The sequence below is a fragment of the Primorskyibacter sedentarius genome, from assembly GCF_004342065.1.
In the GTDB taxonomy this organism is placed as follows: domain Bacteria; phylum Pseudomonadota; class Alphaproteobacteria; order Rhodobacterales; family Rhodobacteraceae; genus Primorskyibacter; species Primorskyibacter sedentarius.
Window position 1 is genome coordinate 115,344 of sequence record NZ_SLZU01000007.1, and the last position, 56,573, is coordinate 171,916.

Here is a 56,573-nt window from a genome sequence, read left to right on the forward strand (position 1 = left end):
AGTTCCCGATGATGTGAAATCGCAATGGGAAGAGATTGGCCGCCGTGGTGCGGCAGAGCGCGCGGAATGGCAAAGCCGGATCGACGGCCTTTCGGAGTCGCGCCAGAAAGAGATCCAGCGCACCTTCGCCGGTGAGGCGCCCAAGCGCCTGTCTGCCACGATCAAGGCGCTGAAGAAGCAGAACTCTGAAGCCGCACCCAAAGTGGCCACGCGGAAATCTTCCGAAATGGTGCTGGAAGTGGTCAACCCGATCATGCCCGAAACCATTGGCGGATCTGCGGACCTGACCGGGTCCAACAACACCAATGCCGGTGATCTGGGCGTTTTCGATGTCGACAGCCGCAAGGGCCGCTACATCTATTACGGCATTCGCGAACATGGCATGGCCTCGGCGATGAACGGGATGGCGCTGCATGGCGGTATCCGCCCCTATGGCGGCACGTTCATGTGCTTCACCGATTATGCCCGCCCCGCGATGCGCCTGGCAGCCCTGATGAAGGTGCCCAGCGTTTTCGTGATGACCCATGACAGCATCGGTCTGGGCGAGGACGGTCCGACCCACCAGCCGGTCGAGCATCTGGCGATCAGCCGCTCCACCCCCAACACGTGGGTCTTCCGCCCCGCCGACACGATCGAGACGGCAGAGGCGTGGGAACTGGCGCTGACCTCGACCTCCACCCCGTCGGTACTGGCGCTGTCGCGTCAGGGCCTGCCCACGGTGCGGACCGAGCACAAGAATGCCAACCTGACCGCCAAGGGCGGCTATGTGCTGGCCGATGCGGAAGGCAAACGTCAGGTCATTCTGATTGCCACCGGGTCCGAGGTTTCCATTGCACTCGCCGCGCGCGAAGCGCTTCAGGCCGAGGGGATCGGTGTGCGTGTCGTCTCCATGCCCTGCATGGAGCTGTTCGCGGCGCAGGACGAAGCCTATCGCAAGCGCGTCCTTCCGGGCGGCCCTGTCCGCATCGCGATCGAGGCGGGCGTGCGTCAGGGCTGGGATCGCTGGCTGCTGGGCGAGCGCGGCCGCGAGGCGAAGGCAGGCTTCATCGGCATGTCCAGCTTCGGCGCCTCCGCCCCAGCCGGCGAGCTGTTCGAGCATTTTGGCATCACGCCAGAGGCGACGGTTGAACTGGCCAAATCGCTTCTTTGAAGGCTTGTCAAAGACCAGATTACCGAAGGGGCCCGCGTGGCCCCTTTCTCTTTTGTACAACGGGTATCGGGCAGGCCGGGTGCTTGGGGCCCACACTCGCGGAAGGATCAGACATCAAATTGCACAGACGCCAAAGCCAGGGCTGTGAAACCGGCCATTTGCCGGTCTTTGCTTGCAGCGCGTATGTGCGAAAACCGGGCTCTCCCGCTCAGGCTTTGCGTCGGATAACCTTGTTGCTGTAGACTAAGGCGTTATTCTGGCGCTTGCAAAGTGACATCAGCAGCCCTTCGATGAACGGGTGTCCCGGCGCGGCCATCCAGGACCCATCATAGCGGATCGATGCGGAAAGCACGCTGCTCTTACCTGCAACATTGCCTTCGACGATATGGCTGCCCGAATGCGCTTTGGGTTGAAGCATTTCGGGCAGGAAAGCCACGCCCAGCCAGTCACAGATCCTTCGCAGCGTGTCTTCGGGCCGCAGGGCAAGCTCCTCGTATCCGACGCGGAACACATCCAGCCCTTTCTCATTCAGCACCCGGGTGATCTCTTTGTTGCGCGACATCCATCTACGATAGCTGCGGATGGTCCCCGCCTTGCGACGTTTGCGGTAAGAGGCGGACCAGCTGCGCACGTCGCGGGTGAGACGGATGACACGCAGGTCAAATTCATCCAGCTGATCCAGATAGCGCCACGAACTTGGAGAGCTGTCGAGGACGAAGCGGGTTTCGGGAAACCGCGCCATCGCGATGTCATGCAGCGCCGGGAAGGTCTTTCCTATACTGTAGTCCCTGAACAGCGCAGAGCCTTGTGACCAGAAGGCGCAGTTGGCCGCACTTTGTCTGCATGTGCATTCAACGCTGGCCAGATCTCCGCCAGAAAATGCCCGGGTTGCCGTGACCTTCTCGCCCGCCCCCAGCATGTAAAGCGCCTCTCCAAGGCCGGTGATCTGAGGAGAAACCCCAAGGGCCATGTCCAGGATCGTCGTTCCACTGTGGTCCAATCCGGTCACGAGGATCAGAAGTCGTTTCATACGGGCGCTCTTGAATTACAACACCTGCACGCGAACGTCGCGACAGTGGCAGGATAGTTACCGAACACGGGAGATATTCACAACGCGCGATTTATGGCAGCCGGTTGGCGAAGCCTCGCACATGCCAATTGTCAAAGCCCGGAACACTCTCGCGGCCTTACCGCCGCGGCATCGAAACAGCGATTCAAATTGCTGACAAAAAGGCGCCCGCCGCGTAATCCGTCGGGCACCTCCCCAAGGCAGCCCCTGCTCAGCTTGCGGTCTTGCCGTAGTCTCGCTGCGCCTCTTCCTCGGTCAAGCGACCCAGCCGAACATCCTCAGCCACCTTCTCTGGCGCGCGATCGGAGGGCGGGCCATAACCACCGCCCCCGGGGGTGCGGACGCGAACGTGGTCGCCGGCCGTCAGGGCGATGTCCTGTGCTTTGGACAGATGCTCGGGCACGAAACTTGTCCCGCCCTGCGTCACCTCCACCCGGTTGACGCCGCCGTCCTGCCCCCCCAACGCGCCCTGCGGTCCGGTGCGCCCGTGATCCATCACAAAGCTTGCCCGCGCGGTGCCCTTGAGTATTTCGACCTCGTAATCCAATCCGAACCCGCCGCGATGCGTGCCTGCCCCTGCCGAGCCTTCATGCAAGGCATAGCGGTGGTAGAGCACCGGGAATTGCTGCTCCATGATCTCGACCGGGGGCGCCTTTGAGATGCCGATGGTCGAACACCCGTTGGAGATACCGTCGCCCCCCGCATAGCCGCCATAGCCACCGCCCGATATCTGGTACATCACGTAGCTGCGCCCCTCTTCCGGCACTTCGCCGCCAAGCGCGAAATTGCCCGATGATCCGGCGGGCGAGGCTGTGACCAGATCCGGCAACGGCTCGACCAGCGCAGCAAAGACAGCCTCTGCGATGCGCTGGCTGACCTCTGCGGCGCAGCCCGACACCGGGCGCGGGTAATGGGCGTCCAGAAACGTGCCCTCGGGGCGCAGAATATTCAGCGGTTCGAACGCGCCTGCGCTGATTGGCACGTCGGGAAAGATGTGCCGCATGGCAAGGTAGACCGAGCTATGCGTCGTCGCCAGGACAGAGTTCATTGGCCCCGCGCAAGGCGCGGAAGAGCCCGTAAAATCAAAAGTCAGCTCCCCCTGATCTGCCGTGATGGCCAGCCGGATTTCCAGCGGTTCGTTCACGACGCCATCACTGTCGATAAAGGCGCTTGCGTGATACGTCCCCGGCGGGATCTGCGCGATATGGGCGCGCATCTGCTGCGCGGCACGGGCGCGAAGCTCTGCAATCGCTTCGCGGACGGTGTCGTCGCCGTAGCGGTCAAGCAGACGGGTCAGGCGGGACTGCCCGACATAAAGTGCCGCCGCCTGCGCCTTGACGTCCCCGATGCGCTGATCGGCGACGCGGATGTTGGAACAGATGATGGCGTAGATCTCGGGGTCCAGCTCACCTTCTTTGAACAACCGGACCGGGGGCAGCCGCAGCCCTTCCTGCTCGACCGCCGTGGCAGATGCGGAAAAGCCACCCGGCACCGCGCCGCCCGTATCGGGCCAATGGCCGGTATTGCTGAGCCAGCAGAAGATTTCACCCTCCCGCCAGACCGGCATGGCAAAGCGCACGTCCATCAGATGGGTGCCGCCAAGATAGGGATCGTTGACGATGTAAATGTCGCCGGGTTTTGGCGCTGCGACCTGCCCTGCCGCAATCATCTTGATGATCGTCGAAGTGGAGAATTGCATGACCCCCACGAAAACCGGCAGGCCCTGCGACCCTTGTGCAATCAGGCTGCCATCCTCGGCAGAGTAGATCCCGTCAGAGCGGTCATTCGCCTCTGCGATCACGGGCGAAAAGGCCGCGCGGGAGAAGCTGAGATCCATCTCGTCGCAGACCTGTTGCAAGCCGGATTGGATGACGGTGAGGGTGATTGGATCAAGCGTCATGACACTACCTTAAAGACCTGCGCGCAAATGGCCGGAGGGTTTTGACCGGGAAGAAGCAAGGACGGTCTTCGTGCCGACCTGCAACTTCGCAACCAGATGGCCCTGCGAGGTTGGACACAAGGTTCACAACAAGGGGTCATTGCGCGCCCCCTACCGTTACGATCAGATTGCCATCGGCGTCCTGCTCGGCATGATCACCGGGTTCAAGCACCAGCGTGCAGTCCATCTGTTCGACGATGGCGGGACCGGTCAGCGCGGCCCTGGCGGGCAGATGGTCGCGCCAGTAAACTGGCGTGTCAATCCATTCGTCAAACCAGACGGAGCGGGTGCCAGTCCGGGCCTCGGCCAGTGTCAGCTTGCGCCCGGAGGCGTCGATCAGCAGTGACAGGTCGACCTCGGGGCGGCGCCCGATCACGGAGGTGTTGACGTTGACAAGGGCAGCGCGGATCTCTGGCAGGGCGACCTGAAACCGCTTGAAATATGCCTCTTCGAACAGTGTCTGCAACGCATGGCGCGTGGGCTCAGGCCCGGGCAGCGGCACGCGCAGCAGGTGTGTCTGGCCGATAAACCGCATGTCAACGGAATGGGTCACGCGCAGTTCTGCGATTTCGACTTTCTCGCGGCCAATCGCGGCGCGGCCATCCTCGATCTGCTGGGCAAATGCATTGTGCACGGCGGCCATATCGCAGCTATCAAGCGGTGTGTTGAGGGTCTGGACGTAATCGTGGCGCAGATCGGCGACGATGCAGCCAAGCGCATTGGTGATGCCGGGCCGCGCAGGCACAAGCACGCGCGGCACGCCCAGTTCGCGGGCAATGGCGCAGGCATGCAGTGGTCCGGCCCCACCAAAGGCAAAGAGCGCAAAATCGCGCGGGTCCTCGCCCAGAGAAATGGACACCATGCGCACAGCATCGGCCATCTTGGCATTGGCCACGCGCAGCACGGCAGCAGCGGCGGCTTCGGCATCCAACCCCAAGGGGCTGCCCAGCTGCGATGCGAATACCTGCCGGATCGTATCAATCGACACGTCACCAGAGATGGTGTTGAGCTTGCCGGGATCCATCCGGCCCAACACCATATTGGCATCCGATATCGTGGGATCGGTGCCGCCCTTGCCGTAACATATCGGCCCCGGCGTGCTGCCAGCGCTGTCCGGACCGACTTGCAAAAGACCCGCCGCATTGACCCGCGCGATGGATCCCCCCCCTGCCCCCACGGTGCGCACGTCTACCATGGGCACGTGGATAGGCATCGCGTATTCGATCTCGATCTCGTGGCTGACCGCCGGATCGGCCCCCCGGATCATCGCCACATCGGTCGACGTGCCCCCCATGTCATAGGTCAGCAGGTCCGGAATGCCCGCGCGCCGACCGGTAAAAGCGGCGGCCATCACACCAGATGCGGGGCCGGACATCACCGTCTTGGCAGCCTCTTCAGCGACGATACGGGCCGAGACCATGCCGCCATTGCCGGTCATCACCAAAAGATCGCGGGCATAGCCACGGTCTGACAGCCGGTCGGCCAGCCGTTCGACATAGCGCCGCAAAAGTGGCTGCACCGAAGCATTGACCGCCGCGGTCACGCCGCGTTCGTATTCGCGGCTTTCGGACAGAAGCGCATGGCCCAGCGTCAGGTTGACCTCGGGCCATTCGGCGCGCGCAATCTCGCCCGCCCGGATCTCGTGCGCGGGGTTGGCATAGGCGTGCAGAAAGTGGATGACGAGCGACTCGCACCCCGTCTCGCGCAATTGGCGCAGGGCAGCGCGCAAGGCGTCTTCGTCCAGCGGGCAGTATTCGGTCCCATCGGCAAGCATCCGTTCAGGCACTTCAAGGCGCAGATCACGCGGGATCAGCGGGCGGAACTGCCCCGACATCCCATAGGCCTGCGGGCGGGTCCGGCGCCCAAGCTCCAGCACATCGCGAAAACCCATCGTCGTGACAAGGCCCGTCTTGCAAAGCCGCCGTTCCAGCACCGCGTTGGTGGTGGTCGTCGTGCCATGCACGATCAGATCAAGCGCCGCCGCGTCAACCTCTGCCGCATCCAGCGCCGCCAGCACCCCATCTGCCTGATTGTCCAGCGTGGTTGGCACCTTGGCAAGGCGCACCTGCCCGGCGGTGCTGTCATAATGCAGCAGGTCGGTGAACGTGCCCCCCACATCGATACCTGCAAAGCTGCCGCCGGGCGGGTTGGTCCTGGTCATGAAATCGCCCTTCTGGCTGGCTTGGGGATGCACCGGTGCGGTGCCGCCGACGCTTTCACAGCCCCCCGCCGTTGCGCAGAGAGAGGATCGCCGCGCGCAGCCTGTCCGGCGTGGCGGGAAGGTCGCGGATACGCGCACCGCAGGCATGGGTGATGGCGTTGAGGATCGCGGGTGCCGTGGGGATCAGGCAATGTTCGCCCAGCCCCTTGGCCCCGTAAGGCCCGTGTGGATCACCGCCCTCGATCAGGATCGAGGAGATTGGCGGCACATCCCCGATGGTCGGGATCAGGTAGTCATGCAGGTTTTCAGTGCGGCCGGGCAGGAACTCCTCCATCAGCGCAAGGCCAATGCCTTGGGCGACGCCGCCCTCGATCTGGCCCTGCGCCAGCGCCGGGTTGATCGCGCGCCCCACGTCATGCGCGGCCGTGATACGCACAAGGCGGACGGTGCCAAGCTCGCAATCAACCTCCAGCTCTGCCATCTGCGCGGCGCTTCCGAACACGGCATAGGGCGCGCCCTGCCCGTTTTGGTCCAGCGGCGTCGTCGGCGGGTCATAGCTTTCCACGGCTTCCAGCGCGTAGCCTTGGGCATTGGCCTCGGGCAGCGGGACACTGTGGGAGGCGCCGTTTTCCGACAGTTCGATCACGCCATCGCGCAGGTGAATTTTCGCGCCGCCGCCCACATTGCCAAGCCGCAGGATCTGGCGGCGCAGCGCCTCGCCGCACAGCTTTGCCGCCGCGCCGCTGATAAAGGTCTGTCGGCTGGCAGAGGTCTTGCCAGCGTCCGGCGTGATATCGGTATCGGCCCCGATCAGAACAATGTCCCCCACCGCCACGCCAAGCGCCTCGGCAAAGATCTGCGCGATCACCGTGTTGGAGCCCTGCCCGATATCCACCGCCCCCTGATGCAGGCAGATCCTGGCGTCCGCCGTGATGCCCGCGCGGATCGTCGACGGGTTCGACATGGAGGTGTTGCCGCACCCATACCATCCGCCCGCAATGCCAACCCCGCAGCGCCGATGCGGCCGGGAAGAGACATTGCACGCCGCAACCTCGCGCAGCGCACGCTGCCAATGGGGACGAAGTGCCTCGAAACAGGCGCGGATGCCGACACCCTGCTCGAACACCTGCCCTGTCACCGTCGGCTGCCCTGCGGCAAGGCTGTTCATGTAGCGAAACTCCAGCCGGTCCATCTCCAGCTTGCCGGCCATCTCATCGTAAAGCTGCTCTTGCGCGACGGCAGATTGCGGCACGCCAAAGCCGCGAAACGCACCGGAGGGCGCGGTATGGGTGTGGATGCCCGCGCTTTTGGCCTCGTAATTCGGGGTCAGGTAGGGGCCAGAGGCGTGGATCGGCACACGGCTGGCAACGGTCGGCCCCCAGCTGGCATAGGCACCGGTGTTGAACGACCCGTCAAAACGCGCGCCAACGATCCGGCCTTCTGCATCCGTGCCGATCTCCATCCTGATCTGCGAAGGGTGGCGCTTTGTCGAGGTGGCGATGCTTTCGGCCCGGCTATAGGTCACGCGCACCGGGCGTCCCAACCGCCACGCGGCCAGCGCCACGAAGGGCTGCGCGGTCAGGTCCAGCTTGGAGCCGAAACCGCCCCCTGTGGCCGTCGGACGGATGCGCACCGCGTCAGGCGACACTCCCAGAATTCGTGCCAGCCCGTCGCGGTTCATATATGGTGCCTGTGTGCAGCACTGCACCTCTATCCGGTCCCCCACCCGACAGGCCGATGCGGCCTCGGGCTCGATATAGGCGTGTTCGATGAACCCGGTCGAAAACTCACCCGCCGCGACATGCGCAGCCCCTTCAAGCGCGGCCTTCGCATTGCCTCGCGCGACATAGCCACGACACATGACATTTCCGGCGCGGTCCGCGTGCAGCAAAGGCGCCGCGACGGCCAGATCGGGTGCAAGGTTGGACGGCAGCTCTGACCAGGAGACGGGGAAATCGGGCATGGCATCCAGCAGATCCGGTCTGCCCACGACGGCGGCCACTGCCTCGCCCTTGAAACGGGTCTCGTCGGAGGCGAAAACCGGTTGGTCCTCAAAGCCGGGGATCACGCCGAACCGGTTCTCGCCGGGCACGTCTGCGGCGGTCAGTATCAGCGCCAGCCCGGCCGCGTCACGGAATTCATCCAGATCACCAAACCGGAAAGCGGCGCGATGAAAGGGCGACCGGATCACCCGCAGCGTCAGCGCATCAGCAGGCGACACATCGTCGCCAAACTGTTCGGCCCCCGAGACTTTGGCCCACCCGTCGATGCGCTCGATCACGGCGCCTACCCCGCCCTCCGTCTCTGCGGGGCGGTCCGCCGTGTCGAGCACGGCGGCGATGATGCTGCGATAGCCGGTACAGCGGCAAAGCACGCCGCCAAGCGCATCCTCCACGACCTGTTCGGTCAGCGCGCCACCAGAGCGCAGCAAAGCAACCGCAGACACCATCATCCCGGGCGTGCATATCCCGCATTGAGCCGCGTGGTGCCGCTGGAATGCCCTGGCCAGATGCCTGCCATGAGGATCGCGCGCAACCAGCCCCGCCTGCGTTTCGATGCGCCGACCCTCTGCCTGACCGGCGGCGGTAAGGCAGGCACAGACCGGGGCGCCGTCCAGCAAAACCGTGCAGGCGCCGCAATCGCCCGCATCACAGCCGACCTTGACGTCTTTCGCGCCGACCTTCTCGCGCAGCACCTGAGACAGGCGCGCTGTCGCGGGGCTGTCCGCGCTGACCTCTGTTCCATTGAGGGTAAAACTTATCCGGCAGCCCGGAGCGTCAAGCGACATTCCGCGCCTCCATCGCCTGCAGTAGCGTCCGGGTTATAAGGGTGCGTGCGGCGTCAGACCGGTAATGCGACGTGGCGCGCACATCCCCGATAGGGACAAGTTCCGGCAGGGGCGCTGCGGATACGGCTTTGGCAATGTCGCGGGCCGAAATCCCTGCCAGCGCTGTTTCCAGATCCCGAAGACGACAGGCCACGGGCGAGCATGACCCGACCGCAACGCGCGCCTTGGCGATCCGGTCCCCTTCGGCCAAGACCACGGCCCCGACCATCGCGATGGAGATCACAAGATATTTTCGCGCCCCCAGCTTCAAAAACGCGCCCTGCCCCGGGCTGTCCGGCACATATATCGCCGTCACAAGCTCTGACCGGTCCAGTCGCGTCATGCGCGGACCGCGAATGAAATCCTCCACCGCCATGCACCGCGTCCCTCCCGGCCCCTGCACCTCTATCTGCGCCTCCAGCGCCAAGAACGCAGGCACACCATCGGCCGCAGGTGATGCGTTGCAGATATTGCCCGCAACAGTGCCCGCATTCTGGATCTGGACAGAGCCCACTTCGCGCGCCGCCAGCTTCAGCCCGTCAAATAGCGGCGGCAGATCGGCGTGCAGAATCTCGGTCCAGGTTGTGGCCGCGCCGATGCGCCAGCTGTCGCCCTCCCGCCCAATGCCGCGCAGGCCAGTTATGCCCGAAAGGTCCACCATCTCGGCCGGTGGTGGCCGGTCCCGCAAGGCCGGGTAGATATCGGTTCCCCCCGCCAGGATCACGGCATCCCCTGCGGACAACAGCGCCAGCGCCGCGTCGAGCGTTTGGGGACGGTGAAGCATTTGGGAGGCCTCCGTGAACATGTGAAGCATCGTTTGTATGCGAACGACGTGCACCCACCGTAAGAACTTGTCGGAAAACTTGTCAATCACGGAAAAGGTTGGAAGCCGCATACACCTGAAGGGGATATATCGCCTGCCGGAAAATTCGGCCGCGGCGGTGGTTCCGGCACACGCGACCCAGCGTGGTAACCGCGCCGCCCGGGAGTGCCCGTCAAATGGTCTGCCATCATGGTGTGGCACCTCTCCCGTGCCGCGAATGTGCCAAATCAGTTGACAGGCAAACTGCACTTGTGCGTTCGTGTACAAACGAGTTTCCGGCCCGCGCAGCCGCGCAGGCCCAGCCAGCGGAGCACGCGATGTGACAGAGCCCACCGCCCGCCCTGACCGGCCCGAGAAGATCCGTTGCGATGCCTGTCCGGTGATGTGCTACATCGCCGATGGCCGTTCGGGTGCATGCGATCGCTACGCCAATGACGCGGGCGTGCTGGTGCGGCTCGACCCGCTGACCATTCTGGAAAACCGCGATTCTGACGCGGCGGTCGTCCCGTTCCTTGATCGCGAATGGGATGGCGAGCTGGTCAGCGGAGAGGATACATTCATCACCGCCGTGGGGTCGGGGACAACCTATCCCGACTACAAGCCCGCGCCGTTCATTGTCGCCTCAAAGACCGCAGATGCCGACATGATCACCGTGGTGACCGAAGGCATTTTTTCCTATTGCGGCGCAAAGGTGAAGATCGACACGGATCGGCATCTGGGCGCGGAATGCGCGCCGGTACGGGTGGATGGCGAGGCCATTGGCCATGTCACGACCTCGGAATACGGCTCGCAAATGCTCAGCCTTGGCGGGGTCAACCATCTGACCGGTGGGTCGAAGAAAGAAGGGCGTGTCACCTGCGCCGCACTTCTGGCGCTGTGCAATGGTGAACGCGTCGCCATGACCATCGATGGCGGCGCAGAGATCGAAGTGACCGCCGGAGAGGCGCCCATCGTCGACGGCCAGAAAGAGGAACGCATGCGCGTGGGCTGCGGCTCTGCCACCGTGGGCATGTTCGCCGCGCAATGGCAGGGGCTGGTGGATGAGGTCGTCGTGGTTGATGATCACATCACCGGCGTCATGTCCGAACATCAGGCGGGCAAGGTGATCGGCTGGGCCCCGTCCGGCATCCGCATCAAGGGGCGCCGGTCGACCCCCGGTCGCTACTTTCAGGTGGCAGAGCCCGGCACCGGCTGGGGCGGCACCGATCTGACCGACCCGCTGACCATCCTTGGCGATTGGAAGCCTGAACAGGCGCAGCCCGGCCTGTCGCTGCTGATGGTGTCCACCACCGGCGAGAATGCCGCCTATTACGAGCTGAACGACGCGCTGGTGCCAGAGCAGAAGGAGATGCCGGAACGGCTGTTGCCCTCTGTCCGCCGCATCGAAGAGAATTGCGAACCCTCGCTTGCCTCGGTCCTTTTCATGGCCGGTGCGGGCGGGTCGCTGCGGTCGGGTGTGACGGAAAACCCGGTCAGCCTGACACGTTCTGTCCAGTCGCGGCTGACGCGGGTGACGGTTGGCGGCGCGCCGGTCTTCATGTGGCCGGGGGGCGGCATCACCTTCATGGCCGACGTCACGCAGATGCCAAAGAACGCCTTTGGCTACGTGCCGACGCCCGCACTGGTCGCCCCGATCGAATTCACCATGACCGCCGCGGATTACGCCAGTCTTGGCGGTCATATGGATTATGTCATGCCCCTTGAGGACGCGTTGCGGGGGGCCACCGGGCGGCAGAACGACCACCGCCTGTCCGGACGCCGGGCCGAGACGCGCAAATCCGGCTCTCCCTGGCCCGTCAGCCGGGAGGCCAAGACATGAACTGGACCGAGACCGCCCAGGCGCATCACCTGCCAGACGGCAGGTTGCGGCTGACCAATGGGCCGATTGACGTGATCATTCAACTGGAAGGTCCGGTCGCGGCGCAACGTGCCGCGCGCAGACGGGCGTGGTCCGCCTTCCCGCCACTGCTTGAGGATCTCGTGGCCGAGCTTCCGCGCCTGCGGGCAGGCTCCGGCCCTGCCCCCACGGGTGATGTCGCTCGCAGGATGCATGAGGCAGTTTCCTGCTTCGCGGGTGTGTTTGTCACCCCGATGGCCGCCGTTGCCGGCGCGGTCGCAGACCATCTCCTTTCGGCCATGTTGACACCCGGTCACGGCCTCAGCCGCGCGGCAGTCAACAATGGTGGCGATATCGCGCTCTGGACCGGCGAAGCCCCTTTTCGCATCGCCATTTGCGAAGACCCGAAGACCGGCGCGATGGGCGCTCGGGCAAGGATCGCGCCCCATGATGGCATCGGTGGAGTCGCCACATCTGGCTGGCGCGGGCGGTCCCACTCTCTGGGCATCGCAGACGCTGTGACCGTTCTGGCACGCGACGCGGCAACCGCGGATGCCGCGGCGACGCTGATTGCCAATGTCGTCGACCTGCCCGGCCACCCTGCCATTGCGCGCGCGCCCGCAAACAGCCTGTCCCCGGACACCGATCTGGGCGCGCGGCTTGTGACGACCTCCGTCGCCGCATTGTCCGCAGCGGACCGGCGCACCGCCCTGGTAAACGGGCTTGGGCGGGCGCGGGACTACCTTTCGCGCGGTGTGATCAGTGCTGCCTGCATCTCGTGTCAGGGCGAACGGGTCTCTACCGGTGGCGCCGTGACAATCCCTGCGGACCGGACCATACAGAATACCAGCAATCGCCAGAAGGACCTGACCCATGCCTGAGCCCCGGATCCGCAAATCCGCAACCCTTGTGGAGACGATCTATCACGAGGGCGGCCCGGCCCCGGACACGCCCCTGCGCCGTGCGGCCTGCATGACGGTGATCGCCAACCCCTTTGCCGGGCGCTATGTCGAAGAGATCGAAGGGTTCATGAAAGACCTCGAACCGCTTGGCAAAGAGATGGCGCAGCACTGTATCGACGCGCTTGGCGGCGACGCCTCCGTGGTCGAAGGCTATGGCAAAGGCGCGATTGTCGGCACGAATGGTGAGTTGGAGCATGGCGCGCTGTGGCACGTCCCCGGCGGCTATGCGATGCGCGACAAGATCGCCGAGAGCATGGCGATTGTGCCCTCCACCAAGAAGGTCGGCGCCCCCGGCGCAAGGCTGGACGTGCCAGTGACACATACCAACGCCTCTTACGTGCGGTCGCATTTCGACGCGATGGAGGTGGGCCTCAGCGATGCCCCCAAGGCGGACGAGATCCTTCTTGTTCTGGTGATGACGACCGGCCCGCGCATCCATGCGCGTGTCGGCGGGTTGAAGGCCAAGGACGTTGCGGGCAAGGACGGCTTGCGGTGAAACTGCGCCTGATCATCACGCTGGTTGAGGAGACACGCCACGAGATGGGACAAGAGATTGCCCCACCCGCGCGCCGCGCCCTCGCCGCTGCGGTGATCGAGAACCCGTTCGCCGGGCGCTATGCCAAGGACCTGTCCGAGCTGGCAGAGACCGGCGCAGAACTGGGCCGGATCCTGGGCGAAGAGGCGCTTGGCGCGCTTGGATGCGCCGCGAGCGAGGTTCAGGGCTATGGCAAGGCGGCGCTTGTCGGCGAGGCCGGAGAGTTGGAGCACGCCGCCGCATTGCTACACCCGAAACTTGGCGCGCCGCTGCGCGACGTGCTGGGCGGCGGCAAGGCGCTGGTGCCCTCCTCCAAGGCGATGGGCGGTCCGGGCGGTGTGATCGACGTGCCCCTGGGGCACAAGGACGCCGCCTATGTCCGCAGCCATTTCGACGGGATGCGCCTGCAATTGCCCGACGGCCCGCGCGCAAATGAAATCCTGGTGGCGGTGGCGCTGCAAATGGGCGGCAGGCCCAACCCGCGGGTTGGGGGGCTTGCCCATGAAGAGGTGATCGGCGCAGATGGGCTGCGCTAGGCCAAGGACGGAGGCAGACAGATGACGAACTTCGTAAGGAACGCCTGGTATGTCGCGGGCTGGTCGACGGAAATCGACGACGCGCTGCGCCGGTTCACTATCCTCGGCGATCACGTTGTGATGTACCGCAAATCTGACGGCGGCGTCGTGGCGCTGGAAGACCGCTGCCCGCATCGCCTGCTGCCGCTGTCCAAGGGCAAGCGTGTCGGGGATGACGTGCAATGCGGCTATCACGGGCTGACCTTTGACTGCTCGGGCGCCTGTATCCGCGTGCCCGGCCAGACCAACCAACCCAAGAGCGCCTATGTCCTAGCCTTCCCCACCTACGAAAAGCACGGCATCGTCTGGATCTGGATGGGTGACCCGGACAAGGCCGACACTGCCAAAGTGTTCGACCTGCCACAATTCACCGATCCCGGCTGGGCCACGCATCACGGCGACGCGCTGCATCTGAAGTCAAACTACCTCAACGTCGCGGAAAACCTTGTTGATCCCGCGCATGTCAGCTTTGTCCACCCCACCACGCTGGGCAACGCCGCGTCGGAAAATGTTCCCGTGCATGTCCAGACCGAGGGCGAGGCGATCGTTGCGTGGCGGTGGATCCGCGATGCGGAACCTATCGGCTTTTTCAAAGGGTTCGGCGGGTTCACAGGCAATGTGGACCGGTGGCATTACTACTATCTTTATACCCCCTGCACGGCGGTGATCGATTTCGGTTCTGCCCCCGCAGAGGACGCCATTGCCGAGGATGAACGTGATCGCGGCGTGCGCATCTTTGCCCTGCATTTCATCACCCCCGTGACAGAGACCTATTCAATCGACCGCTGGATGCATGTCCGCAACACCGCGCTTGACGATCCGGATGCAGAGGCCACGATGGGCGCGATGTTCCGCAAGGCCTTCGATGAGGACAAGGCGATCCTTGAGGCCGTGCAGGAAGAAGAGCTGCGCCCGGCCAAACGGCGCCCGATCCGGATTGCCATCGACAAGGGGCCGCTTGTCTATCGCAAGCGGATAAGCGAACTTCTGGAACTGGAACGAACCGAAGATCTGGCGGGCAATCTGTCGCCCGCCTTCGTCTATCACGATTGACCGGCGCAAGACCGGACCATAGCGCGGCCTCAGGCCCGCCGACCAACAGGAGACCAACCATATGACCCTATCGCGACGCACGATGCTCGCCACTGCCACGGCGCTTGCACTGGCCCCGGTGGCCGCACTGGCGCAGGACAGCATCAAGATCGGCGAGATCAACCACTACAAGCGCCTTGCCGCATTCGCCGAACCCTACAAGCTGGGGATCGAACTGGCGGTGGAAGAGGTCAACGCCGATGGCGGCGTGCTTGGCAAGCCGCTGGAATTCATTTTCCGCGACGATCAGGGCGATCCGGCCGAAGCGATCAAGATCGCCGAAGAGCTGATGACCCGCGAAGGCACCGTGATGCTGACTGGCACGATCCTCAGCCATGTCGGGTTGGCGCTGTCGTCCTTTGCCGCCGAGAAGGGCTACCTCTACCTCGCCGCTGAACCGCTGGCCGACAGCCTTGTCTGGGCGTCGGGCAACCCGCAGACCTTCCGTCTGCGCGCCTCGACATGGGTGCAGGCTGCTATGCTGGCCGAAGAGGCCGCGAAAACGGATGCGATCCGCTATGCCACTATCGCGCCCAACTATGCTTACGGTCAGGACGCAGTGGCCGCCTTCAAGGAGAACCTCACCCGGCTGAAACCCGAGGTGGAGTTCGTCGCAGAGCAGTGGCCCGCGCTCTTCAAGATCGATGCGGGAGCGGAGGTGCAGGCGCTGGAGCGTGCCAAGCCGGACGCCATCTACAACGTGACCTTCGGCACGGATCTTGCCAAGCTCGTACGCGATGGCGGCGACCGGGGCCTGTTCGAAGGCCGAAATGTCTATGGGCTGTTGACCGGAGAGCCGGAATACCTCGACCCGCTCGGTGATGAGGCGCCCGAGGGCTGGTTCGTGACGGGCTACCCCTGGTACGCGCTGGAAGAAGGCACGCCCGGCAAGGAATTCGTGGATGCCTATATGGAGACAACCGGCGAGACACCCAAGATCGGATCGCTGGTCGGCTATATGACGGTGCAATCAATCGCTGCGGCCATCGAAAAGGCAGGAGCCACCGATACCGCCTCCCTGATTGCCGCCTTCGAAGGGCTTGAAATCGAAGATACCCCGATCGGTAAGCTCAGCTACCGCGAGATCGACAACCAGTCGACCATGGGCGCCTATGTCGGCACCCTGGCTGTTCAGGATGGCAAGGGCGTGATGGTGGATTGGTCCTACAAGGATCCCGCCCCCTATATGCCGACGGATGAAGAAATCCAGGCGATGCGGCCTGCCGAGTGAGCAGATGGCAGCCGGACGCAAGGCCCCGGATCAAGTCCGGGGCAGGTAGCGCCCGGCCGCAATTTCGCGCTCCGCGTCCCGGGCTTGACCCGGGACCTCGCCCTCGGCGCAAGCTTCGCGCCGAGGTATTCGCCTCCCCGTCAGACTGAGGACCGATATGGCCTTCTTTTTCGCCCAGTTTCTGACCGGGCTTGCCAATGCCGCCGCACTTTTCCTTGTCGCCTCCGGCCTGTCGCTGATCTTTGGCGTCACGCGGATCGTGAACTTCGCGCATGGGTCGCTTTACATGCTGGGGGCTTTCATCGGTGTCACGCTGATGAATCTCCTGCCCGGGCATTTTGGCTTCTGGGGTGCGATCCTGCTGACCGGCCTGGCCGTGGGAGCGATCGGCGCTTTCATCGAGATGGTCGTTCTGCGCCCGATCTACCGCGCACCCGAACTGTTCCAGCTTGTCGCCACATTTGGCGTGATCCTGGTAATCCAGGACCTCGCGCTGATGATCTGGGGGGCCGAGGATCGCCTTGGCCCGCGCGCACCCGGCCTGCGCGGCGTCTGGCGCATCTTTGGCGAGCCGGTGCCGAAATATGACATCATCCTGATCGCCATCACACCCTTCATCCTCTTTGCGCTGTGGTATCTCATCAACCGCACCCGGCTTGGGGTGCTTGTCCGCGCCGCGACCCAGGACCGGGAGATGGTCGGCGCGCTGGGCGTCAATCAGGCATGGCTCTTCACCGGCGTCTTCGCGCTCGGCTCTGCGCTGGCGGGCTGGGGGGGCGCGCTGCAACTGCCCAAGGGCGGGGCCGATCTGCTGATGGATTTCAACATCATCGGCGCGGTTTTCGTGGTCGTCGTGATCGGCGGCATGGGATCGCTGCCCGGTGCCTTCATCGCATCGGTCCTGATTTCCGTGCTCAGCGTCTTTGGCGTGACCTACCTGCCGCAATCCACCCTTGTCCTTATGTTCGTCGTCATGGCCATCGTGCTGATCGTGCGGCCCTACGGCCTGCTGGGACGCGAGGAAGTGGCGGGCGAACATGGGCAGGTCGGCGCCCCCGAGCAGCCCATCCGCCCCTATGGCCCCACCGGGCGAGCGCTGGTCGCGGCCTTGTTGGCGGTGCTGGCCGCCCTGCCCTTTGTTGCCGAGCAATTCGTGCTGACGCTGACCATCGACATGATCGTCTTTGCGCTCTTCGCCGCCTCGCTGCACTTCATCCTCGGGACCGGCGGTCTGGTCAGTTTCGGGCATGCCGCGTTCTTTGGTGGCGGGGCCTATGCCGCGGCCCTGCTGGTCTTTCATACTGATACCCCGATGGAGCTGGCCTTTCTGTTTGCCCCCCTTGCCGCGGGTCTTCTGGCGCTTGGCATCGGCTGGTTCTGCATCCGCCTGACGGGTGTCTATTTCGCGATGCTGACACTGGCCTTCTCACAGCTTGTCTGGTCGCTGGCCTTTCAATGGCGGGGTGTGACGCGCGGCGATGACGGGCTGGTCAATATCTGGCCCGCCGATTGGCTCAACAGCCCAGAGGCGTATTACTACTTCACTCTCGCCCTTGGGGTCGGAGGCATCCTGTTCCTGCGGCATGTGATCCACGCGCCCTTCGGCTATGCCCTGCGCGCAGGCCGCGACAGCCCAAGGCAGGCAGAGGCGACCGGGATCGACGTCAAGCGCGTGCAATATGTGGCCTTTGCACTTGCAGGCGCCATGGCGGGCCTCGCGGGCGGCATCTTTGTCTTTTCCAAGGGTTCGGTCTTTCCGACAGAGCTGGAAATCGCGGCCAGTTTCGACGCGCTGATCGTGGTCTTTCTCGGCGGCGTGAAAACGCTCGCAGGCGGCGTTGTCGGCGCAGGCTTCATGACGGTGGTCGAGGATTGGCTGACCCGCCTGGAATACTGGCGGCTCCTTTTGGGCCTGCTTATCATCGCCGTGGTGATCATCGCACCCGAAGGCATTGTCGGCTCGCTCCGCAGCCTGTGGATGCGCATACGCGGGACAAATGACGAGGTGGCGAAATGACAGAGATCCTGCGCGTCGAACACCTCAAGAAAAGCTATGACGGGTTTCTGGCCGTCAATGACGTGTCCTTTTCCGTCGACAAAGGAGAGTTGAAGGCGCTGATCGGCCCCAACGGCGCGGGCAAATCCACCTGTTTCAACATGCTCATGGGGCAGTTGAAACCGACGGCGGGCAATGTCTTTCTGGATGGCAAGAAGATCACCGGCATGCGCCCGCGCGAGATCTGGCGGCGCGGCGTCGGGCGGACCTTTCAGATCACCGGCACCTACCCGTCCATGTCGGTGATCGAGAATGTGCAGATGGCGCTGATCAGCCATCACCACAACATCTTCTCCATCGCGCCGCGCGCATGGAAGCTTTACCGCGACGAAGCCTTCGAATTCCTGCGCATCGTCGACATGGAAGATCAGGCCGACAGGCCGTGCTCAATCCTTGCTTATGGCGATCTGAAGCGGCTGGAACTGGCCATCGCGCTGTGTCACCGTCCCCGCCTGCTGCTGATGGATGAACCGACTGCTGGCATGGCCCCCAGCGCGCGTATCGCGCTGATGCAACTTGTTGCCGATATCGTGCAGGATCAGGGCGTCTCGGTGCTGTTTACCGAACATGACATGGACGTGGTCTTTGCCCATGCCCATCACATCATGGTTCTGAACCGGGGCGAGCTGATTACCGATGGCAGCGCCGAAGAGGTCCGCAACGATCCGCAGGTGCAAGAGGTCTATCTTGGCGGCGGCACGCTGTTTGCGGAGGCGCGCGATGCTTAACGTCAACGACATCCACAGCTACTATGGCAAGGCGCATATCCTTGGCGGGCTGAGCTTTGAGGTGAAGCGCGGCGAGGTGCTGGCGCTGCTGGGGCGCAATGGGGCCGGCAAATCCACGGCGATGAAATCGGTGATGCAGCTTGTGCGCCCGCGCGAAGGCTCTGTCAGCTTTCAGGGGCAGGAACTGGTGGGCAAACCGGCTTTTCGCGTCGCCAAGACCGGGATTGGCTATGTCCCCGAGGACCGGCGCATCTTTTCCGACCTCACCGTGCTGGAAAACCTCGAAGTCGGTCGCCAGCCTCCGCGCGATGGCGCACCCGCATGGACGGTCGAGCAGCTCTTCGACATCTTTCCCAATCTTGCCGAACGCCGCACCAATCGCGGCAAGCAACTGTCGGGGGGCGAGCAGCAGATGCTGACAATCGGGCGAACCCTGATGGGCAACCCGCTGCTGTTGCTGCTGGACGAGCCCTCCGAAGGCATCGCCCCGGTGATTGTCGAGGAAATGGCAGAAACCATCCTGAAGCTGAAATCCGAAGGGCTGACCGTGATGATTTCGGAACAGAACCTGCATTTCGCCCGCGCTGTCGCCGACCGCGCCATCATCATCGAAGGCGGAGAGAAGAAGTTCGACGGCAGCTTTGCCGAACTCGAAGCCCATCCAGAGATCCGTGATGCCTATCTGTCGGTCTGATCGCGCATCCCCTGCCGGGGAGCGTATGAGATGAGCCATGATGGCCCGGACAGCCCCGATGCGCGCAATGGCTATGTTCTGGACGACCAGATCGGTTTCCTGCTGCGGCGCGCGTACCAGCGAAACTCCACCCTTTTTGCGGATCTGGTGCCGGGCAAGCTCACGGCGATGCAATTTGCGCTGCTCTTTCGGTTGGCACAGGACGGGCCCGCGTCGCAAAACCAGCTTGGGCGGTCTGTCGCGATGGACGCCGCCACGACCAAGGGCGTGGTCGACCGGCTTGTCACGCGCGGATTGATCCGGACCAGCCCCGACCCCGGCGACCGTCGCCGCCATCTTGTCTCGCTCACCCCCGCCGGGGAGGCGCTGACAGACGAAGCTGTCCGCTCTGCAAGCCTTGTCAGCGAGGCGACTCTGGCGCCATTGCGCGAAAAGGAACGTGAGACGCTTCTGCGACTCCTGCGCAAGATTTGCTGAGCCTTCCGGGCCAATAAGAACCTTCCCTAGGGTGAGGCGGAAACTGTTTGCGGAAACGGTTAGCGCCACCATGGGCAAGTCTGTCACGTTTAACGCTAACACCTTGCCAGATATGGATTTTCACCCTTTGCGCTTGCGGCATTGACGGCTATAGGCGGTGCAACCCAGACGCCGGACAGGAGCCCCGCCCAATGACCGTGACACTTGGAATTAACGGATTTGGCCGCATTGGCCGCAGCACCCTCGCCCATATCACCGAAGCCGCCCGCAATGATGTGCAAGTGGTCAAGATCAACGCCACCGGCCCGATCGAAACAAACGCCCACCTGCTGCGCTATGACAGCGTGCATGGCCGCTTTGGCGGCGAGGTTCGCGTCTCGGGCAACACTATGGATCTGGGCCGTGGCCCGATGAAGGTGTTCTCCACCTATGACCCGGCTGAACTGGATTGGTCCGGCTGCGATGTCGTGCTGGAATGCACCGGCAAGTTCAATGACGGGCAGCAATCCTCGGTCCATCTCGACCGGGGTGCGAAGAAAGTTCTGATCTCGGCACCTGCCAAGAATGTCGACCGCACCGTGGTCTACGGCGTGAATCATCGCGATCTGCTGGCCGATGAGCGGATGATCTCCAATGGTTCCTGCACTACCAACTGCCTTGCGCCGCTGGCCAAGGTGCTGCACGAGGCCATCGGCATTGAGCGCGGCATCATGACCACGATCCACAGCTACACGGGCGACCAGCCCACGCTGGACCGTCGCCACAAGGATCTGTACCGCGCCCGGGCCGCCGCAATGGCGATGATCCCGACATCCACCGGGGCCGCGAAAGCGCTGAAAGAAGTTCTGCCGGAACTCGAAGGTCGTCTGGATGGCACCGCCCTGCGCGTCCCTACCCCGAACGTCTCGGCCGTGGACCTGACCTTTGAGGCAGGCAAGGACGTGACCGTGGAAGATGTGAACGAGGTCGTGCGCGAGGCCGCTTCGGGCCGCATGGGCTCTGTCCTCTCCTACGATCCCGAACCCAAAGTTTCCATCGATTTCAACCACACCACGCATTCGTCGATCTTTGCGCCAGACCAGACCAAAGTCGTCGGCGGGCGCACCGTGCGTGTGCTGGCCTGGTACGACAATGAATGGGGCTTTTCGGCGCGAATGGCAGACGTGGCCGCCTGCATGGGCCGCCTTCTGCACTGATCTACCCACCGATCTGCAAGACCTACGCCCGGTTGGCATACGCCCGCCGGGCGTTTTCACGTGCCCCCGACCTGCAATTAAAACGTGACAGGCGCGCGCCCATCTGCCATCCCGGTGCAAGGGCACAGCGCCCATGACTGAAGCCTCAGATTGACGACAAGACCGGCATGACCAATTCCCTCTCCATCGTTCTGGGCCTGCTGCTGGTGGGAGGCATTGCCCTTGATATGTTTCTGACCAACGGCGACAGCCTCTTGTTCCTTGCAAGAAAATTCGTAGACCTCATTGACTGGGTTGCCTTCTGGCGTTGAGGTGAGCGAACCTGTGACCAGTGGCCGGTTGACTTTTGCGGCCAGTTCAGTTTGTTACCGCTAACAGATCTTACGCCAATTCAAGGAGCGCAGATATGACAGTCAAGGTTGCCATCAACGGGTTCGGACGCATCGGACGAAATGTTCTGCGGGCGATCATCGAATCCGGCAGGACCGATATCGAGGTTATCGCAATCAACGATCTCGGCCCCGTCGAAACCAACGCCCATCTGGTGCGCTATGACAGCGTGCATGGCCGCTTTCCCGGCACCGTGACGGTCAACGGTGACACGATTGACGTAGGCCGCGGCCCGATCAAGGTCACGGCGATGCGCAACCCTGCCGATCTGCCCTGGGGCGATGTCGACATCGTGATGGAATGTACCGGCATCTTCACCTCGAAAGAGGCCTGCCAAGCGCATCTGGAAAACGGCTCCGGCCGCGTTCTGATCTCCGCACCCGGCAAGGATGCCGACAAAACCATCGTGTTCGGCGTGAACGACGGCGCGCTGACGGCTGACGACGTGATCGTGTCGAACGCCTCCTGCACCACCAACTGCCTGGCGCCCGTCGCCAAGGTGTTAAATGACGCCATCGGCATCAAGCGCGGGTTCATGACCACGGTGCACAGCTACACGGGCGACCAGCCGACGCTGGACACAATGCACAAGGATCTTTACCGCGCGCGTGCCGCAGCCATGTCGATGATCCCCACCTCCACCGGGGCTGCCAAGGCCGTGGGTCTGGTGCTGCCCGAGCTGAACGGCAAGCTGGACGGCGTCGCCATCCGCGTCCCCACCCCGAATGTGTCGGTCGTCGACCTGACTTTCGAGGCGGACCGCAACACCTCGGTCGAAGAGATCAACGAGGCGATCCGCGCTGCTGCCGCGTCTGGCCCGCTGAAGGGCATCCTTGGCGCGACGGATGAGCCGCTGGTCAGCTCTGACTTCAACCACGACCCGCATTCCTCGACCTTCGCCTATGACCAGACGAAGGTGATGGACGGCAATATGTGCCGCATCCTGACTTGGTATGACAACGAGTGGGGCTTCTCCAACCGCATGTCCGACACGGCCGTTGCGATGGGCAAGTTCCTCTAAACCTCGTTAGATATCTGATCTGCTGAACGCCCCGGACCGAAATCCGGGGCGTTTTTCTTTGCGAGAAATCCTGTGATGCAGCCCGAATTCGGAAAATTCAGGGCATTTCCGTAGGGAACCGTTGCGAACGTGCATCTATGGGAATTGTGCCTTCCAGCTCCCCCTCATCCCACAAATCTTATTTATGATAGTCACTTACCTCAAATTCTTCGCGCAGGCGGGCGTAAAACTCTTGCCATGCAAAACGTGCATGGCGGCAATCCACTTCGACCGATTGTGCTGCGCCGCAGCATTCCTATCTTTGGGTCATCGGCAACTCCTTCAGGAAAGGAACAAGAGATGCCCAATATGATCAATTCGGTTCGCGAGCGCCTTAACCGCCGCATCGCCTATAACCGCACCGTATCCGAACTGTCGGCGCTTCCGCCCGCCAGTCAACGTGACCTCGGCATCGCAGAAGGCGATGTCCGCAAATTCGTCCACCGAGCGATCTACGGCAACTAAGCCGAGATTGCCTTTGGCACCCGTCTCAGGAAAGGGACAGACATGACCATGATTTCTTCCGTACGCGAGCACATGAACCGTCGCATCGCCTACAACCGCACCTTGAACGAACTGTCAGCGCTGCCGCTTAACAGCAGGCTGGACCTCAACATCTACGAAGGTGACATCCGGAAAATCGCGCATCGCGCGGTCTACGGCAAGTAAGCTGACAATATCGCGAAAATCAGGCACTGCTCTTTCTCGGGGCGGCGCCTTTTTTTCGCATTGCGAACGGGTCAGCCGGTTCCGAACCGTTCGACAAGCGCGTCGCGCACCGGTGGTGTGACGAACTTGCGCACATCCCCGCCCAAACGCGCAATCTCTTTCACCAGCTTCGAGGCAATCGCCTGATGCCGCGCGTCGGCCATCAGGAACACCGTCTCGATCGAGGCGTTCAGCGCACGGTTCATCCCGACCATCTGGAATTCATACTCGAAATCCGCGACAGCCCGCAGGCCGCGAACGATCACTTGCGCGCCGACATCGCTGGCACAGTCAATCAGCAGGTTTTCGAACGGATGGGCGATGATCTCTGTCCCGGTCTGTTCGGATAGCGAGGCGCATTCCGCCTCGATCATCGCGACACGCTCTTCCAAAGAAAACAGCGGCCCCTTGTCGCGGTTGATCGCCACCCCGATCACCAGCCTGTCAACCAGCACGGCCGCGCGGCGGATAATGTCGATATGCCCCATGGTGATAGGGTCGAAAGTGCCAGGATATAGGCCGATGCGCATAGGGCGTCCCTCGTTTTTACTGCGAGGCACGCAATATTATTGCGCGCGGGAATGCAAGCGGAAACCGGGGCTCAATGCCCCATGATCATCCCTTCAAGCGCATCCTTCTCCATTGCCAGTTCCTGCAGGCGCGCCTTGACGACGTCACCGATGGTGACGATGCCGATAAGCTCCTTGTCCTGTGTCACCGGCATGTGGCGGAACCGGCCATCGGTCATGCGTTGCAGGATGTTGTCAGCCTGATCCCCCGGTGCGCAGCACGACGGGTTGCGCGTCATCATTTCGCGGGCTTCCTCGTCAAGGCAAGAGGGGCCTTTCAGTGCCAAAGAGCGCACGATGTCGCGTTCCGACAGGATGCCCTCGACGGCCTTGCCATCCGAGGACACGACCACGCCCCCGATCCGACGCTCTGCAAGCAGGTGTGTGACCTCCGAGACCTTGGCATCCGGCTTGACTGTAATGACGCCGGAATCACCTTTGGAATTGAGGATCTGGTGGACGAGCATGTGGCGAGCCTCCGCACAAAATTGCAATGGTTTCAGCGTCTACGGAACAGGCGTAGCTGTCAAGTCAGTGCTTCGAGCCGCGCCACTTCCCGGCGCAATCCGTCCGCAAGGGCGATGGCCAGCCGGTTCATCCGCTCCAGCCTGCGATCATCGGCGTGACGGATCAGATAAAAGCTGCGGGTCAGCGAGATTTCATCGGTCAGAACGCGGCGCACACCTGTGGTCGACGGGATCGCGAAATCATGCACCACGCCCAGACCGGCCCCCTGTCGCACCCAGTGAAACTGAACGGACACGGAATTGGAGGCCAGGGCCACCCGCGTCAGGCCAAAATCGTCAAGGTAGTCCAGTTCCTTGTCAAAAATCATCTCGGGGATATAGCCGATCAGCCGCCGCCCGCGCAGCGCCTGCGTGCTGTCAATCGGACCGGTTCGGTCAAGATAGCTTTGCGCGGCGGCCAGATGCAGGTGGTAGTCGGTGATCTTCTGAACGCTCAGACGCCCGGTCTGTGGCGGGCTGACGGCGATGGCCATGTCGGCCTCTCGCTTCGACAGGTTTACCACGCGGGGCAAGGCGACAATCTGGATCTCAAGATCGGGGTTGGCGTCAGAGATTTCGGCACAGACCTGCGGCAGCAGAAAATTCGCGCAGCCATCCGGCGCCCCGATGCGGATCTGACCTGACAGAGCACCGGCACCCTCGGTCACCGCGTCCTGCGCCGCCTGCATCGCCTGCTCGGCGCGTTCAGCATGGGCAATCAGCCGCTGCCCCGCCTCTGTCAGCGCGTAACCCAGCGGCGATTTGGCAAACAGCGGCGTGCCCAACCCCTGCTCCAGCCGCGAAATCCGCCGCCCCACCGTGGCCGGATCCATCCGCAGCGCCCGGCCGGCCGCTGACAGGCTTTCGCCACGCGCGACGCCCAGAAAAATCCGCATATCGTCCCAGCTTTGCGCCATCTGGCTTCCTTTGCATTTTTGCAATACCTTTTTGGTAAATTGGGCCTTCTTTGCGCATTTTTGCAAGACTATTGTGGCGCCAATCTCGGATCCAAGGAGGAACGTCGGATGCAGGAACTCAGCCACTATATCAACGGTCAGCACGTCAAGGGCACGTCGGGCCGGTTTGCCGATGTCATGAACCCCGCCACCGGCGAGGTGCAGGCCAAGGTGCCGCTGGCCACGGTGGCAGAGCTGAACGACGCCGTCGCCAAGGCCGAAGAGGCGCAGAAGGCCTGGGGGGCCACCAACCCGCAGCGCCGCGCCCGCGTGATGATGAAATTCGGACAGCTTATCAACGAACATATGGACGAGCTGGCAGAGCTGGTCAGCTGCGAACATGGCAAGACCCTGCCAGACGGGCGCGGCGATGTGCAGCGCGGGCTGGAAGTGGTCGAGGTCTGCATGGGCGGGCCTTCGCTGCTGAAGGGCGAGTTCACCGATGATGGTGGTCCCGGCATCGACCTGTATTCCATGCGCCAGCCGCTGGGTGTTGTTGCGGGCATTACGCCCTTCAACTTCCCCGCGATGATCCCGCTGTGGAAAATGGCCCCTGCCCTGACCTGCGGCAACGCGATGATCCTCAAACCGTCCGAGCGCTGCCCCTCCACCTCGTTGCGGCTGGCGGAGCTGCTGACAGAGGCGGGCCTGCCCGATGGCGTGCTTCAGATCATCAATGGCGACAAAGAGGTCGTGGACGCGATCCTCGACAATGAAACCGTGCAGGCCGTGGGCTTTGTCGGCTCCACCCCGATTGCGCAGTATATCTATGGCCGTGCCGCGACCAATGGCAAGCGGGCGCAGTGTTTCGGCGGCGCCAAGAACCACATGATCATCATGCCCGATGCCGATGTCGAAAAGGCGGCCGATGCGCTTGTGGGTGCAGGTTACGGCGCGGCTGGCGAGCGCTGCATGGCAATCTCTGTCGCGGTCCCAGTTGGCAAGGAAACCGCGGACCGGCTGATCAAGAGCCTGACACCCCGCGTCGAAAAGCTGAAAGTCGGCCCCTACACGGCAGGCGATGACGTTGATTTCGGCCCTGTCATCACCGCGGCCTCCAAGGCGCGGATTGAAGGTCTGGTCAATTCCGGCGTCGATCAGGGCGCCAAGCTGGTCGTCGACGGCCGCGGCTTCAAGATGCAGGGCTATGAGGATGGCTTTTTCGTGGGCCCATCGCTGTTTGACGACGTGACCCCGGACATGGATATCTACAAGGAAGAGATCTTTGGCCCCGTCCTCAGCACCGTGCGCGCCGAAACCTACGAGGATGCGCTGAACCTTGTGATCGACAACCCTTACGGTAACGGCACGGCGATCTACACCGCTGATGGCGACACCGCGCGTGACTTTGCCCACCGGGTCAATGTTGGCATGGTCGGCATCAACTTCCCGATCCCGGTGCCGCTCAGCTACCACACGTTCGGCGGCTGGAAGAAATCGGCCTTCGGCGACCTTAACCAATACGGGCCCGACGCGTTCCGCTTCTATACCAAGACCAAAACCGTCACGGCGCGCTGGTTCTCGGGCATCAAAGATGGCGGCGAGTTCAACTTCAAAGCGATGGACTGAACCCTACCAATCAGACTGACGAAAAAGGGCGGCTCTTATGGCCGCCCTTTCCATTTCTCCCCGGTGTGCATGAAATTTGCCTGTGCCACATGGGGCCAAAACACCGCATCGTGCTTGCCGTGGCGTTCTTGCTCTGCTCAACTAAGTTCAGTCGACGGGAGAAGGACCGCATGACCGAACCCGCTTTCAGCATGGGCATCGAAGAGGAGTATCTCCTTGTCGATCTGGAAAGCTACGCGCTGGCAGAGGCCCCCGACGGGCTAATGAAAGCCTGTGTGGCAAAGCTGGAAGATCAGGTCAGCCCGGAATTCCTGCAATGCCAGATCGAAATCGGCACCAAGGTCTGTGCCGACATAGGCGCCGCACGGGAAGACCTGAAACGCCTGCGCAACACGGTCGCCGAGGAGGCCGCCAGGTTCAACCTTGCCCCTATTGCGGCCTCGTGCCATCCGCTTGCCGATTGGAAGAACCAGCACCACACAGACAAGGATCGTTACAACAGCCTGCAACGTGATCTGGGCGGTGTGGCGCGGCGCATGTTGATCTGCGGGTGCCACGTCCATGTCGGGCTGGACGACGATTCCCTGCGCGCAGACCTGATGCGGCAGATGGCATATTTTCTGCCCCACCTACTTGCGCTGTCGACTTCTTCGCCCTTCTGGCAAGGCCAGGATACACAGATGGCCTCGTACCGGATTTCGGTCTTCGACAACCTGCCCCGCACCGGCCTGCCGCCGCAATTCCACAATTGGCAGGATTTCCAGAGGTCCGTCGACGTGCTGGTCAGGCTGGGCGTGATCGAGGACAGCAGCAAGATCTGGTGGGATCTGCGCCCTTCCGCACGGTTCCCCACGCTGGAAACCCGCATCATGGACGTGTCGCCGCGGATGGAGGACACGCTCGCGCTGGCCGCGCTGAACCAGAGCCTGTTGCGCATGCTGTGGCGGCTGAGGGTAAAAAACCAGCGCTGGCGTATCTACGAAGGCTTCCTGATTGCCGAGAACCGCTGGCGGGCACAGCGTTACGGCGTAACCGAAGGGCTGATCGATTTCGGGCGGGGAGAGATCGTTCCCTTCAAGGAACTGATCGACGAATTGCTTGTGCTGGTAGAGGAGGACGCCGGAACGCTGAAATGTCAGCAGGAAGTTGACCACCTGCGCCGCATCGTTGCCAATGGCACTTCTGCGACCCGACAGCGCAAGGTTCTCGCTGCCGCGAAGGCCGAAGGGCAAAGCCACGAGGATCAGATGCGCGCAGTCGTGGCCCATCTGGTCGAGGAGTTTCACGCCGACCTTTGACAGCGCGGCCTGATGCTTTGTGAAATTGCCGCAGACCCGCGTCACACCCTTGATCCCGCGAAACACTCCTGCAACAAACGGGAATTAAACAGCTGTTCAATTCGAATTCGCCTGGGAGGGTATCATGGATTTCGCACTGAGCGAGGAACAAACCGCCATATTCGACATGGCCCATGGCTTTGGGCAGGACCATATCGCACCCCATGCCCGCGAGTGGGAGAATGAGGGCACCATCCCAAGGGAGCTGTGGCCGCGCGTGGCAGAGCTTGGCCTTGGCGGGATCTACGTATCCGAGGAATACGGCGGTTCGGGGCTGTCGCGGCTTGATGCCACGCTGGTGTTCGAGGCGCTCGCCATGGCCTGCCCCGCTGTCGGATCCTTCCTGTCCATCCACAACATGTGCGGCGGCATGATCGACAAGTTCGGCAGCGAGGAGACGAAGGCAAAGTGGCTGCCCGATATCTGCTCCATGTCCAAGGTTTTCAGCTATTGCCTGACCGAGCCTGGTTCCGGCTCTGACGCTGCAGCCCTGCGCACCCGCGCGGACAAGACCAATGAAGGCTATGTGCTCAACGGGACCAAAGCCTTTATCTCGGGCGGCGGCTATTCCGATGCCTATGTCACGATGGTGCGCACTGGCGAGGATGGACCAAAGGGTATCTCCACACTTGTGGTCGAGGATGGCACCCCCGGCCTCAGCTTTGGTGGGCTGGAAGACAAGATGGGCTGGCGCGCCCAACCCACCGCGCAGGTGCAGTTCGACGATTGCAATGTGCCGCATGACAACCTGATCGGCGAGGAAGGACGTGGTTTTTCCTATGCCATGGCGGGCCTCGACGGCGGCCGCCTCAACATCGCGGCCTCTGCTCTTGGCGGTGCTCAGAACGCATTTGATCTGACGCTGGCCTATATGGGCGAGCGCAAGGCCTTCGGCCAGACCATCGATCAGTTTCAGGCGCTGCAATTCCGCCTGGCCGAAATGGAGGTTGCGCTGCAATCGGCGCGGACGTTCCTGCGTCAGGCCGCGTGGAAGCTCGATAACGGGATACCGGATGCCACCAAGTTCTGCGCCATGGCCAAGCTCTATGTCACCGACGCCGCTTTCGAGGTCGCCAATGGCTGCCTGCAGCTTCACGGCGGCTACGGCTACCTTGCCGATTACGGGGTGGAAAAGATTGTCCGCGATCTGCGTGTGCATCAGATCCTGGAAGGCACCAACGAGATCATGCGCCTGATCATCTCGCGCCAGTTGCTGGCGGAACGCGCATGACATGGCGATCGGCAAAGCACCGCGCAGCATGGGTTCACGAACCGACGCAGCCACATGACTGCCGGAGGCCCGCGCGATGAGTGACGACATCCTGATCCGCCGCGATGGCCGTGCGGGGCGCATCACCCTCAACCGCCCCAAGGCACTGAATGCGCTGACCTACGAGATGTGTCTTGCCGTCGCAGCCGTGCTTGAGAATTGGCGGAGAGATGACGGGATCGACCTGCTGATCCTTGACGCGACCGGGGACAAGGCGTTCTGCGCCGGGGGCGACATTGCAGAGATGCATCGCAGCGGCCTGGATGGCGATTACGATTTCGGTCGGCGGTTCTGGCGAGACGAATACCGGATGAACGCAGCCCTTGCCGAATACCCCAAACCGGTGGTCAGCCTGATGCAGGGCTTCACCATGGGCGGCGGCGTTGGCTTGGGCGGCCATGCCTCGCACCGTGTCGTCGGCGAAAGCAGCCGCATCTCCATGCCCGAATGCGGCATCGGCTTCGTACCCGATGTGGGGGGATCTTACCTGCTTGCGCGCGCGCCGGGACGGCTGGGGGAGTATCTTGGAATGACTGCCGCCCGCATGGGCCCGGGGGACGCGATCCATGCGGGCTTTGCCGATAGTTTCCTGCCCGAAGCAGACTGGCCGGACCTGATTGCAGAGCTTACCCGCACCGGCAATGCCTCCATTTCAGCGACCGCCGCCAGCCCCGCCCCCTCAGGCCCGCTTGCGGCGCAGCAGGCCCGGATTGACCGGCTTTTCGACCACGGCGACCTCGCCGGTCTGGTGCATGCCCTGCAGAAGGATGACAGCGATTTTGCCGCCGATACGCTGAAGTCGCTGTCGCGCAATGCGCCTCTGTCGCTCGCCGTGACGCTGGAAATGCTTCGCAGGCTGCGTGCCGGAGCATTGAGGATCCGCACCGCGCTGGAGCTGGAATTCCGCGTATCCTGGCGCATCATGGAACACGGGGATTTCCTGGAGGGCATCCGCGCCGCAATCATCGATAAAGACCGAAACCCGCGCTGGCGTTACGGGCTGTCGGATGTGCCTGCCGACGCAGTGACGCAGATGCTGGCGCCGCTCGGACAACATACGCTGAACTTTGAGTGAAAGGACCAACCATGAAAGTCGGATTTATCGGGCTGGGCAATATGGGCGCGCCCATGGCCGCCAATCTTGCGAAGGCAGGCCACACGGTCACCGGCTTTGACGTTGCCGGTGCCACGGCCGAGGGCGTGCAGATCGCCGACAGCGCCGCCGCAGCGGCAACCGGCGCAGATATCGTGATCACCATGCTGCCAAATGGTGCGATCCTGCGCGATGTCGCGGATCAGATCATCCCCGCCATGTCACCCGGCGCCGTCTTTCTTGACTGTTCGACCGTCGATGTGGACAGCGCCCGCGCCGTCGCAGAGCAGGCACAGGCAGCGGGGCTTTCTGCCTTGGACGCGCCTGTTTCTGGCGGCGTCGGGGGCGCGGCAGGCGGCACGCTCACCTTCATGGTTGGCGGCGACGAGGCGGGCTTTGCCAAGGCCGCCCCGCTTTTCGAGGTGATGGGACAGAAAGCCGTGCATTGCGGCCCGTCAGGCAACGGGCAAGCCGCCAAGATCTGCAACAACATGATCCTTGGCGTGACCATGATCGCGACCTGCGAGGCCTTTGCCCTGGCCGACAAGCTCGGGCTCGACAGGCAGGCGATGTTCGATGTCGTCTCCACCTCCTCGGGCTATAGCTGGTCGATGAACGCCTATTGCCCGGCCCCCGGTGTCGGCCCCAAATCGCCCGCAGACAATGGCTATCAACCGGGATTCGCGGCAGAACTGATGCTGAAGGATCTGGGCCTCGCGCAACAAGCGGCCGAAGCGGCTGACGCAGACACGCCTATGGGCGCCAGGGCGCTGGCGCTTTACAAGCGCTTCGTCGAGGATGAGGACGGCAGGGGCAAGGATTTTTCAGCGATGCTGCCCCGGTTCGAGAAACGCGGCCACGATTGATCCATGTCATATTCAAGATTTGTGTTTTCACGCTAGGGTCTGATGAGGACAAATATTCCCGCGAGGAAACCAATGCTTGAAAAGAACATGGGTCAAACCGACCGCAAAATTCGCGCCGTCGCTGGCGTTGTACTTCTGCTGCTTGCCCTGACGACGTTTGCCGGTGTCTGGGCGTGGATCGTTGGCATCGTGGCAGTGGTGCTCTTGGCCACGGCCGCGTTGGGCACCTGCCCGCCCTATTCGTTGCTGGGTATCAGCACGAAAAAAGAGTGACGGCGCGCGCGGACTTCCGCGCGCCCATCATCTTGGCTGGCGAAGATCCGCACGCGCGTAAGATACCGCTGGAACCGGACAGGCCTTGGGTAGATTGTCCCTTCTGAACGCGAAGGAGACGAGACATGCGTGTAAATTCTTTGATGGCCCCGGCCGTGGCTATCCTTATGGTGCTTGGCTCCGGGTCGGTGGCCATGGCCGCGCCCAAAGGATGCCCGCCCGGACTTGCCAAGAAAAGCCCGGCCTGTGTGCCGCCCGGTCATGCCAAGTCCGACCGTCAGCATCGTTACCATGTGGGCGATGTGATTTCGCGGGGCGACTACACCATCATCCGCAATCCCGACAGGTACGGGCTGAACCCACGGCACAGCTATTACCGGGTGGGTGATCAGGCCTTTCGGGTCGACCGCGAGACACGGGAGATTCTTGACATGATCGGCGCGGTGGCGGCCGTGCTCGACTGACGCGCAACAGCGCGTGCAAGCAGCCTCGCCGCCGCGCCCTATTCGGCCGCGACGGTGCGCTGCCCCAACATGCCCTTGAGGTAATGCCCGGTATGGCTGCGCGGTTCTTCGGCCACCTGTTCCGGCGTGCCCGTGGCCACGATCTCACCTCCGCCATCGCCGCCTTCTGGGCCAATGTCGATCAGCCAGTCGGCGGTCTTGATGACGTCGAGATTGTGTTCGATCACGATCACGGAGTTGCCCTGATCGACCAGCTCGTGCAGCACCTCCAGCAGCTTGCGCACATCTTCGAAATGCAGGCCAGTCGTTGGCTCGTCGAGGATATAGAGCGTCCGCCCGGTGGAGCGTTTTGACAGCTCTTTCGACAGCTTCACCCGCTGCGCCTCGCCCCCAGACAGGGTCGTCGCCTGCTGGCCAACCTTGATGTAGCCAAGCCCGACCCGCGCCAGCGCATCCATCTTGTCACGGATGGACGGCACCGCCTTGAAGAACTCTTGCGCGTCTTCGACCGTCATATCAAGAACGTCGGCTATGCTCTTGCCTTTGAACTTTATTTCCAAGGTCTCGCGGTTGTAGCGGGCACCTTTGCAGGTCTCGCATTCGACATAGACATCCGGCAGGAAATGCATCTCGATCTTGATGACACCGTCCCCCTGGCACGCCTCGCAGCGCCCGCCCTTGACGTTGAAACTGAACCGACCCGGCTTGTAGCCACGCGCCTTGGCCTCTGGCAGACCGGCGAACCAGTCGCGGATCGGGGTGAAGGCACCGGTATAGGTTGCAGGGTTGGACCGCGGGGTGCGCCCGATGGGGCGTTGGTCAATGTCGATGACCTTATCAAGATGTTCGAGCCCCTTGATCGTTTCACAAGGCGCAGGCGTCTGGCGCGCGCCGTTCAGCCGCATCGACGCGGTCTTGAACAGCGTCTCGATCGTCAGAGTCGACTTGCCGCCGCCCGACACGCCCGTCACGCAGACGAACTTGCCCAGCGGGAATTCCGCCGTCACGTTCTTGAGGTTGTTGCCCGTTGCCTTGACGACCTTCAGCTTCTTCTTGTTGCCTTTGCGCCGTTCTGCCGGCACCGAGATTTCGCGCGCACCCGAGAGGTATTGCCCGGTCATGCTGGCCGGATCGGCGACAATCTCTGCCGGTGTTCCGCGGCTGACAACCTGCCCGCCATGCACCCCTGCCCCCGGACCGATGTCAAAGACATAATCCGCCTCGCGGATCGCCTCTTCGTCATGTTCGACGACGATCACCGTATTGCCCTGATCCCGCAGATTTTTCAGCGTGCCAAGCAGCCGGTCATTGTCACGCTGGTGCAGGCCAATCGACGGCTCGTCCAGCACGTAAAGCACCCCGGTCAGGCCAGAGCCGATCTGGCTGGCCAGACGGATCCGTTGCGATTCCCCCCCCGACAGCGTGCCCGCGTTGCGCGACAGCGTCAGATATTCGAGGCCCACATTGTTCAGAAAGCCCAGCCGTTCGCGGATTTCCTTCAGAATAGCACGGGCGATTTCGTTCTTCTGGACGGTCAGATGTTCGGGCACGGTTTCGCACCATTCGAACGCTTCCTTGATTGACATCTGCACGACCTGACCGACATGCAGCCCCGCGATCTTCACCGCCAAAGCCTCTTGCCGCAGACGGTAGCCGTCGCAGGTGCCGCAGGGGCGGTTGTTCTGGTAGCGCTCGAATTCTTCGCGGATCCAGTTGGAATCCGTCTCGCGGTACCGCCGCTCCATGTTCGGGATGACGCCTTCGAAGCTGCGGGTCACCTGGTAGACGCGTCCGCCTTCGTCGTAACGGAACGGGATCTCGTCATCGCCGGAACCGTAGAGGAAGACCTGCTGCACATGGGCTGGCAGGTCCTTCCACTTGGCGGATTTGTTGAATTCGTAATGTTTCGCAATGGCTTCGATGGTCTGGGTGAAATAGGGCGATTTGCCTTTGCGCCAGGGAGCCAGCGCCCCGTCGCCGATTTTCAGCGTGGTGTCCGGCACAACGAGATTGGGGTCGAAGAACAGTTCAACCCCCAGCCCGTCGCATTCCGGGCAGGCACCGAAGGGCGCGTTGAAGGAAAACAGGCGCGGCTCAATCTCGGGGATCGTGAAGCCACTGACGGGGCAGGCAAATTTCTCTGAAAAGGTGATGCGCTCCGGCTCGCCCTCACTGACCGCGGTTTCCAGAACCGCGATGCCATCGGCCAGATCAAGCGCTGTTCGGAAGCTGTCGGCCAGACGCACCTCCAGCCCTTCCTTCACAACCAGACGGTCAACGACGACGTCGATATCGTGGCGGAATTTCTTGTCCAGCGTGGGGGGCTCGTCCAGCTCGTAGAATGTGCCGTCAACCTTGACGCGTTGAAAGCCCTGTTTGCGCAGCTCGATGAATTCCTTGCGGTATTCGCCTTTGCGGTCGCGCACGATGGGGGCCAGAAGATAGGCACGCGTCCCCTCCTCCATCGCCATCACGCGGTCGACCATGTCCTGCACCTGCTGCGCCTCGATGGGCAGGCCTGTGGCGGGGCTGTAGGGCGTGCCTGCGCGCGCGAACAGAAGGCGCATGTAGTCGTAGATCTCTGTCACCGTGCCAACGGTCGAACGCGGATTTTTCGACGTCGTCTTCTGTTCGATCGAGATTGCAGGCGACAGGCCGCTGATGTGATCAACGTCTGGTTTCTGCATCATATCAAGGAATTGGCGCGCATAGGCCGAGAGCGATTCCACGTAGCGGCGCTGCCCCTCGGCATAGATCGTGTCGAAAGCGAGCGAAGACTTGCCAGAGCCCGAAAGCCCGGTGATCACCACCAACTGGTCGCGCGGAATGTCCACGTCGATATTCTTGAGGTTATGCTCGCGCGCCCCGCGCACCTCGATATGCTTCAGCTCAGCCATGACTGCCCCTGCGATTGATGGTTAACACATAGTGGACCGTCTGCGTTTCGCCAACACAAAACGAAGAACATAAGAAGAACGCGCCAATTCACGCCGCCACGTCGCCCGCCATCTTGCCGCGATACGTGGGGGCGTGCCCCGCCCCTGACAAGAGAGACGGGTTTCGGTTCGCGATCGCTCGCGCGTTGGGACGAGCAGGTCGTGTCATCCATGTCGCGCAGAATGATACCTTCATAATGTTACCATATTTTCATACTCTGTAATTTTTGGTAACTTTTAACTTGATCGGATCGGCTTTCCGCAATACACCGACCGTGCGGTCGATTAATATCTGGGAGGATTCGCAATGGACGCTTTGATTTGCGACGGGGTTCGCACTCCGATTGGGCGGTATGGCGGTGCGCTGTCGTCCATCCGGACCGATGATCTGGCGGCCCTGCCCATATCTGCCTTGATGGAACGCCATCCCAAAGTCGATTGGACAACAGTTGACGAAGTGATCTACGGCTCTGCCAATCAGGCGGGTGAGGATAACCGGAACGTCGCGCGCATGGCGGCCTTGCTGGCAGGCCTGCCCGCAGATGTTCCCGGCACCACGATCAACCGGCTGTGTGCAAGCGGAATGGATGCGGTTGGCTTTGCCGCGCGCGGCATCAAGGCCGGGGACTACGACCTGACGATTGCAGGCGGCGTTGAAAGCATGAGCAGAGCCCCCTTTGTCATGCCAAAAGCGACAAGTGCCTTCACCCGGTCCAACGCCGTGTATGACACGACGATTGGCTGGCGTTTCATCAATCCGAAGATGAAAGAGCGGTACGGCGTCGAATCCATGCCGCAGACCGCAGATAACGTCGCTGCCGAGTTCAACATCAGCCGTGAAGATCAGGATGCCTTTGCGGCACGCTCGCAAGCGCGTTGGGCCGCGGCACATGCGGCCGGTATCTTCACGGACGAGATCATCCCCGTCTCTGTCCCGCAGCGCAAGGGGGAGCCGGTCGTTGTGGACACGGACGAACACCCGCGCCCCGGCACCGCTGCGGAAAAGCTTGCGAAACTCAAAGGCGTGAACGGGCCTGACCTGTCTGTGACGGCAGGCAATGCCAGCGGCGTCAATGATGGTGCGGCCGCTCTTTTGATTGCGTCCAAGGCCGCTGCCACGCAACACGGCCTGACCCCGATGGCACGCGTGGTCGCCATGTCCTCGGCCGGTGTTGCGCCGCGCATCATGGGCATCGGCCCCGCCCCTGCGAGCGAGAAGGTCCTGAAGCGCGCAGGGCTCACCATCGACCAGATGGATGTGATAGAATTGAACGAAGCCTTTGCTTCGCAAGGCCTCGCGACATTGCGCAGGCTTGGCGTGGCCGATGACGACCCAAGGGTGAACCCGCATGGCGGGGCTATCGCCATGGGCCACCCGCTGGGCATGTCCGGCGCGCGGCTTGTCCTGACGGCGGCGCATCACCTTAAACGCACCGGCGGGCGCTATGCGCTGTGCACGATGTGTGTGGGCGTGGGTCAGGGCACGGCCATTATTATCGAACGCGTCTGAACCGGGAGGAGAACGACATGTATGCACAGATGGTGAAATCCGAAGCGACGCAGGAAGACCCCGAAAAGCTCGCGGCCTTTCAGGCGCGTATCGATGCGGGCGAGAAGATCGAGCCCAAGGACTGGATGCCCGCGGGCTATCGCAAGACGCTCATCCGCCAGATCGGCCAGCACGCCCATTCCGAGATTGTCGGCCAACTGCCCGAGGGCAACTGGATTACGCGTGCACCGACGCTGGAGCGCAAGGCGATCCTGCTGGCCAAGGTGCAGGACGAGGCGGGCCATGGTCTGTACCTGTATTGCGCAGCGGAAACGCTGGGCGTGTCGCGCGACGAGATGACAGAGATGCTGCTGGATGGGCGCATGAAATACAGCTCCATCTTCAACTATCCGACGCTGACATGGGCCGATATGGGCGCGGTCGGCTGGCTGGTTGACGGGGCGGCGATCATGAATCAGGTGCCGCTGCAGCGAACCTCTTATGGCCCCTATTCGCGCGCTATGATCCGGGTCTGCAAGGAAGAGAGCTTTCATCAGCGGCAGGGCTATGCCGTCATGATGAAGATGGCGCAGGGCACGCCCGCCCAAAAGGCGATGGCGCAGAATGCGCTGAACCGTTTCTGGTATCCGTCGCTGATGATGTTCGGGCCCTCCGACAAGGACTCTGTGCATTCGGCCCAGTCCATGGCCTGGAAGATCAAGATGAACACCAATGACGAGCTGCGTCAGAAATTCGTCGATCAGACCGTTCCGCAGGCGGAATACCTCGGGCTGACCGTGCCCGACGAGACGCTGAAATGGAACGAGGAGAAAGGCGGCTACGATTTCGCGGAGCCCGACTGGGACGAATTCTTCGAAGTGATCAAGGGCAATGGCCCCTGCAATGCCGAACGTCTCGCCGCACGCAACAAGGCCTGGGACGATGGCAAATGGGTGCGCGAGGGGCTTCTGGCCCATGCCGAGAAACGCAAACTCAGAAAGGTGGCCGCAGAATGAGCTCTCCCAATTCCGCATATCCCGACACGCCCGAGACGCAGACCAAACCCAAGCGCCATGAATGGCCGCTATGGGAGGTGTTCATCCGCGGCCAGCACGGCATGAGCCACCGGCATGTGGGTTCGCTGCACGCGGCCGATGAAGAGATGGCGATCAAGAACGCGCGCGATGTCTACACCCGCCGCAACGAGGGCGTCAGCATCTGGGTGGTCGAGGCACGCCATATCGCCGCGTCCAGCCCATCGGAAAAAGGCCCGCTCTACGAGCCCTCCGAAAGCAAGGTGTACCGCCACCCGACATTTTTCGACATTCCCGACGAAGTTGGAGCGATGTGATGGCAGAGGTTGATCAAGCCCAGCTGTTCGAATTCCTGTGCCGGATGGGCGACAATACCCTCGTTCTGGGCCACTGGGTCAGCGAATGGTGCGGGCACGCGCCCGTTCTGGAAGAGGACATCGCGCTGGCCAATACCGCGCTTGACCTGATCGGCCAGACGCAGATGTGGCTGGGCCTTGCGGCAGAGGTCGAGGGCAAGGGCCGTTCCGCCGATGATCTGGCGATGCTGCGCGACGTCTGGGATTTCCGCAACGTGCTGCTGGTCGAACAGCCCAACGGCGATTTCGGTCAGACCATGATGCGCCAGTTCCTTTTCGATGCCTGGCATCTGGAGATGCTGGGGGCGCTGGCCGGATCGTCGCATGACCAGATCGCGGCGATTGCGGCCAAGTCGGTCAAGGAAGTGCAGTACCACGTCGAACGCTCCGGTGACACGGTGGTCGGGCTGGGCGACGGCACATCCGAAAGCCATTCGCGGATGCAGAAGGCGCTGAACCTGCTATGGCCTTATGTGGGCGAGATGTTTGCCGCCGACGCGGTGGACAACGCGGTGGCAGCGGCAGGTATTGCGCCGGATCCAGCGGCGCTGCGCGAGACCTATGACGCGCGGGTCGGCGCGGTTCTGGCGGAGGCGACACTGAGCGTTCCCGAGGATGGCTTTGCCCATAAGGGCGGCAAATCCGGCTTCCAGCATTCCGAACATCTGGGCCATCTGCTAACGCAAATGCAATGGCTGCAGCGCGCCTATCCCGGAGCATCGTGGTAGGATGAAACCCGCGACAGAGGAAATCTGGAGCTGGCTTGACGAAGTGCCCGACCCCGAGATCCCGGTGATCTCGGTCGTTGATCTGGGCATCGTGCGGGATGTGGCCTGGGATGGGGACACGCTGGAAGTGGCGGTCACGCCGACCTATTCGGGCTGCCCTGCCACCGGCGTCATCTCGATGGATATCGAAACGGCGCTGCACGACCGGGGTATCGAAAACGTCCGCATCAAGACCCGGATCAGCCCGCCTTGGACCACGGATTGGCTGTCTGACACGGGCCGTGCCAAGCTGATGGATTACGGCATCGCGCCGCCCCGCGCAGCCGGGGGCCCAGAATGCTGCCCCCGCTGCAAATCGACCAATGTCACGCGGATCAGCCAGTTCGGATCGACCCCCTGCAAGGCGCAGTGGCGGTGCACGGATTGCCTCGAACCCTTCGACTATTTCAAATGTATCTGAGGAGCATGTGATGGCGCGCTTTCATCCATTGTCCGTCACTGACGTCACCAAGACCATCCGCGACGCGGTTGTCGTGACACTGAAGCCGGTCAACGGCGGCGATTTCGACTTCATCCAGGGCCAATACCTGACCTTCCGCCAGAATTTCGACGGGACCGAGGTGCGCCGCTCTTATTCCATCTGCGCAGGCAAGGACGATGGCGTCCTGCAGGTGGGCATCAAGAAGGTCGAGGGCGGCGCGTTTTCGACCTGGGCCAATGAGGCCCTTGCCCCCGGCATGACGATCGAGGCGATGGAGCCGATGGGCAGTTTCCACACGCCGATCGACCCGCAACAGGCGAAGAACTACCTTGGCTTTGCTGGCGGATCAGGCATCACGCCGGTGCTGTCCATCATGAAAACCGTTCTGGCGCGGGAACCCCGCAGCACCTTCACGCTGGTCTACGCCAATCGCGGCGTGAACACGATCATGTTCCGCGAAGAGCTGGAGGACCTCAAGAATTTGCATATGGGGCGGCTGACCGTGGTCCATGTGCTGGAAAGCGACGCGCAGGATATCGACCTTTTCACCGGCCGGGTAGATGCCGGGAAGTGCAAGGCGCTGTTCGAACACTGGATCGATATCGACAGCGTGGACACCTCTTTCATCTGCGGCCCGGAACCGATGATGCTGGGCATTGCCGCGGCACTGCGCGAGCACGGGTTGACCGACGATCAGATCAAGTTCGAGCTGTTTGCAAGCGCCCAGCCCGGGCGCCTGAAGCGCAAGGCCAGCAGTGCCGCCAATGGTGTCGCGGCCAAGTCCACCGAGGCCACCATCACCATGGACGGATCAGCGCGCAGCTTTACCATGAACAAGGATCAGTCGGTGCTTGATGCGGCGCTGGAAAACGCGCTGGACGCGCCCTATGCCTGCAAGGCCGGGGTCTGTTCGACTTGCAAATGCAAGCTGCTGGAGGGCGAGGTCGAGATGCTCGCGAACCACGCGCTTGAGGATTACGAAGTGGCGCAAGGCTATGTGCTGTCCTGCCAGTCCTACCCGCTCACCGACCGTGTGGTCGTGGATTTCGATCAATAGGAGCCAGAGCCATGACCGAAACGATGGATATTTCCGACTACCTTGCCCAGGGCGGCCGTCTGACCAACCCCGCGAATGTGCCGTCCCGCTACCGCGCGGAACTGATGAAGATCATGGCGACCTTTGTGGACAGCGAACTGGCCGGGGCCGCCGGGTTTGCCGACGTGATCAATGCAGGCCCCGGCATCAAGGAACGCATCGCCGCCGCCCGCATCGTGCTGGAAAAGACCGACAATGCCGACAAGGTGCTGAAAATCATGGGAGAGTTCGGCGCGAATACCGATCGCTACGTCGATCATCATCCCTGGACAGACCGCCTGCCCCGCGACACGGCACCTGGCGCGTCGCGCAATGCGCATGACATGCGGCTGTCGGTTTTGAATTACCCGCTGGCAGGCTGGACCGATGCAGTGGTGATGAACCTGCTGATGGGTCTGGCCGTGGGCGTGCAGCTTTCGGAATTTCTGTCCTCGTCCTACCAACCTTTTGCCGAAGCCATCCGGGAGGCTGCACCCCGCGAAAAGCGCCATACCGAATTGGCCGCCGAAGGTGTGGAGAGGCTGATCCGGCAGGGCAAGACCAACGCGGTGAAACAAAGCGTCGCCTATTGGTGGCCGCGTGTCAGCGAGAGCTTCGGCACCGGTGTATCGCCGCGCAGCGATGCGTTGAAAGCGATGGGCCTGCGCAGCAAGAGCAACGCAGAACTGCACGACGCCTGGACAGGGCTGGCATCTGCCGCGTTGGAAAAACTGGGGCTGGAGCGGCCCGCAACGCTGGCCTGAGCAGGCGGAGATCGTGACGCGGCCCTCAGAGGCCGCGCACGCCCGTCAATGTCAGCCGCGTCACCAGCTTGGCATATTCGTCCCGCGCCTTCTGGTCGGCGGGACTGTTCCACATGTAGAACCAGTTCAGCATCCCGAATATCGACATGGACGTGGCGCGCAGCTTTCGCGGATCGTCTTCAAACACCTCGGGCGCAATTGCGGCCACGACATCGCTCATCTGCTTGACCAGATCGCGCTGGTAGGCCTTGAGGATCTTCTGCTGATCTTCGGGCAGCAGCGGGATGCCTTCGGTCTGGATCTTGTGTTCGTGGTCCATGCCCTCATAGGCGCGCAGCGTTTCGATCACGATGCGCCCCAGCTGTTCGGACGGGGGCAGACCGGCCAGATCCAGCCCGATGATCCGGTCCCGAAGCGCGGACAGATAGGTATCAAGGATATCAAACAGCAGCGCATCCTTGCTGCTGTAATAGTGATAGATATTGGCCTTGGAGATACCACAGTCCTTCGCCACCTGAGACATCGACGCCCGCGCAAAGCCTTGATCGGCAAACACGCGAGCGGCGATTTTCAGGATATGGGCACGTTTTTCGTCGTGGTCTTTTGCAATGGGACGCGACACGTTTATTCCTTGTTACGATTGTCCACGACGCGGACAGCCTTGCCCTGACTGCGCGCAACGGACCCTGGATCGCCGACCACAACTTCGGTGGAAACCCCGACCATATCTTTGATGTGCTTGGTCAACATACGGGCAGCTGCGGTTCTGGACAACTCATCTGCCGCATCCGGGCTGGCCTCGACAAGGACCCGCATCGCATCCATGCGACCCGACGTGTAAAGCTCTATCTGGAAATAGGGCGCCAGACCGCCGGTTGCACAGACCTGTTCCTCGACCTGGGTCGGGAAGACGTTGACACCCCGCAGGATGATCATGTCATCCGAACGCCCGGTGATCTTTTCCATCCGCCGCATGCTGCGCGCCGAGCCGGGCAAGAGCCGGGTCAGGTCGCGCGTGCGGTATCGGATCATCGGCATGCCTTCCTTGGTCAGCGTGGTGAAGACCAGCTCGCCCTCTTCACCGTCTTCGACCACTTCGCCGGTGGTCGGGTTGATGATTTCGGGATAGAAATGATCTTCCCAGACATGCAGCCCGTCCTTGGTCTCGACGCATTCATTGGCCACGCCGGGGCCCATGATTTCGCTCAGCCCATAGATGTCGACGGCGTGCATGTCGAAGGCCTCCTCGACCTCCTTGCGCATCGCGTTGGTCCAGGGTTCGGCGCCAAAGACACCCACCTGAAGCGAGGATTGGCGCGGGTCCAGCCCGGCCTTGTGAAACCCTTCGAGGATATTGAGCATGTAGGACGGCGTGACCATGATGCCCGTGGGTTGAAAATCGGTGATAAGCCCCACCTGCTTTTCGGTCTGCCCGCCGCCCATCGGCACAACCGTGGCACCCAGCTTTTCGATGCCGTAATGCGCGCCAAGCCCGCCGGTGAACAGGCCGTAGCCATAGGCGTTGTGGATAATATCCCCGGCCCGCAGCCCGGACGCCCGTAAACTGCGCGCCAGCGTGTCGGCCCAGACGTCGATATCGTTCTTGGTGTAGACCACAACCGTCGGTTTGCCCGTGGTGCCCGAAGACGCATGGATGCGTACCAGCTTTTCCTTCGGGACCGCGGAAAGGCCGAAGGGATAATTGTCGCGCAGGTCGTCCTTATAGGTGAAAGGGAATCTGGCCAGATCCTTCAGATCCTTCAGGTCGTCTGGATGCACCCCCGCCGCGTCAAAGCGTTTGCGATACATCGGCACGTTGTCATAGGCGTGCCGCAGCGACCATTTCATGCGCTCCAGCTGAAGGGCGGCAATTTCGTCGCGGCTGGCAATCTCGATCGGGTCCAGATCGGCCTTTGCCGGGCTCAGGTCTTTCATTTCATCTCCTCCATCCCTCGGGTCACTCCTCGAATAATTGGCCTTTGATCGCCCGTGACAATCCACGCATCTCCGCAATCGTCTGGCCATGTTGGTTGCTGACGCGCACGTCATAGATACCGCTGCGCCCGGTTAACGACACCTCGCGCGCGTCCGCGGTCAGGGTGTCCCCGATCCGGGCGGGCGCGACGTATGTGATCATGTTGTTTTGCGCCACGGTCGCCTGGTTGCGGCTGTTGCAGGCAAAGGCAAAGGCGCTGTCTGCAAGCGAGAAGGTGATGCCGCCGTGGCACATGCCATGGCCGTTGCAGTGATGCTTTTCCACGGTCAAGCTCATGACGGCCGCGCCTTCATCGACCGAGACCAACGTCATACCCAGCCATTGCGATGCCCCGTCACCCGACCACATCGCGTCGGCAGAACGCTCTGCCCGTTCTTTTGGTGTCATCGTCATTTTCCTTTGAAATTCGCTGCGCGCTTTTCAAGAAAGGCAGACACACCTTCGGCATAATCAGCGCTTTCGCCACAGGTCTTCATGTATTGCGCTTCAAGGTCGAGGTGGTCCTCAAGCGTATCGACTGCGGCTGCCTGAATGGCCAATTTGCTGAGGCCCAGACCCAGCGTCGGACCATTGGCAAAACCGGCGGCCATGTCGCGCGCCGCAGGCATCAGATCCTCGTCCGGCAGCGCCTTCCAGATCAGGCCCCAGTCTTCGGCCTGCTGCGCGGGCAAGGGCTGCGCGGTGAAGGCCAGACCCTTGGCGCGCGCTTCCCCCAGAAGGCGCGGCAGGTGCCAGCTGCCCCCGGTGTCAGGGATCAGCCCGACTTTGGAAAAGGATTGAATGAACTTTGCGCTCTGTGCAGCAAGGACGACATCACATGCGAGCGCAAGATTGGCCCCCGCCCCGGCGGCCACACCGTTCACGGCGCAGACAACCGGAAATTCAAGCGACCGGATCAACCGAACCAAAGGCGCGTAGAATTTGCGAACCGTCGCGCCCAGATCGGGCGGTGATGTCAGTTTCGAAGGATCGCGGTCGCCAAGATCCTGCCCCGCGCAAAAGCCCCGTCCCGCCCCCGTCAAAAGCACCGCGCGCATGCCGTTGTCGCGCGCGCTTTCAAGCGCCTTGCGCAAAGCGAGGTGCATCTTGTCGTTGAAACTGTTGAGTCGGTCCGGTCGGTTAAGTGTAATTTCCGCCCAGTTTTCGTGGGCTTGGACAAGAATCGGGGTCGTCATTCGGCAGTCACCTTATGGCCTTCACAAATTCATCCTTGCATAAACCGACCGGTTGGTCAATTAATCATGCATCAACGATTCTGGGGGAGGAAACGTCGTGAGCGTTGTCGATTTTCGCATGGAAAATGATCTGGCCTGGGTCACTGTGAACAACCCTCCGGTCAACGCCACCTCCACAGCTGTGCGTCAGGGGCTGCTTGACGCCGTGGGCAAGGTACAAGGCGCGCGGCTGGCCATTTTGCAATGCGCCGGCCGTACCTTCATCGCGGGCGGCGACATGAGCGAATTCGACGCCCCGCCGCAGGAACCGCACCTTCCGGACGTCGTGAACGCCATCGAATGCAGCGGCACACCGTTCGTGGCGCTGCTGCATGGAACGGTCCTGGGCGGCGGTCTTGAGATCGCGATGGGCTGTGCCCAGCGGATTGCAGCGCCGGGAACCAGGTTCGGGCTACCGGAGGTTAATGTCGGGCTCGTCCCCGGCGCAGGCGGGACGCAACGCGCGCCGCGCCTTTTCGGCTGGGATGCCGCGATTGACATGGCCTGCTCTGGCAAGATCTTGACAGCGAAACAGGCGCTGGACCTTGGGGCCATCGACGCGATCGAAGACGACCTTGAAAACGCGGCAAGAGCACTGACACCTGACCCCCGAACGCCCATATCGCTGCGCCCTGCCCCGCCGCTGGATGCGGATTGGTTCGCGGAAAAGCGCAACACGCTGATGTGCCGCGCAGGCGGACAGGCCGCACCGCTGCATAATCTGGATGCGCTCCACTGGGCCACGCTGCCGTTTTCCGAAGGGCAGCCAAAGGAGCGCGCGCTGCACCTGTCGCTGCGCGCCTCGGATGAAAGCCGGGCTTTGCGGCACGCGTTTTTCGCTGAACGCGCGGTTACGCAGCCCTCTGACATTTCGGACGCGACGCCCAGAAACATTGCGAACATTGCCATTGTCGGTGGTGGCCTCATGGGCGCGGGAATCGCAGCCGCCTGCCTGAGCGCGGGCTACCGCGTGACCCTTATCGAGCGAGACCAGGATGCCGCCAACGCTGCGCAAGAGCGCGTGCAGGGTTTGATCGCAGGCGCGCTGAAGCGCGGCAAGATCGGCCAGACAAAGCATGACGCGCAGATCGCCGCCTTCAGCACAGATGTAGGCTATGGTGCAGCTCGGGACGCGGATCTTGCCATCGAGGCCGTGTTCGAGGATCTGAGCGCCAAGAAAGCCACTTTTGCGGGTCTGGCGCGGGTCATGGCCGAAGACGCGATATTGGCCACGAACACCTCCTACCTTGATCCGCGCGACATTTTCGAAGGGGTCAAGAACCCGTCCCGCTGCGTCGGGCTGCATTTCTTTTCACCCGCGCATATCATGAAGCTGCTCGAAGTCGTGAAGCTGCCCACGACATCGAAGGATACGCTCGCCACGGCATTCGCGCTTGGCAAACGTCTGCGAAAAGTCGCGGTCCTTTCGGGCATCTGCGACGGTTTCATCGGCAACCGGATGCTCGCCGCCTACCGGCGCGCCGCTGAATACATGCTGGCCGACGGTGCCCTGCCGCAGCAGATCGACGAGGCGATGCGCGCCTTTGGCATGGCCATGGGCCCGTTCGAGGCGCAGGACATGGGCGGTTTGCAAATCGCCGAAGCCAACCGCCGCAGACAGGACACCACGCGCCCCGCCGAAGAACGCTATGTCACGATCTCGGATCAGCTTTGCGCCCTGGGCCGCACCGGTCAGCGTGTTGGCAAAGGCTGGTATGCTTACGCCAAGGGCGACCGCACCCCCAGTGTGGACCCTGTCGTGACCGACCTGATCACGCAGTATGCCGCGAAGAACGGCATCCCGCGCAAGGCTTATGCCCAAGACGAAATTCAGACCCAGCTGCTCGCTGTTCTGGCTAATGAAGGCGCGCGGATCGTCGAGGAAGGCATCGCCGAAAACGATGCGGCCGTCGATATGGTCAAGCTGCATGGCTACGGCTTTCCGCGCTGGCGCGGCGGGCCGATGTTTACCGCTGAGACGGTTGGAAAAGATGCAATTCGCAACGCTTTGACAACGCTCGAGCTGCAAAGCCCCGGCTCGTGGATCCGCGCACAACGCTACCGTTAAATCGACGCAAAACCCGATATTCAAGAGGAGGACAACATGAACAAATCCCTGCTGGCCACGGTCGCGGCCCTGTCACTTTCAGCGGGCGTCGCAGCCCATGCCGAAGCCGAACACACGCTGGTCTTTTCAAGCTGGGTTCCGCCCACGCACAACATCAACGCGCAGATGCTGCCGAACATGATCAAGATGATCGAAGAGGCCACTGGCGGGCGTGTAACCGGAGAAATCCGCATGGGCATCGCACCGCCGCCTGCGCAGATGGACCTTGTGCTCGATGGGGCGGTTGACGTGGCTTATGTGTTCCACGGCTATCAACCCGGTCGTTTTACCAGCTACAAACTGGTCGAGCTTCCCGGCGTGGACACCACGGCCGAGGCTGCGTCCGTTGCCTATTGGAACCTTTTTCAAAACCATCTGGCGGCGCTCAACGAGCATCGCGGCGTGAAGGTGATCGGCCTGCACACCCATGGCGCGGGTCAGCTGCACACCAATACGCCCGTCGACAGCCTTGCCGATATGGCTGGCCTCAAGCTGCGCATGCCCGGCGGCGTCGCAAGCGAGGTGGGCACGGCCCTTGGCACGACCGGCATTCAGGTGCCTGCGCCCAAGGTTTACGAGACCCTGTCCTCCAACACGGCGGATGGCGTGATGATGACGATCGACAGCCGCCAGGGCTTTCGCCTGACCGAAGTCGCGCCGCATTATTTTGAAATTCCCGGCGGTTTCTTTCGCGGATCCTTTGCCTACATCATGAATGAAGACGTGTTTGCCGACCTGCCCGAAGAGTTGCAAACAGCACTTGAGGACAAGGTGTTTGGCGAACCGATCAGCCGCATGTCGGGCGCCGTCTGGGACGAAGGCGATGCGTTCAGCATTCAGCTGACCAAGGACACCGAAGGCAACACGATCACCCAGGCCTCGGTCGAGGATATCGCTGCTTTCGCCTCCATTGTGACTGACGTTCAGGCCAGCGTGATCGAAGAAGTCAGCGCCAAGGGTATTGATGCCGCAGCCGCACTCGCCTCTTTCCGCAGCGAGTTGGGTGTTCAGTAACGACGTCTACCCTATCGGACCGGGCAGTCCCATTGCCCGGTCCCTGAAGCACCACGCTCCCAAGGAGACGCCTGATGCCGACGTTCAGGAAAATCTTTCATTTTCTCGTGCAGGTCCCGATCTGGCTGGCCTGTGCGTCGCTGTTCGCGCTGATGGTGATGACCTTCAGCGACGTGATCCTGCGATCCAGCTTTGACGCCCCGATCGAAGCGGCGACCGAACTGACGCGGATATTCGTCGCCGTCATGGTCTTTGCCGTGATGCCCCATATCGCGGTCAGCGACGGCCATATCGCGGTTGATCTGACAGATGGCGTCTTTGAGCGGCTCCGCCTGTCGCGGCTGAGAAACGGTCTGATCCTGCTGGTGTCGGGCGTGATGCTGTACTGGCCCGTGTCGCAGGTCTGGACACTTGCAGAGCGCACCAGAGGCTATGGCGATGTCACCGAATATCTCGGCCTGCCACAATTCCTGACCATGTATCTGATCGGGACGGGCATCACCTTGGCGGCTGTTGCCATGGTGGTCACCGGGGTTTTGACCCTGATCGCCCCCGCTGTTCTGAAGGAGTTGCAGTCATGACCGCTGCACTGATCGGCTTTGGCGTCGTTCTTTTTTTGGTCCTGCTGCGCATGCCAATCGTGTTTGCGATGGGCTTTGTCGGCACGCTTGGATTTGCCTATGAGCGCGGAGGCAGCCTGTTTGATGAACGTGGCATGCGCGCGTCGCTGTCGATGGTCGGACGACAAATCACCGATACGGCGCAGGATTACGGCCTTTCGGTGATCCCGCTGTTCATCCTGATGGGTCTTTTCGTGAATAAAGGCGGCATGGCGCGAGAGCTTTACGCGGTCTCCAACGCCTTTCTCGGCCATATGCGCGGCGGTCTGGCAATGGCAACGGTCATGGCCTGCGGCGGGTTCTCTGCGATATGCGGGTCGTCGCTGGCCACGGCCGCCACCATGTCCAAAGTGGCCATGCCCGAGATGCGCCGGTTCAACTATTCCGACAGGCTTGCCACCGCATCCATCGCCGCCGGCGGCACATTGGGCATTCTGATCCCACCCTCGGTGATCCTTGTGATCTACGGCATCCTGACGGAAACCTCGATTGGCAAGCTGTTCATGGCGGGGATCATTCCGGGGCTCATGGGTATCCTGTTCTACCTTGGCGCCGTGCGCTGGACCGTCTGGCGCAGGCCCGAGGCGGGCCCCGCAGGTGAGACGACCCCGTGGCCAGAGCGGATCACCGCGCTGAAATCCGTCTGGGCGGTGCTGCTGCTGTTCTTCCTCGTAATAGGCGGCCTCTACGGCATTTTCGATTTCGCACCGCTCAACCTGACCTTCTCGCCAACCGAGGCAGCGGGCATGGGTGCGATGGGCGCGTTCATCATCGCCCTGTCGCGAGGCGGGCTGAATTTCGCCGCCTTGATCGAAGTTCTGAAAGAAACCGCGCTCACCTCTGCCAGCCTGTTCGCGGTACTGATCGGTGCGCAGGTCTTTTCCAACTTCGTCAATGTCGCGGGCATGCCAGAGGCGCTGATCAGCCTTGTGACCGCCTATGACGTGTCACCGATGATGGTGATGATGATGATCCTGCTGGTCTATGTCGTGCTGGGCTGCGTGTTCGAAAGCATGTCGATGCTGCTGCTGACCGTGCCGATCTTCTTCCCGCTGGTAACCTCGCTGGGCTTTGATCCGATCTGGTTCGGCATCGTCGTGGTTGTCGTGGTCGAGATTTCGCTGATCACCCCCCCTGTCGGGCTGAACGTGTTCATCCTCAAAGGCGTGGTCGGAAACGTATCGACCGGAGAGATCTTCAAGGGCGTCACGCCGTTCTGGATCGCCGACATCATCCGCCTTGCGCTGATCGTGGCCCTGCCGATCCTCGTTCTTTTCTTGCCAAACCAGATGGGCGGTCTTGGGCATTAGATGTCCGCCGACCCTGCGAAAGGAAACCACATGAGCCTTCTTGAGATCAACAGCTTTGCAGCCGGTCGATGGGTCGCTCCGGATGCCAATGCCCGGATGATCGAAAACGCCGTGACCGGCGCGCCTTTGGGCCGCGCGGGCAATGACGCGCTGGATGTGCAAGCGATGCTGGATTACGCCCGGAAGACCGGCGGCCCTGCCCTGCGCGCGCTGACCTTTCATGACCGCGCCCGCATGCTCAAGGCGCTGGCCGCCCATCTGGGCAAGCACAAACAGGCGCTGTATGATCTGTCCTTCGCCACCGGGGCCACGCAGGCCGACCACATGATCGACATCGACGGCGGCATCGGCACGATGTTTGTCTTCGCCTCCAAGGGCCGCCGCGAGATGCCGGATGCGCATGTCTATCTCGACGGCGAGGTCGAGCAACTCTCGCGCTCCGCCACCTTTCTGGGACAGCATATCGCAATTTCCCTTCAGGGCGTGGCAGTGCATATCAATGCCTTCAACTTTCCCGTCTGGGGGATGCTGGAAAAGCTCGCACCGACCCTGCTTGCCGGTGTTCCTGCCATCGTGAAACCCGCAACCGCCACCTGTTATGTCACAGAGCTGGCCGTCAAGATCATGCTCGACAGCGGGATCTTGCCCGCAGGGGCATTGCAGCTTGTGTCGGGTGGTCTGGGCGACATGCTGGACCGGCTGACCTGCCAGGATGTGGTCAGCTTCACCGGATCGGCGCAAACCGCGTTCAAGCTACGCTCGGCGCCGCACATCCTGCGCAATTCGATCCGCTTTGTCGCTGAACAGGACAGCCTGAATGCATCGATCCTTGGCCCCGATGCCACCCCCGGCACGCCGGAATTCGAACTTTTCGTGAAAGAAGTGCATCGCGAGATGACCACCAAGGCCGGGCAGAAATGCACCGCCATCCGGCGCATCATCGCGCCCAAGGCACAGGTCGATGCGGTGATCGAAGCGCTGATTGCGCGACTGACCAAGACCGTGATCGGCGACCCAAGGGCCGACGCCACGCGCATGGGGGCGCTTGTCTCCAACAGTCAAAAGCGCGATGTGCTGGAAAAAGCTGCAATCATAGGCACCGAGGCCGAGCGTGTGTTTGGCGATCCCGACAATTTCGACGTCCACGGCGCCAGCGCGTCCAAAGGCGCCTTCCTGCCGCCGATGCTGTTTCATTGTGGCAATCCCGACGCCGCCGAACGGGTGCATGACACAGAGGCGTTCGGGCCGGTGTCGACCGTCATGGGCTACCGCGATCTGGATCATGCCATCGCTTTGGCCAATCGCGGCGAAGGCTCTCTGGTGGCGTCCGTCATCACCCACGATCCCGAGGTCGCGCGCGAAGTGGCCCTTGGTGCGGGCGCATTCCACGGGCGGCTTTATTTCAACAACCGCGACAGCATGAAGGAATCCACCGGCCATGGCTCCCCCCTGCCCCATATGGTGCATGGCGGCCCCGGACGCGCGGGCGGCGGCGAGGAACTGGGCGGTGTCCGCGGTGTGATGCATTACATGCAACGGACCGCCATTCAGGGCAGCCCCGATATCCTGACGGCGATCGGAAGCAAATGGGTGCCGGGGGCTGCCGAAAAGCCCGCGCCGTCACATCCGTTCACCCGCACGTTTCACGAGTTGGAGATTGGCGAGACGATCCGCACCGAACCGCGCAAGATCACCCTGGCCGATATCGAGCAGTTTGCCGCGTTCACCGGCGATACGTTCTATGCCCATATGGACGATGCCGCCGCCAAGAGGAACCCTTTCTTCCCGGGGCGCGTCGCCCATGGTTACCTGCTGCTCAGCTTTGCCGCGGGCCTGTTTGTCGAACCAAATGAAGGGCCAGTGCTTGCCAATACAGGGCTGGACAACCTTCGTTTCATGAAACCCGTCGAAGCGGGCGACAGCATCAAGGTGCGCCTGACGGTGAAGCACAAGACACCGCGCAACGAAGAATATGGCGAGGTGCGCTGGCACGTGACCCTCACCAGTCAGCAAGACGAACTGGTGGCGGAATATGACCTGCTGACGATGAACGCCTACGCAAGTTAAGCTTGGAAATCAGGCAGGTGCGGGCTAGGAACCCCCTATGCGCGCCACGCCGTTTCAGACCGTCGTCAAACATCTGACAATGGGCCAGACCCCACGGGTCTGGTCGTTCCTGATCTCCGTTTTCGGTGAATTGGCGCAAGACAGGGACGCGCGGATCAGCGGGCCGCTGCTTCGGCACATCACCGGCCAGATCGGCATCAAACCCGATGCGATGCGCGTGGCCATCCACCGTCTGCGCAAGGATGGCTGGATCGACAGCGAACGGCAGGGACGCACCAGCACCTATTTTCTCACCGAATGGGGGCGCGCGCAAAGTGCGTCAGCCTCGCCGCGTATCTATGCGGCAGAGCAGGCCGCCGAGGCCGCGTGGTTTGGCATGTTCAATCCCGGCCAGCCCGCGCCCGGCAAAGACCTTGACGGCGTCTGGGTAACGTCACATGCGGTGATCACGTCCGCCATGCCGGACGACCCTCAAGCCTTTGCCACGTGCATTCCCGTGGACACCGCCTTGCCCCAATGGATGACGGCAAAGATCTGTGACGAGACGACGGTAGAGTTGTCCGGCACCTTCGCATCGGCATTGGCAACGATAAGACCCCAGTTAACCAATTCGCCAGATCTGACCATTCTTGAGATTGCAGAAATCCGCGTTCTGCTGGTCCATGGCTGGCGACGGATCGTACTGAAAACACCGGCGCTGCCCGACCACGTCTTTCCCGACGATTGGCAAGGTGCAGCCTGCCGCGCGGGGGTTGCCGGACTGCTCGCCCAATATCCCAAGGTCGAACTGGAGGAGCTGGAAGCAGCCGTGATTTCCATTCCCACCCCCTGAGGTCCTGCAATAGCGGCCAAAGCTGGGAAAACAGCCGTGGATAATCTGCACATTTGCAGCAACCGATGCCCCGGCACCTGATCGCAGGTCAGCCAGCCCCTGTTGTCCTAAAAGTCCGCATTATAGAACGGAAGGCACCGTCGCCGGGTCAGATTGCAATTGATCACGCAAGCGGCAAACCGGCCAGAAATATGGTCGTCACTATAGCAAACTCCGGTTTTCTAAGCATGACGGCCCTAAAGTCAGAAATAAACTTCAAGCCAGTTGTTGAAGCTGCCACTCAGCACCCATATTAACTATTAATATGCAAGTTGATAAACATGACTTTCACGGCCTGCTCCACAGTGCCAACCTCATAGAGGCAGAATTGCGGCGACAGCTCGCACCATTCGGGATACAACCGCGGCAGGCGCGTGTCATCGAAGCGCTGGATCGCATGGGGACCGCCTCGCAGGTCGATCTGGCGTCTAGCTTTGGGGTCACATCCGCAGGCATGAGCACGATGACAGACCGGCTGTTGGCAGCAGGATATATCACGCGCGTTCAGGATCCGGAGTCGCGACGCAAGAACATCTTGGCGCTCACGGCCGAGGGGCAGGCATTGGTATCGGGGATCGACCACGCCTGGTCGGCACTGGATGACACCATCCGGACCGTTATTGGAGATGATGCGAAGGTGCTGTTTGACTTGTCCCGGCGCTTGCGGGACGGCTTGGGTGGGACGGTGCCGGGGACCAGGAAATCCGTCCTGGCCAATGAGGAAGAATGAGATCCTGAAATGCGACGAACCCGGAACGCCACGACCAACTGGCCCCCGACCGCAGCCTTCGGAAACCCTATGAGACAAGAGCCTGACACTGACTGAGGACATCGCTGACACGGCCCACGGAAAAGCGGCGCGCCTGTCGGTCATTGGACCCGGAACACAGCCAAACGAGTGAACAAGAAGTGAGCGTGGGACCATGACATCCTTGAATGCAGGACGCGGCGCTGAAGGCAATTCAGACTGGGGCAAGACGCTTGAGCCAAGCCCGCCCCCCGTTCAGGGCAATCCCGGTCTTCCCTGCCCGCCTGATTTCGCCGGGCGACCGCGTGCAAAAGCTGCGTTGGCCGAGGAAAAGCAGAGTTACGAGACGCTGTTCTCTTTCATCCGGGCGCGCGGCTATACTCAGCATTTCCAACCCGACAGCACGATCCTGCTGCACGAAGAACCCGCCAATGTGGTCTACCTGATCGAGACGGGGACTGTCCGCTCCTGCACCATTGACAGCTTCGGCCACCGTCAGATTTTCGCCTTTCCTAGAAAGGGAGAGCTTGTCGGCATCTCTGATACGGATCGCTGGCATTTTACTGCGGAAGCCGTTGACCATGTCGTTGTCAAATCGCTGCCCCGGACGGTGCTTGAACAGGAACTCGCGGTCAACACAGCGCTGCGGCAGGAAAGCAGGGCTTATATCCGGGCGTTGCTTGCCCAACGTGAAAAACAGTTGCTGATGCTTTCGCATAGCAAAGGGCCGCAACGGCTGCTGGATTTTCTCGTAACCTTTGCCGCGTCGCGGCCCAGCACCGGCTACATCGCCCTTCCAATGTCCCGCCGCGACATTGCCGACCATATCGGACTATCGACGGAAAGTGTCAGCCGGGCTTTCAGCCACCTTAAGCGGACGGGTCGGATCGATCTCAAGACCCCGGAGAAGTTCAAGATCATCTGAGATGCAAGCGCGGCAGTCCGGCCGAAGCGTAAAACCATGCTGCGCCTTGGCGCTAAATCCCGGAAGGGTTCAGGATTTCCGTCCGCCATCTCCCTAACGGTTGGCTTCGTCTCCAGGTCACGTTTCGCGTGGAGCCGATGTCTTTTTCCCGGTTTTCCTGAGCGCCTCGAACCCGATGATCACGTCCAGAAGCTCTGTGGTGATGCCGCTTTGGCGCAGGGCATTGGCATCCGATCTCAGAGCCTCCAGCCGGTCCTCGATGGACTGTTCCGCCTGCTGCATCAACGCCAGACGCGCCGCATTCTCGGTTACCATCGCCTCGGCGGAGGCCTTGAAGAGGCTTGCAAAGACAAATCCGCGGATCAACGAGAGGAACAGCTCGCGCGCTTGCATCGAGAAGGTCGGAAGGCTGCGCGACTCCCACGGCTCTTTCTGAAGATCGTGCAACAGCGCATCGCCCAGAGGCAGCAGCGGAACGCTTTTCGTGACCTGTCCGCCACCGTCGCCGCGCGCAGTAAAGGTCAGGTTCACTGCGATATCCGACGGATGGGCCTTTTGCCGGATTTCGTCCAGATGCTGCGTCAACAGGTTCGCCAATCGCCCGATACCGTCGACCGATGCGGGCGGCAGGAAGAGCCGCTCGACCTCAATCGACCGGTCCGCCAGCGCATCGGCCATCTGGGCGCCGACACACAGGACGGTCGGCGCGCTACCCCCCTCAGACGCGATCTGAGCGGACAGATGCGCGGCGAGCACTTCGTTGTAACTGCCGCACAGCCCGTGATCCGAACCGAAGACCACAAAGACCTTTTCGCTGACCTCGTGCACTGGCACGTCCAGCGGCCCGGTTGATCGGAGAAACGCATGCAGCCCGTCCAGCACGGTCTGGTGGTAGGCCTCGATCGCGCGACCGGCCTGTTCGTAGGGGGCGGAGTTGATGACCGACAGCGTTTTCATCGTGCGCACGACACTATGGATGCTTTCCATACTGCCCATCTGGCGCGTCAGTGTTTCAAGCGTCTGGGGCATCTACGCTCCGGTCTGGATCGCGCGCGCGCTGGCCAAGGGCAAGCATCCGGGCACGGGCCTCATCGTCAAGCGTCCCGTCCTTTGCGATGCTGTCGGCAATGTCCGCAAGGTCGCGCCGTGCTGCGTTCCGCAACCGCGATATGACCGCGTCAGCGTCAGCTTCGTTCAGACCATCAAAGACGCCTTCATTGGCGGCCGTCAGCACGGCCAATTGCTCGACCGTGGGCATCGGGTCACGTTCGGCCTGACGGAGGGCGCCCCGGACCGCAGCGCCGCGGGTCAGCCGCGCGCGGGTCGCGTCATCCAGTCGCGTGCCGAAACGGGCAAAATCCTCCAGTTCCTCGAATTGCGACAGGGTCACGCGCAGGTTGCCGGCCACCGACCGGAAGGCAGGGCTTTGCGCCTTGCCACCGACACGGCTGACCGACTTGCCCAGATCGACGGCGGGAAACTGGTTCTTTCGCACCAGCCGGGGCGACAGATAAACCTGCCCATCCGTGATCGAAATGAGGTTGGTCGGAATATAGGCCGACAGGTTCTCGGCCTGCGTCTCCACGATCGCAAGCGCCGTGATAGACCCACCCCCAGCCGTTTCGGTGAACTGGCCCGCGCGTTCCAGCAGGCGGGCGTGGATGTAGAAAATATCACCCGGGAACGCCTCTCTTCCCGGTGGTCGGCGCAGCAAGAGCGACAATTCGCGGTAGGATCGGGCGTGGTGGGTCAGATCATCCAGCACCACGAGAACATCCCTGCCCTGCCCCGCGAAATTCTCTGCCATGGTCATGGCGGCATAGGGTGCCACATAGGCCAGTCCCGCGGCCTCTTCATCCCCGGCGGCCATGACGATGGTGCGTTCCATCATGCCGCCTTCACGGATGGCGGCGATGACCTTCGCCACCGCATCGCCGCGCTGTCCGATAGCGCAATAGATGCAGATGACCTCCGTGGATTTCTGATTAAGGATCGCATCGACGCAAATCGATGTCTTGCCGGTCTGCCTGTCACCGATTACAAGCTGGCGCTGGCCAAGACCGATGGGCACGGCTGCGTCGATCGCCTTGATGCCGGTTGCGAGCGGCCGCGAAATGGCGCGGCGGGCAAGGATGGACGGGGCCTCTGCCTCGACCGCATGCAGGGCCGATGCCTTCAACTGCCCCTTCGCGTCGCTGGGGTTTCCAAGCGCATCGACGACCCGGCCCAGCAGCGCCTCTCCGACCTGCGTGCTGACGACGCGGTGCGATCTCATGACCCGTTCACCGACGGCGACACGCTCCGACGCGCCCAGCAACACCACTCCGAGCCGGTCGGGTTCCAGGTCGAGCACGATGCCGCGGACGCCACTTTCAAACTCCAGAACCTCATCGGACAGGGCGCGTTCCAACCCGGAAACGATGGC

Annotated in this window: 53 protein-coding genes (2 of these 53 cut by a window edge); 38 read left to right on the forward strand and 15 right to left on the reverse strand. The window is 62.2% G+C overall.

Going from position 1 to position 56,573, the window contains the following annotated elements; genetic code table 11:
* Positions 1–1,150, forward strand: partial view of a transketolase gene (tkt, locus tag EDD52_RS11660; RefSeq protein WP_132245119.1) — the 3' portion only. 866 nt of this gene lie to the left of the window's left edge; the window shows 1,150 of its 2,016 coding nt (coding positions 867–2,016); its start codon lies beyond the left edge, outside the window; its stop codon occupies positions 1,148–1,150.
* A gap of 208 nt (positions 1,151–1,358) precedes the next feature.
* Here tkt and EDD52_RS11665 read toward each other — a convergent pair whose 3' ends face one another.
* The 5 genes from EDD52_RS11665 to EDD52_RS11685 form a co-directional block, all read right to left on the reverse strand.
* Entirely contained in the window at positions 1,359–2,180 is an 822-nt protein-coding gene (locus tag EDD52_RS11665; protein ID WP_132245121.1) for a sulfotransferase family protein, read from the reverse strand.
* 250 nt (positions 2,181–2,430) lie between these two features.
* On the reverse strand, positions 2,431–4,119 hold the full coding sequence (locus EDD52_RS11670) for a hydantoinase B/oxoprolinase family protein (protein WP_132245123.1): 1,689 nt from the start codon (positions 4,117–4,119) through the stop codon (positions 2,431–2,433).
* Positions 4,120–4,255: 136 nt separating this feature from the next.
* Positions 4,256–6,319, reverse strand: a complete 2,064-nt coding sequence (locus EDD52_RS11675; protein WP_132245125.1) for a hydantoinase/oxoprolinase family protein — start codon at positions 6,317–6,319, stop codon at positions 4,256–4,258.
* Between the two features lie 55 nt (positions 6,320–6,374).
* Positions 6,375–9,107, reverse strand: coding sequence for a molybdopterin-dependent oxidoreductase (locus EDD52_RS11680; RefSeq protein ID WP_132245127.1), 2,733 nt, complete (start codon positions 9,105–9,107; stop codon positions 6,375–6,377).
* On the reverse strand, positions 9,097–9,930 hold the full coding sequence (locus tag EDD52_RS11685; RefSeq protein WP_132245129.1) for an FAD binding domain-containing protein: 834 nt from the start codon (positions 9,928–9,930) through the stop codon (positions 9,097–9,099). Before EDD52_RS11685 ends, EDD52_RS11680 begins: the two co-directional genes overlap by 11 nt.
* A gap of 421 nt (positions 9,931–10,351) precedes the next feature.
* Here EDD52_RS11685 and EDD52_RS11690 point away from each other — a divergent pair, with 421 nt between their 5' ends.
* From EDD52_RS11690 to EDD52_RS23690, 15 genes are all read left to right on the forward strand, one after another.
* Complete coding sequence (locus tag EDD52_RS11690) at positions 10,352–11,788, forward strand: 6-hydroxynicotinate reductase (protein WP_243651915.1); 1,437 nt, start codon at positions 10,352–10,354, stop codon at positions 11,786–11,788.
* The gene (locus EDD52_RS11695) at positions 11,785–12,687 is read left to right on the forward strand and encodes a UPF0280 family protein (protein WP_132245133.1); all 903 of its coding nucleotides are present in this window, start codon (positions 11,785–11,787) and stop codon (positions 12,685–12,687) included. The genes EDD52_RS11690 and EDD52_RS11695 overlap by 4 nt, the downstream gene beginning before the upstream one ends.
* Positions 12,680–13,264, forward strand: a complete 585-nt coding sequence (locus EDD52_RS11700) for an amino acid synthesis family protein (protein ID WP_132245135.1) — start codon at positions 12,680–12,682, stop codon at positions 13,262–13,264. The genes EDD52_RS11695 and EDD52_RS11700 overlap by 8 nt, the downstream gene beginning before the upstream one ends.
* Positions 13,261–13,839 (forward strand): amino acid synthesis family protein, encoded by a 579-nt coding sequence (locus tag EDD52_RS11705; protein ID WP_132245137.1) that lies wholly within the window; start codon positions 13,261–13,263, stop codon positions 13,837–13,839. Before EDD52_RS11700 ends, EDD52_RS11705 begins: the two co-directional genes overlap by 4 nt.
* A gap of 21 nt (positions 13,840–13,860) precedes the next feature.
* Complete coding sequence (locus tag EDD52_RS11710) at positions 13,861–14,931, forward strand: aromatic ring-hydroxylating dioxygenase subunit alpha (RefSeq protein WP_132245139.1); 1,071 nt, start codon at positions 13,861–13,863, stop codon at positions 14,929–14,931.
* A gap of 61 nt (positions 14,932–14,992) precedes the next feature.
* Positions 14,993–16,201, forward strand: a complete 1,209-nt coding sequence (locus tag EDD52_RS11715) for an ABC transporter substrate-binding protein (protein WP_132245141.1) — start codon at positions 14,993–14,995, stop codon at positions 16,199–16,201.
* Between the two features lie 157 nt (positions 16,202–16,358).
* The gene (locus EDD52_RS11720; protein WP_132245143.1) at positions 16,359–18,218 is read left to right on the forward strand and encodes an ABC transporter permease; all 1,860 of its coding nucleotides are present in this window, start codon (positions 16,359–16,361) and stop codon (positions 18,216–18,218) included.
* Positions 18,215–18,985 (forward strand): ABC transporter ATP-binding protein, encoded by a 771-nt coding sequence (locus EDD52_RS11725; RefSeq protein ID WP_132245145.1) that lies wholly within the window; start codon positions 18,215–18,217, stop codon positions 18,983–18,985. Before EDD52_RS11720 ends, EDD52_RS11725 begins: the two co-directional genes overlap by 4 nt.
* The gene (locus tag EDD52_RS11730) at positions 18,978–19,679 is read left to right on the forward strand and encodes an ABC transporter ATP-binding protein (protein WP_132245147.1); all 702 of its coding nucleotides are present in this window, start codon (positions 18,978–18,980) and stop codon (positions 19,677–19,679) included. The genes EDD52_RS11725 and EDD52_RS11730 overlap by 8 nt, the downstream gene beginning before the upstream one ends.
* A 30-nt stretch (positions 19,680–19,709) precedes the next feature.
* A complete protein-coding gene (locus EDD52_RS11735; RefSeq protein WP_132245149.1) occupies positions 19,710–20,156 on the forward strand; it encodes a MarR family winged helix-turn-helix transcriptional regulator in 447 nt (148 codons plus the stop codon).
* A 191-nt stretch (positions 20,157–20,347) separates the two neighbouring features.
* On the forward strand, positions 20,348–21,352 hold the full coding sequence (gene gap / locus EDD52_RS11740) for a type I glyceraldehyde-3-phosphate dehydrogenase (RefSeq protein ID WP_132245151.1): 1,005 nt from the start codon (positions 20,348–20,350) through the stop codon (positions 21,350–21,352).
* 167 nt (positions 21,353–21,519) lie between these two features.
* Positions 21,520–21,663 (forward strand): glyceraldehyde-3-phosphate dehydrogenase, encoded by a 144-nt coding sequence (locus EDD52_RS11745; protein ID WP_132245153.1) that lies wholly within the window; start codon positions 21,520–21,522, stop codon positions 21,661–21,663.
* 95 nt (positions 21,664–21,758) lie between these two features.
* Positions 21,759–22,763 (forward strand): type I glyceraldehyde-3-phosphate dehydrogenase, encoded by a 1,005-nt coding sequence (gap, locus tag EDD52_RS11750; protein ID WP_132245155.1) that lies wholly within the window; start codon positions 21,759–21,761, stop codon positions 22,761–22,763.
* Between the two features lie 339 nt (positions 22,764–23,102).
* Positions 23,103–23,267: a DUF1127 domain-containing protein gene (locus EDD52_RS11755; RefSeq protein WP_243651911.1), complete on the forward strand. Its 165-nt coding sequence runs from the start codon at positions 23,103–23,105 to the stop codon at positions 23,265–23,267.
* Between the two features lie 42 nt (positions 23,268–23,309).
* Complete coding sequence (locus EDD52_RS23690; protein WP_165907524.1) at positions 23,310–23,471, forward strand: hypothetical protein; 162 nt, start codon at positions 23,310–23,312, stop codon at positions 23,469–23,471.
* Positions 23,472–23,542: 71 nt separating this feature from the next.
* On the opposite strand, the gene coaD is transcribed toward EDD52_RS23690, so the two are convergent.
* The 3 genes from coaD to EDD52_RS11770 form a co-directional block, all read right to left on the reverse strand.
* Entirely contained in the window at positions 23,543–24,040 is a 498-nt protein-coding gene (coaD, locus tag EDD52_RS11760; protein ID WP_132245157.1) for a pantetheine-phosphate adenylyltransferase, read from the reverse strand.
* A gap of 71 nt (positions 24,041–24,111) precedes the next feature.
* Positions 24,112–24,546: a CBS domain-containing protein gene (locus EDD52_RS11765; protein WP_132245159.1), complete on the reverse strand. Its 435-nt coding sequence runs from the start codon at positions 24,544–24,546 to the stop codon at positions 24,112–24,114.
* A 59-nt stretch (positions 24,547–24,605) separates the two neighbouring features.
* Entirely contained in the window at positions 24,606–25,502 is an 897-nt protein-coding gene (locus tag EDD52_RS11770; protein WP_132245161.1) for a LysR family transcriptional regulator, read from the reverse strand.
* A gap of 108 nt (positions 25,503–25,610) precedes the next feature.
* Between EDD52_RS11770 and EDD52_RS11775 the strand changes: the two genes are divergently transcribed.
* The 7 genes from EDD52_RS11775 to EDD52_RS11805 all read left to right on the forward strand — a co-directional run bounded on the left by EDD52_RS11775 (position 25,611) and on the right by EDD52_RS11805 (position 32,413).
* Positions 25,611–27,110, forward strand: coding sequence for a CoA-acylating methylmalonate-semialdehyde dehydrogenase (locus EDD52_RS11775; protein ID WP_132245163.1), 1,500 nt, complete (start codon positions 25,611–25,613; stop codon positions 27,108–27,110).
* 170 nt (positions 27,111–27,280) lie between these two features.
* The gene (locus tag EDD52_RS11780) at positions 27,281–28,408 is read left to right on the forward strand and encodes a carboxylate-amine ligase (RefSeq protein ID WP_132245165.1); all 1,128 of its coding nucleotides are present in this window, start codon (positions 27,281–27,283) and stop codon (positions 28,406–28,408) included.
* A 124-nt stretch (positions 28,409–28,532) separates the two neighbouring features.
* A complete protein-coding gene (locus EDD52_RS11785; protein WP_132245167.1) occupies positions 28,533–29,678 on the forward strand; it encodes an acyl-CoA dehydrogenase family protein in 1,146 nt (381 codons plus the stop codon).
* Between the two features lie 76 nt (positions 29,679–29,754).
* Entirely contained in the window at positions 29,755–30,792 is a 1,038-nt protein-coding gene (locus EDD52_RS11790) for an enoyl-CoA hydratase/isomerase family protein (RefSeq protein ID WP_132245169.1), read from the forward strand.
* Positions 30,793–30,803: 11 nt separating this feature from the next.
* Positions 30,804–31,676: a 3-hydroxyisobutyrate dehydrogenase gene (mmsB, locus tag EDD52_RS11795; RefSeq protein WP_132245171.1), complete on the forward strand. Its 873-nt coding sequence runs from the start codon at positions 30,804–30,806 to the stop codon at positions 31,674–31,676.
* Positions 31,677–31,748: 72 nt separating this feature from the next.
* Positions 31,749–31,949, forward strand: a complete 201-nt coding sequence (locus EDD52_RS11800) for a YgaP family membrane protein (RefSeq protein ID WP_132245173.1) — start codon at positions 31,749–31,751, stop codon at positions 31,947–31,949.
* A gap of 125 nt (positions 31,950–32,074) precedes the next feature.
* A complete protein-coding gene (locus tag EDD52_RS11805; RefSeq protein WP_243651912.1) occupies positions 32,075–32,413 on the forward strand; it encodes an excinuclease ABC subunit A in 339 nt (112 codons plus the stop codon).
* A gap of 38 nt (positions 32,414–32,451) precedes the next feature.
* Here the strand turns inward: EDD52_RS11805 and uvrA are convergent, their stop codons facing one another.
* Positions 32,452–35,310, reverse strand: a complete 2,859-nt coding sequence (gene uvrA / locus EDD52_RS11810) for an excinuclease ABC subunit UvrA (protein WP_132245175.1) — start codon at positions 35,308–35,310, stop codon at positions 32,452–32,454.
* Between the two features lie 346 nt (positions 35,311–35,656).
* Between uvrA and pcaF the strand changes: the two genes are divergently transcribed.
* The 7 genes from pcaF to EDD52_RS11845 all read left to right on the forward strand — a co-directional run bounded on the left by pcaF (position 35,657) and on the right by EDD52_RS11845 (position 41,276).
* A complete protein-coding gene (pcaF, locus tag EDD52_RS11815) occupies positions 35,657–36,859 on the forward strand; it encodes a 3-oxoadipyl-CoA thiolase (RefSeq protein ID WP_132245177.1) in 1,203 nt (400 codons plus the stop codon).
* 17 nt (positions 36,860–36,876) lie between these two features.
* Positions 36,877–37,854, forward strand: a complete 978-nt coding sequence (gene paaA, locus EDD52_RS11820; protein WP_132245179.1) for a 1,2-phenylacetyl-CoA epoxidase subunit PaaA — start codon at positions 36,877–36,879, stop codon at positions 37,852–37,854.
* Positions 37,855–37,955: 101 nt separating this feature from the next.
* Complete coding sequence (gene paaB / locus EDD52_RS11825; RefSeq protein ID WP_243651916.1) at positions 37,956–38,189, forward strand: 1,2-phenylacetyl-CoA epoxidase subunit PaaB; 234 nt, start codon at positions 37,956–37,958, stop codon at positions 38,187–38,189.
* Complete coding sequence (gene paaC / locus EDD52_RS11830) at positions 38,189–38,956, forward strand: 1,2-phenylacetyl-CoA epoxidase subunit PaaC (RefSeq protein ID WP_132245183.1); 768 nt, start codon at positions 38,189–38,191, stop codon at positions 38,954–38,956. The genes paaB and paaC overlap by 1 nt, the downstream gene beginning before the upstream one ends.
* Before the next feature lies 1 nt (position 38,957).
* Positions 38,958–39,416, forward strand: coding sequence for a 1,2-phenylacetyl-CoA epoxidase subunit PaaD (gene paaD, locus EDD52_RS11835; RefSeq protein ID WP_132245185.1), 459 nt, complete (start codon positions 38,958–38,960; stop codon positions 39,414–39,416).
* A 10-nt stretch (positions 39,417–39,426) separates the two neighbouring features.
* Entirely contained in the window at positions 39,427–40,494 is a 1,068-nt protein-coding gene (gene paaE / locus EDD52_RS11840; RefSeq protein WP_132245187.1) for a 1,2-phenylacetyl-CoA epoxidase subunit PaaE, read from the forward strand.
* Positions 40,495–40,505: 11 nt separating this feature from the next.
* On the forward strand, positions 40,506–41,276 hold the full coding sequence (locus EDD52_RS11845) for a Phenylacetic acid catabolic protein (RefSeq protein ID WP_132245189.1): 771 nt from the start codon (positions 40,506–40,508) through the stop codon (positions 41,274–41,276).
* Between the two features lie 25 nt (positions 41,277–41,301).
* On the opposite strand, the gene EDD52_RS11850 is transcribed toward EDD52_RS11845, so the two are convergent.
* The 4 genes from EDD52_RS11850 to paaG are packed head-to-tail and all read right to left on the reverse strand — an operon-like array spanning position 41,302 to position 44,447.
* Positions 41,302–41,898, reverse strand: coding sequence for a TetR/AcrR family transcriptional regulator (locus EDD52_RS11850; RefSeq protein ID WP_132245191.1), 597 nt, complete (start codon positions 41,896–41,898; stop codon positions 41,302–41,304).
* Between the two features lie 2 nt (positions 41,899–41,900).
* Entirely contained in the window at positions 41,901–43,211 is a 1,311-nt protein-coding gene (paaK, locus tag EDD52_RS11855) for a phenylacetate--CoA ligase PaaK (protein WP_132245193.1), read from the reverse strand.
* A gap of 22 nt (positions 43,212–43,233) precedes the next feature.
* The gene (gene paaI / locus EDD52_RS11860) at positions 43,234–43,665 is read right to left on the reverse strand and encodes a hydroxyphenylacetyl-CoA thioesterase PaaI (protein ID WP_132245195.1); all 432 of its coding nucleotides are present in this window, start codon (positions 43,663–43,665) and stop codon (positions 43,234–43,236) included.
* A complete protein-coding gene (gene paaG / locus EDD52_RS11865; protein ID WP_132245197.1) occupies positions 43,662–44,447 on the reverse strand; it encodes a 2-(1,2-epoxy-1,2-dihydrophenyl)acetyl-CoA isomerase PaaG in 786 nt (261 codons plus the stop codon). Before paaG ends, paaI begins: the two co-directional genes overlap by 4 nt.
* A 97-nt stretch (positions 44,448–44,544) precedes the next feature.
* Here paaG and EDD52_RS11870 point away from each other — a divergent pair, with 97 nt between their 5' ends.
* The 8 genes from EDD52_RS11870 to EDD52_RS11905 all read left to right on the forward strand — a co-directional run bounded on the left by EDD52_RS11870 (position 44,545) and on the right by EDD52_RS11905 (position 54,148).
* Positions 44,545–46,554: an FAD-dependent oxidoreductase gene (locus tag EDD52_RS11870; RefSeq protein ID WP_341539840.1), complete on the forward strand. Its 2,010-nt coding sequence runs from the start codon at positions 44,545–44,547 to the stop codon at positions 46,552–46,554.
* 36 nt (positions 46,555–46,590) lie between these two features.
* Entirely contained in the window at positions 46,591–47,607 is a 1,017-nt protein-coding gene (locus EDD52_RS11875) for a TRAP transporter substrate-binding protein (RefSeq protein WP_132245199.1), read from the forward strand.
* 74 nt (positions 47,608–47,681) lie between these two features.
* Positions 47,682–48,188 carry a TRAP transporter small permease gene (locus tag EDD52_RS11880; RefSeq protein WP_132245201.1) on the forward strand — a complete coding sequence of 169 codons (507 nt, stop codon included), beginning with the start codon at positions 47,682–47,684 and terminating at the stop codon, positions 48,186–48,188.
* Positions 48,185–49,537, forward strand: coding sequence for a TRAP transporter large permease (locus tag EDD52_RS11885; protein ID WP_132245203.1), 1,353 nt, complete (start codon positions 48,185–48,187; stop codon positions 49,535–49,537). Before EDD52_RS11880 ends, EDD52_RS11885 begins: the two co-directional genes overlap by 4 nt.
* Before the next feature lie 30 nt (positions 49,538–49,567).
* The gene (gene paaZ, locus EDD52_RS11890) at positions 49,568–51,604 is read left to right on the forward strand and encodes a phenylacetic acid degradation bifunctional protein PaaZ (RefSeq protein ID WP_132245205.1); all 2,037 of its coding nucleotides are present in this window, start codon (positions 49,568–49,570) and stop codon (positions 51,602–51,604) included.
* Between the two features lie 37 nt (positions 51,605–51,641).
* Positions 51,642–52,436: a PaaX family transcriptional regulator C-terminal domain-containing protein gene (locus tag EDD52_RS11895; RefSeq protein ID WP_132245207.1), complete on the forward strand. Its 795-nt coding sequence runs from the start codon at positions 51,642–51,644 to the stop codon at positions 52,434–52,436.
* Positions 52,437–52,740: 304 nt separating this feature from the next.
* On the forward strand, positions 52,741–53,205 hold the full coding sequence (locus EDD52_RS11900) for a MarR family winged helix-turn-helix transcriptional regulator (RefSeq protein ID WP_132245208.1): 465 nt from the start codon (positions 52,741–52,743) through the stop codon (positions 53,203–53,205).
* Positions 53,206–53,398: 193 nt separating this feature from the next.
* The gene (locus EDD52_RS11905; protein WP_132245210.1) at positions 53,399–54,148 is read left to right on the forward strand and encodes a helix-turn-helix domain-containing protein; all 750 of its coding nucleotides are present in this window, start codon (positions 53,399–53,401) and stop codon (positions 54,146–54,148) included.
* A gap of 117 nt (positions 54,149–54,265) precedes the next feature.
* Here the strand turns inward: EDD52_RS11905 and EDD52_RS11910 are convergent, their stop codons facing one another.
* A complete protein-coding gene (locus tag EDD52_RS11910; protein WP_132245212.1) occupies positions 54,266–55,177 on the reverse strand; it encodes a F0F1 ATP synthase subunit gamma in 912 nt (303 codons plus the stop codon).
* Positions 55,161–56,573, reverse strand: partial view of a F0F1 ATP synthase subunit alpha gene (locus EDD52_RS11915; protein ID WP_132245214.1) — the 3' portion only. 126 nt of this gene lie beyond the right edge of the window; the window shows 1,413 of its 1,539 coding nt (coding positions 127–1,539); the start codon falls outside the window, past its right edge; its stop codon occupies positions 55,161–55,163. The genes EDD52_RS11910 and EDD52_RS11915 overlap by 17 nt, the downstream gene beginning before the upstream one ends.

What these genes read in the sequence shown, in the direction of transcription:
- EDD52_RS11665 (WP_132245121.1), bottom strand. Translation starts at nt 2,180, where the DNA reads ATGAAACGACTTCTGATCCTCGTGACCGGATTGGACCACAGTGGAACG.
- EDD52_RS11670 (WP_132245123.1), bottom strand. Translation starts at nt 4,119, where the DNA reads ATGACGCTTGATCCAATCACCCTCACCGTCATCCAATCCGGCTTGCAA.
- EDD52_RS11675 (WP_132245125.1), bottom strand. Translation starts at nt 6,319, where the DNA reads ATGACCAGGACCAACCCGCCCGGCGGCAGCTTTGCAGGTATCGATGTG.
- EDD52_RS11680 (WP_132245127.1), bottom strand. Translation starts at nt 9,107, where the DNA reads ATGTCGCTTGACGCTCCGGGCTGCCGGATAAGTTTTACCCTCAATGGA.
- EDD52_RS11685 (WP_132245129.1), bottom strand. Translation starts at nt 9,930, where the DNA reads ATGCTTCACCGTCCCCAAACGCTCGACGCGGCGCTGGCGCTGTTGTCC.
- EDD52_RS11690 (WP_243651915.1), top strand. Translation starts at nt 10,352, where the DNA reads ATGTGCTACATCGCCGATGGCCGTTCGGGTGCATGCGATCGCTACGCC.
- EDD52_RS11695 (WP_132245133.1), top strand. Translation starts at nt 11,785, where the DNA reads ATGAACTGGACCGAGACCGCCCAGGCGCATCACCTGCCAGACGGCAGG.
- EDD52_RS11700 (WP_132245135.1), top strand. Translation starts at nt 12,680, where the DNA reads ATGCCTGAGCCCCGGATCCGCAAATCCGCAACCCTTGTGGAGACGATC.
- EDD52_RS11710 (WP_132245139.1), top strand. Translation starts at nt 13,861, where the DNA reads ATGACGAACTTCGTAAGGAACGCCTGGTATGTCGCGGGCTGGTCGACG.
- EDD52_RS11715 (WP_132245141.1), top strand. Translation starts at nt 14,993, where the DNA reads ATGACCCTATCGCGACGCACGATGCTCGCCACTGCCACGGCGCTTGCA.
- EDD52_RS11720 (WP_132245143.1), top strand. Translation starts at nt 16,359, where the DNA reads ATGGCCTTCTTTTTCGCCCAGTTTCTGACCGGGCTTGCCAATGCCGCC.
- EDD52_RS11725 (WP_132245145.1), top strand. Translation starts at nt 18,215, where the DNA reads ATGACAGAGATCCTGCGCGTCGAACACCTCAAGAAAAGCTATGACGGG.
- EDD52_RS11730 (WP_132245147.1), top strand. Translation starts at nt 18,978, where the DNA reads ATGCTTAACGTCAACGACATCCACAGCTACTATGGCAAGGCGCATATC.
- EDD52_RS11735 (WP_132245149.1), top strand. Translation starts at nt 19,710, where the DNA reads ATGAGCCATGATGGCCCGGACAGCCCCGATGCGCGCAATGGCTATGTT.
- gap (WP_132245151.1), top strand. Translation starts at nt 20,348, where the DNA reads ATGACCGTGACACTTGGAATTAACGGATTTGGCCGCATTGGCCGCAGC.
- EDD52_RS11745 (WP_132245153.1), top strand. Translation starts at nt 21,520, where the DNA reads ATGACCAATTCCCTCTCCATCGTTCTGGGCCTGCTGCTGGTGGGAGGC.
- gap (WP_132245155.1), top strand. Translation starts at nt 21,759, where the DNA reads ATGACAGTCAAGGTTGCCATCAACGGGTTCGGACGCATCGGACGAAAT.
- EDD52_RS11755 (WP_243651911.1), top strand. Translation starts at nt 23,103, where the DNA reads ATGCCCAATATGATCAATTCGGTTCGCGAGCGCCTTAACCGCCGCATC.
- EDD52_RS23690 (WP_165907524.1), top strand. Translation starts at nt 23,310, where the DNA reads ATGACCATGATTTCTTCCGTACGCGAGCACATGAACCGTCGCATCGCC.
- coaD (WP_132245157.1), bottom strand. Translation starts at nt 24,040, where the DNA reads ATGCGCATCGGCCTATATCCTGGCACTTTCGACCCTATCACCATGGGG.
- EDD52_RS11765 (WP_132245159.1), bottom strand. Translation starts at nt 24,546, where the DNA reads ATGCTCGTCCACCAGATCCTCAATTCCAAAGGTGATTCCGGCGTCATT.
- EDD52_RS11770 (WP_132245161.1), bottom strand. Translation starts at nt 25,502, where the DNA reads ATGGCGCAAAGCTGGGACGATATGCGGATTTTTCTGGGCGTCGCGCGT.
- EDD52_RS11775 (WP_132245163.1), top strand. Translation starts at nt 25,611, where the DNA reads ATGCAGGAACTCAGCCACTATATCAACGGTCAGCACGTCAAGGGCACG.
- EDD52_RS11780 (WP_132245165.1), top strand. Translation starts at nt 27,281, where the DNA reads ATGACCGAACCCGCTTTCAGCATGGGCATCGAAGAGGAGTATCTCCTT.
- EDD52_RS11785 (WP_132245167.1), top strand. Translation starts at nt 28,533, where the DNA reads ATGGATTTCGCACTGAGCGAGGAACAAACCGCCATATTCGACATGGCC.
- EDD52_RS11790 (WP_132245169.1), top strand. Translation starts at nt 29,755, where the DNA reads ATGAGTGACGACATCCTGATCCGCCGCGATGGCCGTGCGGGGCGCATC.
- mmsB (WP_132245171.1), top strand. Translation starts at nt 30,804, where the DNA reads ATGAAAGTCGGATTTATCGGGCTGGGCAATATGGGCGCGCCCATGGCC.
- EDD52_RS11800 (WP_132245173.1), top strand. Translation starts at nt 31,749, where the DNA reads ATGCTTGAAAAGAACATGGGTCAAACCGACCGCAAAATTCGCGCCGTC.
- EDD52_RS11805 (WP_243651912.1), top strand. Translation starts at nt 32,075, where the DNA reads ATGCGTGTAAATTCTTTGATGGCCCCGGCCGTGGCTATCCTTATGGTG.
- uvrA (WP_132245175.1), bottom strand. Translation starts at nt 35,310, where the DNA reads ATGGCTGAGCTGAAGCATATCGAGGTGCGCGGGGCGCGCGAGCATAAC.
- pcaF (WP_132245177.1), top strand. Translation starts at nt 35,657, where the DNA reads ATGGACGCTTTGATTTGCGACGGGGTTCGCACTCCGATTGGGCGGTAT.
- paaA (WP_132245179.1), top strand. Translation starts at nt 36,877, where the DNA reads ATGTATGCACAGATGGTGAAATCCGAAGCGACGCAGGAAGACCCCGAA.
- paaB (WP_243651916.1), top strand. Translation starts at nt 37,956, where the DNA reads ATGAGCCACCGGCATGTGGGTTCGCTGCACGCGGCCGATGAAGAGATG.
- paaC (WP_132245183.1), top strand. Translation starts at nt 38,189, where the DNA reads ATGGCAGAGGTTGATCAAGCCCAGCTGTTCGAATTCCTGTGCCGGATG.
- paaD (WP_132245185.1), top strand. Translation starts at nt 38,958, where the DNA reads ATGAAACCCGCGACAGAGGAAATCTGGAGCTGGCTTGACGAAGTGCCC.
- paaE (WP_132245187.1), top strand. Translation starts at nt 39,427, where the DNA reads ATGGCGCGCTTTCATCCATTGTCCGTCACTGACGTCACCAAGACCATC.
- EDD52_RS11845 (WP_132245189.1), top strand. Translation starts at nt 40,506, where the DNA reads ATGACCGAAACGATGGATATTTCCGACTACCTTGCCCAGGGCGGCCGT.
- paaK (WP_132245193.1), bottom strand. Translation starts at nt 43,211, where the DNA reads ATGAAAGACCTGAGCCCGGCAAAGGCCGATCTGGACCCGATCGAGATT.
- paaI (WP_132245195.1), bottom strand. Translation starts at nt 43,665, where the DNA reads ATGACGATGACACCAAAAGAACGGGCAGAGCGTTCTGCCGACGCGATG.
- paaG (WP_132245197.1), bottom strand. Translation starts at nt 44,447, where the DNA reads ATGACGACCCCGATTCTTGTCCAAGCCCACGAAAACTGGGCGGAAATT.
- EDD52_RS11875 (WP_132245199.1), top strand. Translation starts at nt 46,591, where the DNA reads ATGAACAAATCCCTGCTGGCCACGGTCGCGGCCCTGTCACTTTCAGCG.
- EDD52_RS11880 (WP_132245201.1), top strand. Translation starts at nt 47,682, where the DNA reads ATGCCGACGTTCAGGAAAATCTTTCATTTTCTCGTGCAGGTCCCGATC.
- EDD52_RS11885 (WP_132245203.1), top strand. Translation starts at nt 48,185, where the DNA reads ATGACCGCTGCACTGATCGGCTTTGGCGTCGTTCTTTTTTTGGTCCTG.
- paaZ (WP_132245205.1), top strand. Translation starts at nt 49,568, where the DNA reads ATGAGCCTTCTTGAGATCAACAGCTTTGCAGCCGGTCGATGGGTCGCT.
- EDD52_RS11895 (WP_132245207.1), top strand. Translation starts at nt 51,642, where the DNA reads ATGCGCGCCACGCCGTTTCAGACCGTCGTCAAACATCTGACAATGGGC.
- EDD52_RS11900 (WP_132245208.1), top strand. Translation starts at nt 52,741, where the DNA reads ATGCAAGTTGATAAACATGACTTTCACGGCCTGCTCCACAGTGCCAAC.
- EDD52_RS11905 (WP_132245210.1), top strand. Translation starts at nt 53,399, where the DNA reads ATGACATCCTTGAATGCAGGACGCGGCGCTGAAGGCAATTCAGACTGG.
- EDD52_RS11910 (WP_132245212.1), bottom strand. Translation starts at nt 55,177, where the DNA reads ATGCCCCAGACGCTTGAAACACTGACGCGCCAGATGGGCAGTATGGAA.